Source organism: Kurthia senegalensis, from assembly GCF_000285595.1.
Classification (GTDB): Bacteria; Bacillota; Bacilli; order Bacillales_A; family Planococcaceae; genus Kurthia; species Kurthia senegalensis.
The window spans coordinates 282,355-340,025 of sequence record NZ_HE611065.1; the positions used below are offsets into that span (position 1 = coordinate 282,355).

The following is a 57,671-nucleotide window of genomic DNA, read 5'->3' on the forward strand; positions in this document are numbered from 1 at the left end:
AATTTAGAAACTAACGTAAAACTGCACCATTTTCTTGTAATGCAGCAACGACTTGACCATGTACAGCCGTTACGTCTTCATCTGTTAACGTACGTTCTGGATCGAAGTAAGTTAGACTGAATGCAATTGATTTTTTGCCTTCTTCCATATGCTCACCTTCATAAACGTCGAATACACGCACGTCTTTTAGTAATTTACCACCAGCTGCTGTAATTACTTCTTCTAATGAAGAGGCTGTTGTTAAACGATCGACAACGAGTGCAATATCACGAGAAATTGATGGGAAACGTGGTACCGCTACGTATTGAAGTGATTCTACTTCAGCAGCAAATACTTGCGCTAAGTTAATTTCGGCAACAAATGTATCTTTTAAGCCTAAATCTTTTTGTTCTTGAGGATGTAATTGACCGACAAAGCCAATACGTTCACCGTCTAAAAGAATATCAGCCGTACGACCTGGATGTAAACCGTCTACTTTACCAGCTACGTATGAAATACGTTCTGAAATGCTTAATGTATTGAATAATGATTCAACAATACCTTTTAGTACGTAGAAATCGACTGTTTTATGCTCGCCTTGCCAAGCATTGTCAATCCATTTACCTGTCATAGCAAGTGCTACGTGCTCTTCTTCAAGTGGTAATCCTTCTTCTGTTTGACCTAAGAAGACAGAACCGATTTCGTATAACGTCGCAGCATCTGCTTGACGAGATACGTTATAAACGACAGATTCAATTAAATGTGGAAGTAAAGACTGACGTAATGTACTATGTTCTTCACTCATTGGCATTAATAAACGAGTTGTTGGCGCTGTTTTCAATGCGTATTTTTGTGCCAATTCATCTGAAGTTAATGAATATGTCAATGCTTGATATAAACCAGCATCTTGTAATTGACGACGAATCGTACGACGAATTTGTTGATTGCGTGTTAAACGACCTGGCGTAACGGGACCAACAGGGAATGTTTTTGGAATTTCATCATAGCCGTATAAACGAGCAATTTCTTCTACGATATCTTCTTCAATTTTAATGTCTTGACGGCGAGTAGGTGCATCAATAATTAAAAGACCATTCGCTGGTTCTACATCAAAGCGTAAACGTTGAAGAATTGTTACCATTTCATTTAATGAAATTTTCATACCTAAGCGATTGTTGATGAAATCAGGAGAAACGACAACGCGTGCTGGTTCTTTATCTAATTCATCCACTGTCACGATTCCTTCTAATACGTCTCCACCAGCAAGTTCTGCCATTAATTGTGCAGCACGTTCAGCTGCTGGCATCACGCGGTTTGGATCGATTCCTTTTTCGTAACGAGCAGACGCTTCACTACGTAAACCAAGATCTTTTGACGTATAACGTACAGATAATCCATCGAAGTAAGCTGATTCAATGACAACTGTTGTTGTTTCAGCTGTTACTTCTGAATCATAGCCACCCATAACACCAGCTACTGCTACTGGGTCTTTACCGTTTGTAATAACTAAGTTAGATGCTTTTAACGTACGTTCTTTTTCGTCTAATGTCGTAATCTTCTCGCCTTCTTTAGCAAGACGAACGACAATTTCACCTGTTGCTAATTTATCGTAGTCAAAAGCATGAAGTGGTTGTCCGTATTCAAGAAGAATGTAGTTCGTAATATCGACTACGTTGTTTAATGGACGGATTCCAGACATCATTAAGCGTTGTTGTAACCAAAGTGGTGATTCAGCAATCTTCACATTTTTTACGACTTTCGCTGTGTACATTGGATTAACATCCGTTGCTTCAACCGCTACTTTAATGAAATCTGACGCTTTTTCATTTGTTGTAGGATGTGCTGTTTCTGGAAGTTTAATATCGCGTTCTAAAATAGCTGCTACTTCATACGCAACACCTAGCATTGAAAGTGCATCTGCACGGTTTGGTGTAAGACCTAGTTCTAGTACTACATCATCTAAACCTAACACTTCAATTGCATCTGAACCGACAGGAACATCATCTGAAACGACATAAATACCGTCTGCATATGCTTTTGGTACTACTTTACTGTCTACGCCAAGTTCTTGTAATGAACAAATCATGCCCATTGAAACTGTGCCACGAAGTTTCCCTTTTTTAATTTTTTTGCCGCCAACATAACCGTTCGGACGAACAGCTACGATTTTTTGACCAACTTCAACATTCGGTGCACCACAAACAATTTGTGATAGTTCTTCTTCACCGAAGTCTACTTGGCAAATATTTAAGTGGTCTGAATCAGGATGCGGTACCGCTTCTTTAATTTGACCCACTTGTAATTTTTTTAAACCTTTTGATAAGTGATTAACCGCTTCTACTTCAATCCCAGAGCGTGTAATTTTTTCTGCTAATTCTTCTGGTTCTAAACCATCGATATCAACGTATTGAGATAACCATTTTAATGATACTAACATTTTTTCGTCCTCCTCTTAATCTTCTGCGCGGTGGAATTGTTCTAAGAAACGCACGTCATTTGTATAGAAGTGACGAATATCATCCACACCGTATTTCAACATTGCGATACGTTCTGGTCCCATACCGAAAGCAAAACCTGTTACTTTTTTAGAATCGTATCCAGCCATTTCAAGTACGTTCGGGTGAACCATACCTGCGCCTAAAATTTCGATCCAACCTGTTCCTTTACATACGTTACAGCCTTCGCCGCCACATTTGAAACAAGAAATATCCATTTCTACAGATGGTTCTGTGAATGGGAAGTAGCTTGGACGTAAACGAATTTCACGTTCGTCACCGAACATTTTTTTCGCAAAAATGTCTAATGTTCCTTTTAAGTCACTCATTGCGATGTCTTCGCCTACAACTAAACCTTCGATTTGGTTGAATTGGTGTGAGTGTGTTGCATCATCATTATCACGACGGAATACTTTACCTGGGCAAATAATTTTAATTGGTTTACCTTCCGCTTTTTCCATTGTACGTGCTTGTACAGGAGATGTATGTGTACGCATTAAAATTTCTTCTGAAATATAAAATGTATCTTGCATATCACGTGCTGGGTGACCTTTTGGTAAGTTAAGTGCCTCAAAGTTGTAATAATCTTTTTCTACTTCTGGACCTTCCACAACTTCGTACCCCATACCGATGAATAAGTCTTCGATTTCTTCAATAATACGTGTTAGTGGGTGATGATTCCCTACTTTCACCGTACGACCTGGTAATGTTACATCGATTGTTTCAGAAGCTAATTGTGCATCTAATGCAGCTGCTTCTAATTGTTCTTTACGTGCATCTAGTACTTGTTGTACTTGTGCACGTGTTTCATTGACTAACGCACCCATTTTTGGACGTTCTTCTTGAGGAAGTTTCCCCATTCCTTTTAATAAATCCGTAATCGGACCTTTTTTACCTAAATATGCAACACGGACATCATTTAATTGTTTTAACGTTTCCGATGCAGCAATTTTTTCTAATACTTCTGCTTTTAATTGCGCTAATTGTTCTTGCATTGTTGTTCCTCCTTCCAACTATTGACCATGAATTACATGGATTTTCAGACGAGCATCATTGAAAAAATGCATTGTCTTCTTATTTAAATGCTTTTTATGGTATGTAGCGATCTTTTATTATAAAAATAAAAAAACTCCGCCCCAAAAAGGGACGAAGTTTGAATTCGCGGTACCACCCTAGTTATTGCTTTCGCAATCACTTAGAAATAAATAACGGTCTATTACCCGGCATTACTTTTCTGTAATGCAGCTCGCGAGGTGAACTTCATCATGTCGTTACGTTGGAGGCTCTCAGTCTACGGCTTCCATTCCCTTTGACGCACGTTTCACAACTACTCTTCTCGGTCTTTGCTTTTTCGTTTATATGCCTTTATCATACGCTATTTTATAAAATGTTTCAACCGCTCAAACGGCTGTTCTTTTAAACGAATGAGTACATTAAAACGCCTGCTGCGACCGCAACATTTAAAGATTCTGCTTGCCCTTTAATCGGAATTAATAAATTCACATCTGTTTGTGCTAACACTTCTTTTGATAAGCCGCTTCCTTCATTCCCCATAACGAGCGCACATTTATTTGCTTTTTCTACTTCTGAATAGATGATTGAATCTTCTAATGCTGTACCGTATACCGTTACACCAAGATCTTTTAATTCATCAATCATATCAAGTAAGTCGCCACGTAATACTGGAATGTGGAAAATAGAGCCTTGTGTTGCACGTACTGTTTTAGGATTGTATGGGTCTGCTGAACCTTTTCCTAATACGACAGCATCAAAGCCCGCTGCGTCTGCTGTACGAATCATTGTTCCTACATTACCTGGATCTTGTACAGCATCGATTAATAACAATTTCGTCCAAGAAGCTTTTGCTGATTCATCTGCTTCTTTTTGTTTACATTGCGCAAAAATCCCTTGCGTATGTTCTGTTTCAGCTAATTCTTTTGCAATCGGTTCAGACACTTCAATTAAGAAAATATCATCTAAGTTCCAAGAGGCTGGAATTTCTGTGCCTTCTGAAATAATAAGATGTTGAACTTCCGTATGTTTCAATGCTTCCTCTACTAAGTGATAGCCTTCTACTAAGAATTCACCTGATTTGTCACGTTCTTTACGTGTTGTCGCAAGTTTTTTCCAATATTTTACGAGTGCATTTTGATTTGATTCAATATATTTCATTTCGTTACCGCCTTTAATAGAATACTCCTTGTAGTATACACGAAAAAAAGACCGAATCATACATCGGTCCCTTTAACATGCTCATAAAAATATACTTCCATTCGTACGCTTACACGCTTTACTTAAAATCGTCTAAAATATATTTTTCAATCGCTTTTGCAACGCCATCTTCATCATTCGTCGCTGTCATATGCGTCGCTAATTGTTTCACTTCGTCATTCGCATTTCCCATCGCTACGGCGACTCCGCAATGTTTAAACATTTCAACATCATTGTAGCTATCTCCGAAACACATAATTTCTTCCATCGAAACGTCTAAGTTAGCCGCTAACTTTTTTAAGCCCTCCGCTTTTGTCGTTCCTGCCACCATCACTTCCAAGTTTAGCTCTGCTGAACTCGTAATTGATAACCCTTTAATCGTGCCAAGTTGCTTTCGAACAGCAGTCAATGTTTCTTTATTATGAAACCATGCACCAATTTTCATCGGTGCGATTTCGATTGGTTTTTCAAAATCACTCGGTTTGAAATCGCCTTCGATACTATTTCCCCAAATGTGGTGAACGTCATGTTCGTTCAACACGTTCATAATTTCATTTGCTTTTTCGATTGTCAAAGCATTACGCATGAATAACGTTTGATTATTTAACCAAATTTCGGCACCGTTATTACAAATAAACGGTTCATTTAGCTCGAGCTGTTCTTTCACTCGATGTAAAAAATAACGACTTCTTCCCGTCGTAATGACCGCATGTATCCCTTCATTTACCGCTCGGTGAATGACATCTCTCGTATATGCAGAAACATTTCCTTCTGAAGAAACGAGCGTACCATCCACATCAATCGCAAGCATTCGTATTGTCATTGCGAAACCTCCTACTCTTGTATCTCAAATACAATTTTACCAAATTGCTGATTTTTTTCGAGTAATTGCAATGCTTCTTCCGCTTCATCTAATTGGAACGTCCGATCGATAACGGGATAAATTTCATGTTGTTGCATAAATTGAAGCATTTCTCGGAACTCTTCGCGATTCCCTAAAGTCGTTCCTAGCATGCTTTGTTGGGCGTAAAAGAACGTACGTAAATCGATTTCGACAAAGTCTTCTGTCGTTGCACCGAACACGACAATGGTGCCACCTTTTTTCAAAACAGCGAGCGAACGATTAAATGTTGCACGCCCGACGCTTTCAATAACGACGTCTATTTTCTCGTCTTTCAATACTTCGCTCCAGTCTTCTTCATTTGCAACAGCACGGTCCGCACCAATTGCGAGAGAAGCTTGTCGCTTCGCTGCCGAACGAGAAGAGACGATGACACGTGCACCTTTTTTCTTCGCAAATTGAATCATAAACGTTGCAACACCACTACCCGCACCTGGAATAAAAACTGTTTGACCAGCTTGGATATTCCCTTTTGTTATGAGTGCGCGATACCCTGTTAATGGAGCTATACCGAGCGTCGCCGCCTCTACAAAGTTTAAATAAGAAGGTTTCTTCTCCACTTGCTCTGCTGAAATGGCTAAGTATTCTGCAAATGTCCCATCATCCGGTAAGCTTAAAATTTCAAAATCGTCTGGTGGAACATCACTTTGTTCATACCAACGAAGCGACGGATTAATAATTACTTCATCTCCAACTGCGACGTGTGTAACGCCTTCCCCAACTGCCTCAATGATTCCAGATGCATCACTTCCTAAAATAAGTGGTTCTGCTTTTTCATCTAATCGATTCGGTGTATATAAGTCTCTACGATTTAATCCTGCTGCTTTTATATGAAGTAATACGTCGCCAGCTTTCACGCTCGGTTTAGGACGCTCTCCGATTTTTATTTGTTTCGTTTGTACGTAAACTGCTTTCATACTACACACGACCTCTTTTCTTAATATTCTCACAATTAAAGTGTAACAAAAAAAGAGCATTGTCCATAGCTTCTCGCCTTCACAATGCTCTTCTTTTTTAATTATTTTTCTGCTTTGTATGCTTTTTTTACTTTAGCACTCGGATTTTTACCTTTTTGGCTTCTTGTAACGTATACATTGCCGCCTTTTTTACTTAAATCTCTCGTTTTAATCGATACGCTCGATTTTTTAGCTACGCCTTTACCGATCAAATTCCCTAAGTAATCGTAAACACGTACCGTATCTCCTTTTTTAATGCCTTTTACGACTGTTACATCATTTTTAGACCCTTTTTTATTCGTTACTTGAATATTTTTTGCCGCTACTCTTGCTGCAATGGCTTCTGCTTTGTATGCGAACGTTTGAGCTTTTGACTCAACTTCTGCTTTCGCTTGTGCCGTCACTTTCACTTTCCCAGCTTTTTTACCGAGTTGTGACACGCTGAACGTAACCGCCGTTGACGTCGCTACTTTTTTAGAAAGAACAGTTGAACCTTTATATAGGCGTACCGTATCTCCTTTTTTCACGCCCGTTACTTTCACAGAATCCTTCGCTCTAACATTGTTTTTCACTGTCGTTTTTAACGTACGAACGGTTTTAGGTGCAGCTGTTGAAACGAAAGATGCCGCATCAAATTTTAAAACCATATCATATGAATGATCATAATTAATTTCTGGTACGACAATATGGTACGTCACATTAAGCCCTTTTTCGATAATGTCTGTCCCTGTGAATGTGATCGTCGCTTTATCACCATTTTGCACCATTTCTACTCGTTTACCTGCTCCATCATAAACGTCTTTATACGCCGATGCACTTAGTAACGTAATAACGACCGTTTCAACCGTTCCTTTTTTCGTATAAATGGCTGTTGGACTCATATTATTTTGTGTATTAGAAGAAATTACTCCATTATAGTACGGTGCAACTTGTACTTGATACGTACCATCTTGAATTGTCGCCGCTTTTGCGACTTGTACATCATTTAACATACTCACAGGTGCAATCGCTGAGAAAGCAAGCCCTGTTGCTAATGTAAGTCCTAAAATTTTCTTCATATGAATCGGCTCCTTTTCGTTGTTTAATGTTTATTTTTCTTTTGAAAATTTAACTGTTGTTTTAGCACTAACATGTTTGCCAGCTTGTACACGCGCAATTTTCACATAACCTGCTTTTTTACCTAGTTGTGAAATTTTAATTGTCGTCGTTTTGCCTGTCGCTGTTACTTTTTTAATTTGCTTACCTTTTGCATTGTATACGTAAATCACTTCGCCTTTAACTGTGTTTTTCACCGTAATGACATCTGATTTAATTTTATTGTTTTTCACTGTTACAGATGAAGATTTAATCATTGCTGAGACAGCTTCTTTTTTGAATGTTGCTGCTTTTTTAGCTGATTCTTTCTGTTCTACTACTTGAGCAGTTACCGTTACTTTACCAGCTGCTTTGCCAAGATTTACTTTTTTGAACGTTACGGCTGTTGACGTTGCTGTCGCTTTCGTCATCACTTTGCCTTTTGCATTGTATAGACGAACTGTATCGCCTTTTTTAACGCCTGTTACTTTTACTGTATCCGCTGCACCTTTTGCATTCGTTGTCGTCACTTTTAACGTACGTTTCGTTTGAATTTGTTTTACGCCTGCATCAATGACTGCTTGTTGTAAAGCAATGTTCGTATAACCTTCAAGTGCTTCTACTTCAGCTGTTGTGAAACCTACTGCTGTTGCTGCTGTGATTGCTGCTTGAGCTGCTGTCACTTGTTGTTTAGCTTTTGCTAATTGTGCTTTCGTATTAATTGAATTAGCTTTTGTAAATGTGAAACCTGCTAATGCTTTGGATACAGCCTTTACTACGTTTTGTTTGTATGCTGTAATTGCTGCCATTTGTGCATCGTAATTTGTATAATCAATATCCGCTACTGCTACATCGTCTACTTTATAAGATTTTGCACTCGTCACATAACCAGCTTCTTTAACTGCTGCTGCGTACGTTTTCGCGTCTGTAATTTTATCAGCTGTTGTATATGATAAGTTCGCTACAGCTTTCACGATGACTGCTTTTACTTCTTCCATCGATGGTGTTAAATCCATTGTATACGCATAGCTTGCTGAATAAGATCCAGCTGCATAACTATGTGTGAAATGAATGGCAGATTGAATATCTTCTACAAAGAATTCAACATATTTATTTCCTACTTGATCTTGTTTTACTTCTACTTCATCCTCATTCACTTTAAATAAATTCGTAATATTTGAAACGTTTAATACGACTTGATAACCTTTTTCAGTTAATTTATAACTTACATTTGTGAATTGTGTATCATAACCACTCGTTGGTAAGTTTGCAAATGTAATCATTGGTTTCACGGGTGTATAACCCGGTGTGAAATCTAATTCCATTTCATGTTTTCCGTTATAACCACCTACTGTGTAACCTAGTAATAATTTTGCATTTTGATTTAACGAATGATTCAGTGTAAATTGAACAACTTGGCGATCTGTAGAAGATGCTTCTTCTGCTAACACTTTCGCTTGGACACCGTCTACTTCAAACGTTGTAAGTAATTTAGCAATTTCCATTTTCACGACGAATTTGCCTTCTACAACATTAATTGATGCTACTTTTAAAGCATCTTCTTGTCCGAAATACGAATCAAATTTAGTCGTTACTGCATCTTTGTATAATAAATCGAAATTAACTTTTTCAGAAGTTACTTGATTTTCTGTTGCCGTAACACCTACTTCTTCTGCGTGAACCATTGTTGGTGCTACCGCTGAAAGTGATAATGCTAATGCTAAAGGTGCTGCTAATAATTTTTTGTACATGTTTAAATCTCCTTTGGTATGTAAGTTACTAACAGTTTAGCAAGTCTTTTTTCACTTCGTAAATACCTAATTGAAAATAATTATCATTTTCAATTAAAAATAGAAAAATAAGCATTTGAAAGCTTATTTTTCTATTTTTTCGGAGTTTTATAAGCTGTTTTCTTCCAATATTCAGTAAGCACCGAACTTTTTTTTAGTCAATACTTTTACAAACAAAAAACCATCCTTTTTCAAGGATGGTTTTGCGATTATTTGCCGAAATTTTGAAAGAATAACACAAAAAACACGATACAGACGATAGCAAAGACACTCATCATTACTTTACGACGTGTATCTAACTTCATGAACTGTAAAGTAGTCATTAAAACTGCAATGAAAGATGAGCGCCCATTATGAATGGCTTGCTTAGCATCTTGGTCATCTGCTGCTGTCCATTTCCACGTATCATGCGTCAATTTCATAAATGCAAGTGCTACTAATAAATAAATAAAACCTAACACGAATATTCCTCCGTTCTTTCTTTCATTGTAGAGAAAAACGGTTATTTTCAACGCTTAGTATGTGTAGCCTCTGTTGGATCATTCTACTTAAACGCATAAAAAAATGGACCAACTTGTCCTCTGCCAAGTTGGTCCGGTATAATAGCGGCTGAGTTTTCTTCCCCCTCTGTGGTGTACGACTCAGTGAACGTCCCTATTACGCGTTGTTCATGCTTGCTCTCTGGCAAAACTTAATGAATTTCACTACGTTCAAATCGTGTTAATCTGCTAAAAGTGATACGAGTACAGCTTTTTGAGCATGCATACGATTTTCAGCTTGATGGAAAATAAATGAATGTTCTGGATCATCAATTACAGCAGCCGTTACTTCTTCTTCACGATGCGCTGGTAAACAGTGTAAGAACATGTAGTCTGCTTTTGCATGTGCAACGAGTGCTTCATTGATTTGATAGCCTTCAAAATCTTTCAAACGTTTTGTGGCTTCTTCTTCTTGTCCCATCGATGTCCAAACGTCTGAATAAATAACGTCTGCATCTTTTACTGCTTCGATTGGGTCTTCTGTCACCGTTACTGTACAACCATTTTTCGCAGCAATCGCTTGTACTTTTGAGATGACCGCTTCATCTGGTTTATAGCCTTTCGGTGCAGCGATGACTGAATCCATTCCTACGTGTGCACATGCTGCAACGAGTGAATGTGCCACATTGTTCCCATCACCGATATACGCGACTTTTAATCCATTAAATGAACCTTTTACTTCTGCAATTGTTTCAAGATCTGCTAACGCTTGGCACGGATGTGAAACGTCTGTTAATCCATTGATGACTGGAACTTTTGAATACTGTGCTAGTTCTTCTACCATCGTATGTTCGTTCGCACGAATCATAATCCCATCGACATAGCCTGATAATACAAGTGCTGTATCGTGAACCGTTTCGCCACGTCCAATTTGTAAGTCGCGAGCATTCATGTACATGCCTTTACCACCTAATTGGTGCATACCGACTTCAAAAGAAACACGTGTACGAGTTGAGTTCTTTTCGAAAATCATCGCTAACGTTTTACCTTCTAACAATTTTGGTGAACCCGTTTCTTTCGTTACAATTTTCATTTTAATTGCTAGATCAACGAGTTGTTGAATTTCTTCACTCGTATAATCGACTAATGATAATAAGTGCTTTCCTTTTAATGAATGAACAGGTTGTAATTCGATCTCTTCTAGTAATTTCATATGCCATCGCTCCTCAACGTTTAACTTTATATATTCATCATACATCTGTATATTTATAAAGTCAAATGTATTTTTATGTTTTTATGAAATTATCTGAATTTACATAGGTTTTTATTTAGAAACGCTTTATATAAAGGAATTTTGATTATTTTTATTTCAAAAAATTATCATTCCCTATATATCATCCAATAGAATATACACTTTATTGGATTTTATGCATTCAAAATGTGTAAAGAACAAAAAAGGTATCGTGAAATTTCTTCACAATACCTTTACATACAATCTATTACTTAATCAAACTTAATATGTTGAACCGTTTCCGCATCTAATTTTTTAATCACTTCTACGACTAGTTTCACCGTATTTTCAAAGTCATCACGGTGTAAAATACCTGCGTGTGAATGAATATAACGTGTGGCAATTCCGATTGAAATAGATGGTACACCGTTCATCGTTAAATGGATAGAACCTGCGTCTGTTCCACCACCCGGAATCGCTTCATACTGATACGGAATAGCGTTTTCTTCTGCTGTTTGCACGACTAAATCGCGCATTCCTTTATGACCGACCATCGAGCCATCATAAACGATGATTTGTGGCCCTTTTCCGATTTCACTCGCTGCTTCTTGTTTCGAAATTCCAGGTGTATCCCCTGCAATACCGACGTCTACCGCGAAGCCGATATCAGGATTAATTTTATGTGCTGCTGTTTTAGCACCACGTAACCCAACTTCTTCTTGAACGACACCACAACTATACACGGTATTCGGATGCTCTGTATTTTTTAATTGTTTTAATACTTCAATCGCAATCGCACAACCAATACGGTTATCCCAAGCTTTCGCAAGTAAATGTTTTTCATTTTTCATCACTGTAAATTCAAAATATGGTGCGACCATATCGCCTGGGCGTATGCCCCACTCTGCCACTTCTTCTTTAGACGTTGCACCGATGTCAATAAACATATCTTTAATTTCATACGTTTTTTCACGTTGTGCTTTCGATAAAATATGAGGTGGTTTCGAACCGATTACGCCGACAATTGTTTCTCCTTTAGATGTAACGATTTGAACGCGTTGTGCGAGCATCACTTGACCCCACCAGCCGCCAACTGTTTGGAATTTCACAAATCCTTTATCTGTGATTTGTGTTACCATGAAACCAACTTCATCTAAATGACCTGCAATCATAATTTTAGGACCATTTGCATCCCCTACTTTTTTTGCAATGACTGCACCTAGATTATCTTGTTGTATTTCATCCGCATAAGGTGTCATATGTTCGATCATTACGTCACGTGATTCTTTTTCGTTCCCCGCGATTGCACGCGCATCTGTTAATTGTTTTAACATCATCAATGTTTCATCTAATTGTTGTGTCATTTCCGTACCCTCCATCATGTTTTACTTTTCCTTTTTATTATACTACGAAAACCGAAATTTACATGAGATGACGTCATAAAAATAAGAATATTTGCATTATTTTTTAAATGACTGCGTCAAATAAAAAAGGGATATCAAATTCGACATCCCCTTTGTTTATTAAAATTTACCGCTTGAACCGAAGCCAGCTTCACTACGATCTGAATTCAAATTGACAGCTGCTTCTTCCATACGAATTTGCAAAACCGGCGCAATGACCATTTGTGCCATTTTCATTCCTTTTTCTACGATGAAATTTTCTTTCCCGTGATTAATTAAAATCACTTTCACTTCACCACGATAGCCTGCATCAATCGTACCTGGTGAATTTAAAACAGTAATGCTATGTTTCAATGCTAAACCGCTTCTTGGGCGTACTTGAGCTTCTGTCCATTCAGGTAATTCCATACGAATACCTGTCGCAACTCCTCTTGATTCTCCAGAAGGAATAACAACTTCTTCACTCGCAAAAAGATCGAATCCTGCGTCACTCGCATGTGCTTTAAACGGTAAAATCGCATCTTCTTGAATTTTTTCAACTTTAAATACTTGCACGTACCTCACTCCTATTCTTATTCATCGTACCGAATAATATGTAAAAGAAAAAGGCTTGTATTCAAAAAATAGTAAGATACGTATGTACGACTATAAATTCCCATGCTAGCTATTTCTCTACTCATAATAAGCTGCTTTTTCAGCCGTTACATAATTCCCATCATCTAACATAAATTTCGTCGTTCCGTCATTGGAAAAAATAATTTTCACAGCTGGAATCGTCATATTTTCTTGTAATACGTATTGGCCCGTCTCATCATTAAATTGTTCTTGATCATAAACGACTAAGCTTTTCATTGAAATAATTTGCGTCGGTAAAGACGTATAATAATCGTCAATATTTGCGGATAATTTCAATACCATTTTTTTATTCGCTGAAATATATTTACCATCTGCTAACTTAAGACGTGGTATCCCATTTGCCGCATATTCGACTTTAGAAACACGTTCGACAATATGAGGTAACTTCACCGAACTACGTGTCGTATCGGTAAAATTAGGCGAACGATAACTGTCCGCTTCTTTTTTCAAAACGATGTGCTTTACTTGATCTGTGGGCATATAATAATCTTTCGCGATATTAGCGCTATACACTTTTTGTACGATTGATTTTTTTGCGGTTACATATTTTCCATTCGTCAATCGCAAAATGGGTGTACCACCTGGTGTATAAGCTACTGATTTCACTTGATACATCGTATTTTTCTTCATCGCTTTACTACGTGTTTTCATCGTAAAAGAAGGCGTATTGTATTGATACGTATTCGTTTTTAATACAATCGCTTTTACTTGGTCTTTTTCTAAATAGTAGTCATTTATACGAATCGAATTATTCACTTTCAGTACGTATTTTTTATTTGCTGTAACGTACTTTCCATTCGTTAATAAAAGGCGTGGTACTTTATTATTGACGATTTTACGAACGGTCACAATTGTCCCTTTTTTCAACGTACCACTTGCACCTGTTAATGAAGACTTTTTGTACATCTTCATGTTTACTTTCGTTACAACACGCTTTGGATTCGTCGTATAATACACTGATTTATTTACTTTGACTTTATTCGCTGTTTTAATCGTTTTCACTTTATGATTCGTAAAGTGATCTAGTTTCACACCAGGAGCGAGACGATTTAAATCGACATCCCCATTAATCCCCGGTACTCTCCCTTTACTCGTATATTGCCATAAATGGTATTTATGCGTCGGTTTTTTAGAGCTATAGCGTGGAATCCATACAAAATCAAAATCGCTCATTTTTAAGTTTAATTTCGTATATAAATGATTGGCTACGTAAAGACCGATTTTTTTGTCCGTATGTTTTTCGAGTTCGTCTACGTATGCTTCAATAACTTTACGCATCGAGTACGGTTTTTTATTCGTAAATTCTTCCACGTCTAACACGTAAAATTTCGTACTTTTAGAAGCTCTTTTATAAAAAGCGCGTGCTTCTTTTCTTGCATTTGCAGGGGTACTCGCTTGTACGTATGAATATACGCCAAATGGTACTTTATATTTAATTGCACTTTTTTCATAGCTTTTATGCATATAATCTTCTGTGCTCGTGCCGTATTGTGTACGAATAACGACTAGATCTAACGCTTTTGAAGCTTTTTTCCAATTGATTTTCCCTTGCCATTTGGAAATGTCCGCAATTTTAGAAGACGTCGCCATCGTTTGTGCCCGAATTACTTCACCGTCTGTACTATATTCCCAAGGCACTGTACTTTCTGGTTTTGCCGTGTTTACATATCGATCGTCATTCGCATTTGTCATTGCTAGTGCCGGACTAACGTTTAGAAACATTACCGCCGCAACAATTAAGCAAAAGACAAAATACTTCACTTTACCCATTTTTTATTCCTCTTCTCTATGAAAATCGCTCTAGATTTCAGTTGTTTAATACTACTAGACTATCATCTATTTCTTCGTTCGTCGCCGAAAAAATGATTACAATTTTATTACAAAAGATTTTTACTATTTTTATGTGTTTTTATTAAAAAACAGAAAAATTATTTACTAAAAATATTTTATTTTTATCATTTTATCCCTACGTAATAAAATGATTCGTTTCTTTTTATCTATGTTCGCATAAAAAAACACTTTCAAAGCGTACTACTACGCTTTGAAAGTGTTGCTCTTTATACAAAGACTAGATTGCCATAGCTGGGCCGAAAAATTCGAAGTGAATACGATCTCTTGAAACACCTAGATTTGTTAATTGTTTAATCATTGATTCCATGAATGCGACTGGACCACAAACGTACACTTCGCCTGATAAATCTACTTGTTTTTCTAAAAATGCTTGGTCGATGTGCCCTGTTGATGCCGTCGTAACCGGTACGTACGTTGCATTTTTGCTAGGGAATGCGATGCCTAATAATTCACGTTCAAATGGGTGCAATGGAATATGTGATGCACTATGAATGAATTTTACTTTTGCTTCATTTTCTTTTGCTGCTGTTTGGAACATCGGTACTAATGGGGTTGCGCCAACACCTGCCGCTAAAAATGTAACCGGTGTACCACTTGCCGTATTGTAAACGAAGTCACCTGCTGGTACAGATACCATTAGTTCATCTTCAACATTTAAGTTTGCATGTAAGTAGTTTGATACGATACCTGCTGGTTTACAATCTTTTTCAGCTTTCACTGTAATACGATACGCTTCTCCATTATACGCTTGAGATAATGAGTATTGGCGATTATGCGTATAAGGATGTCCTGGAATGTTTACTTGAACTGAAATGTATTGACCTGGTAAATAACTTGGTACTGTGGAACCATCAGCTGGTACTAAATAAAATGATGTCATCATATCATTTTCTACGACTTTTTTCGTTACTTTAAATGGTTTAAAGCCACGGTAGCCGCCTTCTTTACTTTCAGCTTCTTTGTATAACACTTCTTCAGTTTGGATGAATGCATCTGCAATGACGCCGTATGCTTCTCCCCATGCACTTAAAATTTCTTCTGTCGCTGCATCCCCTAATACTTCTTTAATTGCAGCTAATAAAAATTGACCAACGATTGGATAATGCTCAGGTAAAATACCTAAAGAACGGTGTTTTTGACCAATTTGATGTACGACTGGTAAAATAGCTTCTAAATTTTCAATGTGTACCGCAGCAGCATATACTGTGTTAGCCAAAGCTGTTTGTTGACGACCTTTTTCTTGGTTCGTATGATTAAAAATATTTAATAATTCAGGATGAGCTGCAAATAAGTTTTTATAAAAAGTTTTGGTAATAGTTACACCGTGTACTTCTAATACAGGAGCAGTAGATTTAATAACGTTCATTGTTTCTTGTGATAACATGTTGAACACGTCCTCTCTTCTTTTAACACCTTAAATATACGCCCGTCATTCCTTTAAAGCAATATATAAAATACATCTTTAACAGAAAAGACACATTTTAAATACATCTTTTAAAACAAGACACTTTTTCATTGCTCTGTTATACTAAAAAGGAATAGGTGGTGAATCAGGTGAGACTCACATTGTATACCGATTATTCATTGCGTGTTCTTTTATTTTTAGGTGCAAAGAAACCTGAGGAGCTATCGACGATTAAAGAAATTTCCGATGCTTACGGGATTTCTAAAAATCACTTAATGAAAGTAACACATGAGCTTGGAAAAATGGGTTATATTGAAACGATCCGTGGTCGTGGAGGCGGTATTCGCCTAGCAATGCAACCTGAAGATATTATAATCGGTCAAGTCGTACGGCAAACAGAGGAAGACTTTTACTTAGTTGATTGCTTCAACCCTGAATCAGTTGGCTGTGTCATTTCCCCTGTATGTAGTTTAAAAGGAGCGTTAAATAAAGCGCTTCATGCATATATTTCAATTTTAGATGAATACGCATTGAGTGATTTCCTTCATTCTAAGGACGAAATTGCCGCTTTGTTATTTAATCAGCCATAATTATAAGAAAGACAATCTCTTAGTGTGAACTAAACATAAAGGGATTGTCTTTTTTAGCTCTTCGTTTTTTGTGCAATCACTTGAGTGAGGTCTGTGGAAAGCTAGTATTGTTTGAATATCTGAATAACTATTATAAAACGAAAAAAGACCCAATCCTAAGATTGAGTCTTTGAAGAAGCATCGGTGCTTCTAATTATTTTGCTAATGCAGCTTTTGCAGCGTCAGCTAATTGTGTGAATGCAGCGAAATCTGAAACTGCTAATTCAGCTAACATTTTACGGTTAACATCGATGTTAGCAAGTTTTAAACCGTGCATTAAACGGCTGTAAGATAAACCGTTCATGCGTGCAGCAGCATTGATACGAGTGATCCATAATTTACGGAAGTTACGTTTCTTTTGACGACGGTCACGGTATGCATATTGACCTGACTTCATTACTGCTTGGTTAGCTACTTTGTATAATGTATGTTTAGAACCAAAGTAACCTTTAGCTAATTTTAATACTCTTTTGCGACGAGCGCGTGTTACTGTACCGCCTTTTACGCGTGGCATACTAATTACCTCCTGCTATCCATCTTTATGTAGATGAATAATCTGTATTTTTTTATGTTTTTTGTAACGATCTAATAATTATTTATAAGCTAATAAAGATTTGATGCGTTTGTAGTCGCCTGCTGATACGATACCAGCTTTACGTAGGTGACGTTTTTGTTTTGTAGATTTGTTTGCGAATAAGTGACTGCCGTAAGCACGGTCAAATTTTAATTTACCGCTACCTGTTTTTTTGAAACGTTTAGCAGCGCCACGGTGAGTTTTCATTTTTGGCATTTCGAATTCCTCCTAAGCTTGTTCAACTAAAAGTTATTTTTTTCGTTCTTAGGTTGTAACACTAAGAACATGCTGCGACCTTCCATTTTCGCACGTTGTTCAACGGTTGCTACTTCTTTACAGTCTTCAGCGAAACGGTCTAAAACACGTTGACCAATTTCTTTGTGCGTAATTGCACGACCTTTAAAGCGAATAGACGCTTTAACTTTGTCTCCTTTTTCAAGGAATTTAATCCCGTTACGTAATTTCGTTTGGTAATCATGTTCGTCAATTGTTGGGCTTAAGCGCACTTCTTTCAGAACGATTACTTTTTGGTTTTTACGTACTTCGCGATCTTTCTTTTGTTGTTCGAATTTAAACTTACCATGGTCCATAATTCTAGCAACAGGTGGCTTAGCTTGTGGAGCCACAAGGACTAGGTCCAAGTTTGCACGTTCTGCAATCTTCAAAGCGTCGATACGTGATTTAACTCCAAGCTGTTCACCGTTTTGGTCAATAAGACGAAGTTCACGAGCTCGAATACCTTCGTTTACATACATGTCTTTGCTAATGATAATCCACCTCCAAGTAGTGTCGCGAATACAGTTGTTTGGGCTCGATTGCCCGAAAAATCGGTCGGTATTCCGATGTCCACAAAAAAAGGCGGACATAGTCGAAATGTCCGCCCGCAATATATATGTTCATGCGAAATGCATGTGCGATTTGTTTTCATAACCCGACCATACTCTTTTAAAAGATTAAAAGAGATGATACTAGGTGAGAAGCGGGCAGCCTCTTCTTCAACCTCAAACTATTGTATTCTTTAACCTCTAATATCCTATCATGTATACAAATCATTGTCAACTGCATTTCTTAATAAATCGTTAATCTTTTTCCAATCAATAAATGATTCGTATCGCTTAAATTGTTTCGCTGTGCAATTTTTTGCTCAGGCACACCATATTTAAGCGCAATGTATGAAAGCGTTTCACCAGTTTGTACGCGGTGATACGTTGCTTGTTTTGTCGCTACGTGACCATTTGCTACATTTGATATTTTTTTAACGATTGGCTGACGATCATAACGTGTTAAATTGTATTGTTGAATAATCGTATTTAATTTTTTATTGTAATTAGCATCTGTTGCGTATACGCCTTGTAACGCTTTCGTTGCCTGTTGATAACTTGTCGTGTTCGATACCCACGCCCCACTAAAATGACGTTGTTGCATAATCATCGAATAATCAACCATCGATGCCCAATAAGATGGATACACTCGAAAATGATCGGTAATCGTAATGAGCTTCTCCCCTTTTTGTTCTTGTGTTTTCAACGCAATGCTATTGCCTCCATACGTCCCTTTCACACCGAACAAATTATTCGCACTTTGAGTTAAACCACTCGTACCGTAGCGACTTTCTAAAGCCATTTGAGCAATCATAACGGATGGATATAAGTTCATTTGATTCGCAAGTGTTTGGGCAGATGTCGCGTATGTACGGATAAATTCGGACTGATTATCTGCCTTTGCTGTTGGATGGAACCCGACTAATGCGGCACAAAAAATAGCGGCTCCTATAAAAAAACGTTTACGATTCGGACTCTTCATCTAATTCCTTCTTTCTTTCTAAATTGGGTCGTACTTTTTATATGTACCTCTTTTTTGTTATTTTTATGCTTTTTATTTATAAAAAACATATTTTTGTATTATTTGTTACATTTTAGTCCAAATCGCTCGTTTTTAGATGCTAAGACAAAACCCTAGTTAACAAGAAAAGACATGTATGTTTAAAATAAAATCGTGCATGTCTTTTTTGTATGCTTGGCAACCATTGTTCTCCATTTTGATTGACACTTTTCGCAGGTACAGCTTCATCGAATTTTTTTGCGAAAGAGAAAGAGCGAAAAAATGGAAATTTAGCTCGCGCTTCTCCTGCGGAAATCACAACATTCACTTCAAACAACGCTCATATACTTCTATCAAAAATTCCTTATAGAAAAAAGAAAAATCCCTAATTTGTGCATAAAAATAAAGAAGGGGATGTCAAATTTGACATCCCCTTCTCTATTAAAAACTGGTTACTTATATCCCAGCCTCTTATTTCAAAAATATTTCTATCTTATTTAGTCGCTTCTGCTACTAATTTTTCTAAGAATGTATCGAAATCAATTGTTTCAGAATCTTTAGAGCCGTATTTACGTACGTTTACACTATTTGATTCCATTTCTTTATCACCTAACACTAACATGTAAGGGATTTTTTTCATTTGTGCTTCACGGATTTTGTATCCTAATTTTTCTTCACGGTAATCCATTTCAACACGAATGCCTGCTGCTTGTAGTTTTTCTTCAATTTGTTTTGCATAATCGAAGTGAACTTCGTTTGATACAGGAATCACTTGTACTTGAACAGGAGCTAACCAAGTTGGGTATGCACCTTTGTATTCTTCTGTTAAGAAGGCTACGAAACGTTCCATTGTTGAAACGACACCACGGTGGATGACGACTGGACGATGTAATTCACCATCTTTACCTACATAACCTAAATCGAAACGTTGTGGTAATAAGAAGTCAAGTTGAACTGTTGAAAGTGTTTCTTGTTTACCGATTGCTGTTTTTACTTGAACGTCTAGTTTAGGACCGTAGAATGCCGCTTCACCGTCTGCTTCATAGTAATCTAAGCCAAGATCATCCATTGCTTCTTTTAGCATGCTTTGTGCTTTTTCCCACATATCGTCATCGTCAAAATATTTTTCAGTATCTTGAGGGTCACGGTAAGATAGACGGAATTCGTAATCATTTAAGTCGAAATCTTTGTAAACAGCTAAAATTAATTCAACTACTTTTTTGAATTCTTCTTTAATTTGATCAGGACGTACGAAAAGGTGAGCATCGTTTAAAGTCATTCCTCGTACACGTTGAAGACCAGATACAGCACCTGACATTTCATAACGGTGCATCATACCAAGTTCTGCGATACGAAGTGGTAAGTCACGGTAAGAACGCATTGCTGATTTGTATACCATCATGTGGTGAGGACAGTTCATTGGACGTAAAACAAGTGTTTCGTTATCCATTTCCATCGGTGGGAACATATCTTCTTGATAATGGTCCCAGTGACCAGAAGTTACGTATAAATCTTTTGAACCCATGATTGGTGTGTAAACATGTTTGTACCCAAGTGATAATTCTTTGTCTACGATATAACGTTCAATCGTACGGCGAATTGTCGCACCGTTTGGTAACCAAAGTGGTAACCCTTGACCGACCAATTTGCTCGTAGTGAAGATTTCTAATTCTTTCCCTAGTTTACGGTGGTCACGCTCTTTTGCTTCTTCAAGCATTTGTAAGTGTGCTTTTAATTCTTTCTTATCGAAGAAAGCTGTACCGTATACACGTTGTAACATTTTATTATCAGAATTCCCGCGCCAGTATGCACCTGCAACTGATAATAATTTGAATTCTTTAATTTTACCTGTTGATGGTACGTGAATACCACGGCAAAGATCGAAAAATTCGCCTTGTTCGTAAATTGAAACTTGTTCATCTTCTGGAATTGCTTCTAAAAGTTCTAATTTATATTCATCGTCAATTTCTTTGAATTTCGCTTGTGCTTCTTCACGAGACACATCATGACGAACGATTTCTAAATTTTCTGCTACGATGCGTTTCATTTCTTTTTCGATTGCAGGGAAATCTTCCGTTGTAATCGGTGTATCTGAATCTACATCATAATAGAAACCATTTTCAATTGTTGGTCCGATGCCTAGTTTAATTCCAGGGTAAATGCGTTTTAACGCTTGTGCTAAAAGATGCGCAGTTGAGTGACGCATAACGTCTAATGACTCTGCATCTTGTTGCGTTAAAATAGCAATTGTTCCATCTTCGTTTAAAGGTGTTTTCGTATCAACTAATTCTCCGTTGAATTTCCCTACTAACGCTTTTTTACGAAGTCCTGGGCTAATTGCTGCCGCTACTGCATCTGTTGTGATTCCAGCTTCAAATTCTTTTACAGAACCGTCTGGGAAAGTTAAGTTAATCATTTCTGCCATGTTGTTTTCTCTCCTTTTTTGTTTATCGAAAGCTATGGGCCACGTTGGAGATTTTTTCATAAAAAAACCCCGTCCGCAAAGGGACGAAGTTGTATATTCGTGGTTCCACCCTTCTTCCTTCCATGTACAGACTACGGGCGTAGTAAGACAAAGACGAAGCTTTCGATCGGCTAACGGGCCGTTACCGTCGACAATTACTATGATTTCACTGCCGCTGCTCCAAGGTGGTAAATCATCTGCCGTACTAAGAAGCTCGCACCTTTACTTCTCTCTCTGAAAGTCGTACAAATCATTGTTGTCCTTTTCGTTGCATTTACTTATTTTATGAAACAAATTATATAACGAAAATCCTAGATTTTCAAGTATCTACGACTAATCTTCTTGGAAATCTCTAAAATTTGTTCCCGTCATATCAATCGGTATCGTCAACGTTCGAATACGTTGCATAATACGCTCTGATTTAATAATATCGAGTTCGCGATCATCTTTCGTTTTAGAAAAATGATGTGCTAATTCTTTATAATTCATATTTGATGAAATAAACGTCGGTAACCCTTCTGCCATACGGTAGTGAAAAATCGTACCGAGTATTTCATCACGCGTCCAAATCGTTAACGTCTCAGCACCTAAATCATCGAGCATTAAAACAGGTGCTCTTTTAACGAAGTCTAGTTTTTCTTCTAACGTTTGATCCCCGATTGCACTTTTCAATTCACGTAAAAATTCGGGTACGTAAACGAGAATAGAGCGCACTTCCATCTTCGCTAGTTCATTTGCGATTGCTGCAAGTAAAAATGTTTTTCCTACACCAAAACTACCATGTAAGTAAAAACCTTTCGTCGGTAAATCCGTCGGGTTTTGACGCACTTGCTCAATGAAGTTCGTTGCCTGTACCATGATTTCCATGCGTTCTCGATTGTTCGTTTTCAATGTGCTCATATCTGCTTTCAATACATCTTTCGGAATAAACATACTCGCAATCATAGAGGCTGTTTTACGACGTGCTTCCTCTACACGTTTCGTCTCACATGGCACGTATTGAATATCGATATTATCTCGCTCTACGATGAGTTGTGGTACGAGACCGTGAATTGGATTTTTACACGTTGCAACCGATTCACATTTACTACAATCATGTTGTTGTGTCGTATATTCAAACAATTTCCCGATGCCTCTGTCGACCATAGATTGCGTCACTTTTTCATCTTTAATAAATTGTTGGATTTCTGTATCAGACAAAACGGTTTGTTGCAACGCATTCAGACGTTGCTCGAATCCCGCGTCTTTTTTTATTTGATTTTTTATTGGTTCCACGACATTCACCTACCCCTTTTTATACCCTAAACGTGCTAATAATTTTTGACGTTCTTCTTCTAAAGAAGGGTCAGCTTCTTTTTCTTCCGTCTCTTGATGTTGTTTGTGAACCCCTTCTTTATACCACGAAGGCAATTTTGATTCATCAACTTGCGGTTTATTGTAAGCTGTTTTAGAATATTTTTTTCCTTTAGATTGTTGATAATTCATACTGAATTGAAGCGCAGTTTTTGCATCTTCAACCATTTCTTTACGCCAACTTCCAGCGATTGCTTCTAAAAACCCTTTATTTAACGAGCCTGTAAAATGAGCATAATGTGCCAAAGCATTCATTAATTCATTCGTATATTCGTAATGTTGCTGGAATTCTTCTACAACACGTACAACAGAAGTAAACGGTTCTTTCCCATCATTTAATATTTGTAAAAATTCGAGCGGTTCGGTTTGTTGCATTAGTTCGACTACAAGCGTTTGTAATTGTGGTTCTGTATAGGCGGGATCTTTTAAATGATCAAGTAAATAAAACGTACCAGCCGCTGCTTTGAGTAGTTTGAACTGTTCATGCATCTCTTCTGTCGCCACAATTTTTTTGCTTTGTGGTTGCGTGCTTCGATGTTCAAACTCTTTCGCAAGTTCCATCGCCGCTTCGGCTGTTTTTACACCGGTATTACGCCAATGACTCGCAATCGACTCTACATACTTTCGATTTAATTTCCCTTCATTTCGTAAATAAACGTAATGAAGTAATACGTTAACGACTGGTGCAGACATCCCGTAATGCAGAACGAGATCTTCCGCAAGTTCTAAATCTTTCGGAAACGGCACATTGCCATCTGCAACACTCGTTAATACGTCAATCGGTGATGATTCATTAAACCACGTAATCAATTCGTCTCGCTTCGTCATTTGTTTTTCCGTTGAAGGTCGTTCTTTGTTCTTTTCTACCTTTACGAATTTCTCCAATGATGGCGGTTCTTTTGATGTGACCATTTTATAAAAATTAGAGGCTGATTTTTTAAGTTTCTTTTCAGAAACATGCATCGTTTCATCTAATGACATCATTAAAATTTGCTGCATATCTTTCGGTGATAATCGATATAAAAACGCAAGTTTCGCAACGAGTTGTTTCACTTCCGTCGTCAAAATAGACGTCGGAATCAATTGTTCGGACAGCCCTTTTCTTAATGCGTCAAAATCAAAGCCTTGTGCATCAAATGGAATGTCTTTCGGTTTTTCGACGGACAGTTTCATTTGCAAATCATTCGGTGGCATATGTTGTTGTACAGGTTGATACACGTCCATAAACGTACGTGAGACGTCAGTATACCCTTCTGTTGTCGACCCTTTCACCATGAAACGTTGGCGCAAGGCACGATACGCATGCTCCCCAATTTTGCTATACAAAAACATCGATAAAATCGGGTCATCAAAAAATAATTTTGCCTCAAGTGGCGGTAACACATCATATATAAAATAACGCATAGCGTCTTCTTCTCTACGCCAGCTTCGTAACAATCCAATCGCTTCAAGTGCAATACGAGATTCAAAAATTTTAGCAATCGGCATATCAAGTGCATTCATCAAATGATAGTGCGATAAATTTGCTGCTTCCATATCTTCCCCTTCAGCCCATAACATAAAATAAAGACTCACAGCATCTGGTCCAATTAGTGGTTGATATAAAAGTGTAATCATTTTGCGTTCATAACTTGATAGTGGAAAGGGAATACGAATTGACAGTCGGTCAACCGGTTGCAACTCTCTATATAAATTTACCAACGTAATCCAACCTCCTTCACTTGCACTTACTCTTGATCCGAATCTTTCAATTGTGTTCGTTTTTGATTTTCTAACAACTCATGCATTTCTTCTAAAAATACATTAATATCTTTGAACTGACGATAAACAGACGCAAATCGAACGTATGAAACTTCATCGATTTCTGCAAGACGTTCCATAACCATCTCACCTACATCTTCAGAACGTACTTCTCCGTTGCCCTGTCTACGCAATTCTTTCTCAATATTAAATACGAGTGTTTCTAGTTCTGAAAGTGGTACGGGACGTTTTTCGCAAGCACGAATTAATCCACGTAACACTTTTTCATGACTAAATTCTTCACGAGAACCGTCTTTCTTCACGACGACTAATGGCATTTCCTCCACTTTTTCAAATGTCGTAAAGCGATAATTGCATGATTCGCATTCGCGACGGCGACGAATCGCTTTATTATCGTCTACTGGACGGCTATCAATTACTTTCGTTCCATTATATTGACACGCTGGACATCTCATAATTTTCTACTCTCCTGCAACTTACTTTATAGTTAATACATTATATCAAAAAATGGACGGTAAAATCGAATCTACTCCGTTTTTCCTCTAGAAAATAGTCAAAAGCTTCAGAATACCTATTTCTACACAAACGAAAAGCACGGTAGAAGCTTCTACCGTGCTTTTTTCTAACACTTCTATGTGTCATTTGAAACAATTATGCGTTAACTGCTGTTAAATTAGCAATGACTTTTTTCGTTAAATCTACTACGCGAGAAGAATAACCCCATTCGTTATCGTACCACGCTAAAACTTTCACTTTTTTATCGCCCATTACCATCGTTGTTAATCCATCGATCGTCGCAGAAGCTGGGTTCGTATTGAAGTCACTTGAAACAAGTGGTTCCATTGTGAAATCTAAAATGCCTTTTAAGCTACCTTTTGAAGCTTCGATGAACGCTGCATTCACTTGTTCAGCCGTTACAGATTCATTTAAATCTACAACTAAGTCTACTAATGATACGTTTGGTGTTGGTACGCGAAGTGCCATACCGTGAAGTTTTCCTTTTAATTCTGGTAATACGAGTGTTAATGCTTTCGCAGCACCTGTTGAAGTTGGAATAATTGACTCTGCACATGAACGTGCACGACGTAAATCTTTGTGTGGATTATCAATATTTTTTTGATCATTCGTATAAGAATGCACCGTTGTCATTAAGCCATTGTCGATGCCAAATGTATCGTTTAACACTTTTGCAACTGGTGCTAAACAGTTTGTCGTACATGAAGCATTCGAAATAACGTCATGTTTTGATAAATCAAGTTGTTCATCGTTAACGCCCATGACGATCGTAATATCTTCATTTTTACCTGGTGCTGTTAAAATAACTTTTTTAGCACCCGCTTCTAAATGTTGCGCCGCTTTTGAACGTTCGTTAAATTTACCCGTTGCTTCAATGACGATATCAACATTTAAATCTTTCCAAGGAAGCGCGATTGGATTACGTTCCGCAACTAATTGTATGCGCTTACCATTTACGACTAAGAAATCTTCTCCTGTTTCTACAGTACCGTCAAAACGACCATGAGTTGTGTCGTATTTAATTAAGTGAGCTAAAGTTGTCGCAGGGTAGCTTGCATTAATAGCCACAATGTTCAAATCTTCTTGCATCGCCTTTCTAAAAACCATACGACCGATTCGGCCAAATCCATTAATCGCTATTGAAACTGTCATTATATAAATCCTCCTAAAAGTGAGTTGTTTTTAATCAATCATCTTATTTGCAATTAGTATAGCACATTTACTCAAAAGTAAAACCTTTTTTCCATCAAAATGAAAAAGATTTTATTTTCTGACTATTTTTATATAAAAAAACAAGAGCTTTTTATAGCTCTTGTTCTACGCCCCACTCTTTTAAAATATGGTGTAATTGTCTTTCAGTAGACGCTAAATCTGTATTGTTATAAATGACTGCATCTGCACCTTTTTCTTTTACCGAAATCGGCAATTGCGAACTAATTCTCGCTTTTGCCTCTTCAAAAGATAATTGATTTCGCTCCATTAATCGAGTGAGCTGATTTTCTTCTGTAACGGATACGACTAATATCCGATCAACGAAGTGTTGCAGCTGACTTTCAAACAACAAAGGAATGTCCATCACGACGTTTAAAGCCCCGTTACTAAGGTATTCATCGCGTTGTCTCAACATTTCTTTTCGAATAGCTGGATGAATAATATCATTCAATTGCTTTCTTTTTTCGGGTCATGAAAAATCAAATCCCCTACTTTTTTACGATCCATTTGACCGTCTGGTAAGATGATTTCTTCTCCGAATGCTTGCGCAATTTGTTGCAATGTTTCCGTTCCTGGCTCTACGACGATGCGTGCCACTTGATCGGCATCTACAATCGGTAATTGTAATTTTTCAAGCATTTTTGCTACGGTACTTTTCCCGCTTGCAATACTTCCTGTTAATCCAATAATCAAATTAAACTCCCCCTACTTTTGACAATTCGGACAGTAAAATGAATTTCTACCTGCGATAATTTCTTGTTCTGTATTAGTATGACACATTGGGCATTTTTTCATCCCATACATTTGTAAACGGGTTTGCATACTCCCTGCTTCCCCATTAATATTTCGATAATCGGAAATAGAAGAACCCCCAAATGCGATACTTTCTGTTAGTACTGCAACAATTTCTTCAAATAGTTGTATCAGTTGTTGCTTGCTTAATTGGGACACTTTTCGTCCAGGAGATATTTTTTGTTTGAACAACGCTTCGGTCGCATAAATATTCCCGCAACCACTCACAATATGTCCATCCATTATAACCGCTTTAATCGCCTTATTTTGATATTTTTTCAAAGCACATTTTTCTAAAAAATACGGCAAAGCTTCTTGTGCAAACGGCTCTGGTGCCATCAAAAGAAGTGGTGGGTATTCTGTTTGATTATTTAATAAGCGTAATTCGCCAAATCGACGAATGTCGGCATAAATTAGCCACTCATCTTCCCCTAATTGTAATTGCACGTGCATATGACGGTGGAATTTTGCTTCGGTAACATCATCCGGATGTTTCACATAAAACCAAGCACCTGACATTCCTAAATGATTGACGAGTAATTGCTTTTTATTATCTTTAATGACTGTAAAGAAAATATACTTCGCATGACGCTCGATTCGCTCAATCTTCATTCCCGTCACTTGTTCGATAAATGCATTTGTTTGTAACCCTTTAATAATGCATTCCTTGCCTGCTTCTTTTGATTGTTGAATCGTATTTGAAACGATTACGCGTTGGATTGTTTTACCTTCCACTTGAGGTTTTAACATTCGTACAACGCCTTCTACTTCTGGTAATTCTGGCATTCCGTCACTTCCTTATTTCGCTTCGTACCACGTATCACCTATTGCTGCATCCGCTTTTAAAGGTACGCTTAATTCAAGCGCACTCTCCATTACTTTCGGTACGAGTTGTTGCATTGTTGTCACTTCTTCCGGTGGCACTTCGAAGATCAGTTCATCGTGTACTTGTAATAACATTTTTGAACGTAAGCCTTGTTCTTTCAATGCACGATTCATTTGAATCATCGCTAGTTTAATAATATCCGCTGCCGATCCTTGAATCGGTGTATTCATCGCTGTTCTTTCTGCAAAACTACGCACGTTAAAATTACGGCTATTTAAATCTGGTAAATAGCGACGACGATTTAATAATGTCGTAACGTAGCCTGCTTTCTTCGCCTCTGCTACGATGTTTGTCATATAGTCTTTTACACCAGGAAAACTTTCAAAATAACGTTCAATAAAGTCCGCTGCCTCTTTACGTGTAATCCCTAAGTTTTGAGACAATCCATAATCACTAATACCGTAAACGATACCGAAGTTAACGGCTTTCGCTTGACGTCGCATGTTCGGCGTCACCGATTCTTTTTCTACACCAAAAACATCCATTGCTGTTTTCGTATGAATATCAAGATCGTGTCGGAACGCATCAATTAGATTTTTTTCATTTGCCATATGTGCTAACACGCGCAATTCAATTTGAGAGTAATCGGCAGAGAATAGTTTCCAACCTTTTTGACTCGGAATGAACGCTTGACGAATCTTTCTACCTTCTTCTAAACGCACAGGAATATTTTGTAAATTAGGATCTACTGAGCTTAAACGCCCTGTTGCCGTTAATGCTTGTTGATAGCGCGTATGAATTTTATGATTATCCGGATGAACAACTTTTAATAGACCGTCAATATACGTTGATTTTAACTTTCCTAACTGACGGAACGCTAAAATATAATCAATCACTTCATGTTCAGGTTGTAATTTTTCTAGCACGTCAGCAGCTGTCGAATACCCTGTCTTCGTCTTTTTAACGATCGGTAATTTTAGTTTTTCAAATAGCACGACACCTAACTGCTTCGGAGAATTAATATTAAATTCCGTTCCTGCTAATTGATAAATTTTTTGTTCAATCGCCTCTAATTTCGAAGTAAGTTCTGTTCCCATTTCAACGAGACGTTGTTCATTTACTGACACACCGGTGCTTTCCATTTCACATAAAATGAAAGCAAGTGGTAATTCAATATCTTTGTATAAATCAAATTGTTCTTTTTCTTTTAATGCAGCTTCTACTTGAGATGTCGTCTCAAAAATCGCGACAGCTTTTTGTGCGACGTATTGCGCAAGTTCTTCAATAGGTGGAATTTGGCGTTTTGCCCCTTTCCCGAAGACACGCTCTGCTACCACTAAACTCGTATAGCCATATTGTTTCACAACATCACTCGGATCATCTAAACTTTGTGCAGGTTCATCAATATATGCCGCAAGCATTAAATCTGACGTCACACCGTTAAGTGTTAGTCCATAGCGTTGTAAAGCAGCTTTTTGTGCTTTTACATCAAATACGTATTTTTCAATTTGCTCATCTTGTAAATACGTTTGAAGTGTTGTTGATTTCATCGCATCTTCCATTTTCATAAAATAATGTGTCTTATTGTCCGTCAAACTAATCCCCAATAAATCACAGTCATGATAATGTTCGTTATCTAATTCCGCATGTACTGCCATCGGTGTCGTTACTTCAGGAAATTCCGTTACAATTTGCACATCTAAAGCCACTTCTTGCTCTGCCTCCGCTACTTGTAGGTCACTTTTCTCAATCAATGACTTAAATGATAGTTCACGCCACAATGCAAACAATGCATCTGCTTCAGGTTCTGTCCATGCTAAATTTTCTATTTTCACATCGATTGGCGCTTGGCGATTAATCGTTGCAAGTTCTTTACTCATCTTCGCCTGTTCTTCATTCGCACGCAGTTTTTCTTGTAGCTTGGCCCCCTTCACATCATCGACATGTTGGAAGACATTTTCGACTGATTCAAATTGTGTTAACAATTTAATAGCCGTCTTCTCTCCAACACCTGGTACACCTGGGATATTATCTGAAGAGTCGCCCATTAACCCTTTCATATCGATAATTTGTAATGGTGTTAATGAATACTTTTCAAAAACATGTTGCGGCGTATATTTTTCAATATCCGTCATACCTTTACGTGTAATATACACCGTCGTATTGTCTGAAGCTAGTTGCGTTAAATCTTTATCGCCTGATACGATAATCGTTTGTAGATTTTTGGCATCTGCTTCTTTACTAAGCGTTCCGATAATATCATCCGCTTCGTACATTTCTAGCTCGTAGCGTTGCATATTGTATGCATCTAACAGTTTACGTAAATACGGAAATTGTTCCGATAATTCAGGTGGTGTTTTTTGGCGTCCACCTTTATACTCGCTGTATGTGCTATGGCGGAACGTCGTTTTCCCTGCATCAAATGCCACTAAAATATGCGTCGGCTGTTCTTCTGCTAAGATTTTTTGTAGCATCGTCGTAAATCCGTACACTGCATTCGTGTGAATCCCTTGATCGTTCGTTAATAATGGCAAAGCAAAAAACGCTCGATATGCTAAGCTATTTCCGTCTAATAATAGTAATTTTTCTTTTGTCATCGATTCGCACCTCTTTCTTATATCTTTATTATTTTACCATGAAGGCATAAAAAAAGACCGCTAGAAACACAACTTCTAGCGGTTCAAACGTTTTTTACATTCGAAATAAGGATTTGAAATAGGGGTATACGAATACGATACCATGCTTCTTTAAAGCGCATATAAAGGAATTGTAAATGTATTGTTAAGCTTCTTTTTTAGGAAGTAAAACACGCATCGTCGTTCCGATGCCTACTTCACTTTCCACTTGAATTTTGCCGTGATGAATTTCGATTAAATGCTTCACGATTGCGAGTCCTAATCCAGTACCTCCTGAATTTCTACTACGCGCACGGTCTACACGGTAAAACCGTTCAAACACACGTGGAATTTCTTCTTTCGCAAGACCAATCCCTTCGTCTCGCACTTCAAGCACCCCGTACTTATCTGTTTCAGACAAAGCGAGCGTTACTGTCGTTCCTTCTGGCGAATAATTGATTGCATTAAACAATAAGTTCACAATGACTTGCATTAAACGATTGGCATCTCCTAATACGATCACTTCGGACGATGCTTCAATACGAAGTTGCATTTGTTTTTCTTCTAATTTTTGTGAAGACATTTCACGAGCTTGCGTCACTAAATCATTTAATTTCGTCGGTAATACGTCTAATTGGAACCCATGTTTTTCGAGTTTCGACAGTTCGAGTAATTCATTTACTAACATTTGAATACGATTGCTCTCTTTGTTCATAATTTCTAAAAACGTTAGAAGTGTATCTTCTTCTTTATAAGCACCATCTAATAACGTTTCAGAAAAACCTTTAATAGACGTAATCGGCGTTCTTAATTCATGTGATACGTTCGCTACAAAGTCTTTACGTACTTGCTCTAATTTTTTCAACTCCGTAATGTCATGCATAACGATTACGACACCTAACCAATGACCATGTTCGCCAATAACTGGCGCCCCGTACACTTCAACGTGATGAACTTGATGATCAAAAGATAATTGAATTTGCTTACGATACGATTCTTCTGTCATAAAAACATAATCAACAAATTCTTCAAGTTCATTAGGTAACCCTAAATCTCGAAATAATTGTGCTGAAACAGTCGCCGCATCTTTTTCAAATAAATCGAGAAACACTTTGTTAACGATAGAAATATCGCCTTCTCGCCCAATCATAATTAATGCGCTGCCCATATTTTCAATTAACGTTTTTAATCGTTCTTGTTCAATTTCACGCGTCACAATCATTTCTTGTAAATTACGCGCAAGCACATTTACTGAACTGCTTAAAGAAATCGTCGATACGTCATTCGATTCGAATGCCCTCGCTCTATAATTCCCTTTCGCTAATTCAAGCGCCGTATGCGTCACATGGTCTACAGAAGACGTCACATTATGTAAAATGCGATCTGTGACGAACAGTAAAATAAGCCAAGACGTAATAAAAATACCAATATAAACAACCCAAAAATAAAACGTCAGCTCTGACGACACGTCCATTTTTTCAATCAACTTCGTTAATTGCTCTTTTCCAGCGTCATTCAATTCATTTCCTTGAATCATCGCTTCTAGTTGTTGATTTATTTTCTTTTCAAATTGTGTCGTCGTATAAATAGGTAAAAGCTGCCCGACGACAAAAGCTAGACTCGCTAACACCGTCGCATATAAAATACCAAAAGTCGTCAATAAACGAATACGCATCGACTTCATTACACTTTTGGCTCCTCAAATTTATACCCTAAACCACGAATCGTTTTAATAAATTTCGGTTTACGACTATTCTCTTCTATTTGATCACGTAGATGACTAATATGAACGTCCACAATACGCGTATCTCCTGCAAAATCATAATGCCATACAGCACTTAAAAGTTGATCGCGTGTCAGTACACGATTTTTATTTTCTAATAAGTAGACGAGTAGTTCAAATTCTTTCGGTGTAAATTCGAGTACTTTATTTTCAAACATTGCTTCAAAACGATCTGGATAAACGACTAAATCACCAATATGATAAATTTTCTCTCCATCTTGGTCAGATGCTTTTTCTAACGTTTTCGCACGACGTAATACAGCTTTCACACGCGCAACGACTTCTCTTGGGCTAAAAGGCTTCGTCATATAATCATCTGCACCTAGTTCTAATCCGAGTACTTTATCAAATTCGTCGTCTTTTGCTGTTAGCATAATAATCGGAATATCGATTTTTTGAATACGTAGTTCTTTACAAACTTCCATACCATCTAATTTTGGCAACATCAAATCAAGCATAATTAAATTCGGCTTTTCAGTAATCGCTACGTCTAATCCTTCTTGCCCATCATATGCTTGCAACACTTCAAAACCAGCTTGTTTTAAATTGTATTGTAATAACGTTGAAATCGACACTTCATCTTCTATAACTAAAATTTTATTTGACATCTTTTTTCCCTCCATAAATGTTCATTTGAAACCCCCATCTCAAATTCACTCATTTAGGTGGTATAGCAATAACTGTTCCCGAAATAACGAGTTCATCTGTAGAAAGATTGCGCCCTTCTACATGAATCGTTACACCGTGAATCGATTCTCGTTTATCAATAACACGTAAAACGATATGTATCGTTTCATAATGATGAACGACAGAAGGAAATTGTAATGTCAATTCCCGAATATGAGAACCTGCACCAGGTAAATATTTCGAAACGGTTGATGTCACCATTCCAGAGAGCATAATTGTCGGTACGATTGGTCTTTCAAATTCTGTTTGTTTCGCGTAATCATGTTGAATAAATAATGGATTATTATCATTCGTTAACCCTAAATAAAGAAGCAATTGACGGTCTTCAATCTTTTCCGTTATTTGAATTGAATCCCCAACGTCTATTTCTTCAAAGGTTTTGCCTGTTCGACTGTTTTTTCCGACTTGCACAGGATCTCCTCCTTCATGCTACTTATGTTAATAGTAGCAATAATCGCTCGAAAAATCGAGAAACTTTCATGAAACAACGCAAGAAGTCGAATTTATCATTTCTAATTAAAAAACTGCCCTCACGTAAAAACGTAAAAGCAGTATAAAATAGCAATAAAAAAAGAGATGGAGCAATGCTCCATCTCTTTTATATTAGAAATTAAAGGTTTTTGATTAATTCGTCAGCGAACTCAGAACATTTAACTTCAGTAGCGCCATCCATTAGACGAGCAAAGTCGTAAGTTACAACTTTAGAAGCAATTGTTTTTTCAACTGATGCAGTGATTGCGTCAGCTGCTTCTTGCCAGCCTAAATGTTCAAGCATTAATACGCCTGAAAGTAATACTGATGATGGGTTTACTTTATCTTGACCAGCATATTTTGGAGCAGTACCGTGAGTAGCTTCAAAGATAGCGTGACCAGTTACATAGTTAATGTTAGCGCCTGGTGCGATACCAATACCACCAACTTGTGCAGCTAATGCATCAGAGATATAGTCACCGTTTAAGTTCATTGTAGCAACTACATCGAACTCTTTAGGACGAGTTAAGATTTGTTGTAAGAAGATATCAGCGATAGAATCTTTAACTAAGATTTTGCCTGCTTCAATTGCTTCAGCTTGTGCTTTATCAGCAGCTTCTTTACCTTCAGCTTCAACGATTGCATCGTATTGAGCCCAAGTGAATACTTTATCGCCGAATTCGTTAGCAGCTAAATCGTAACCCCATTGTTTGAATCCACCTTCAGTGAATTTCATGATGTTACCTTTGTGTACTAAAGTAACAGTTGGTTTGTTGTTATCGATTGCATAGTTGATAGCAGCGCGTACTAGACGTTCTGTACCTTCTTTAGAAACTGGTTTAATACCTAAACCTGAAGTTTCTGGGAAACGGATTTTGTTAACACCTAGTTCAGTTTGTAAGAAGTTTAATAATTTCTTTTGTTCGTCTGAACCGGCTTTGTATTCGATACCAGCGTAGATATCTTCAGTGTTTTCACGGAAGATAACCATGTCTACATCTTCAGGTTTTTTTAACTGGAGACGGTACGCCTTCGAAGTGACGTACAGGACGTAAACATACATAAAGATCAAGAGTTTGACGTAATGCTACGTTTAATGAACGGATACCGCCACCGATTGGAGTTGTAAGAGGACCTTTGATTGCGATAAGGTATTCATTGATTTTGTCTAAAGTTTCTTGTGGTAACCATTCGCCAGTTTGATCGAATGCTTTTTGACCAGCTAAAACTTCTAACCATTCAATTGATTTTTCACCATTGTAAGCTTTTTTAACAGCTGCGTCGATTACGCGTGAAGCTGCGTTCCAGATATCAGGACCGATACCGTCACCGATGATGAATGGGATTGTTGCATTATTTGGTACGTTTAACACACCATTGTTTTCCATAGTAATTTTTGCCATGTAAATTTGCGCCTCCTAATAATCATACTCATAGGCTTGATTCATATAGAACCAAGCCCAATGATACTAACATTATATCATACAGTTGCTGTTGAAGCATTTCGTATTTAAGCGGGAATTCGCTCAGTTATTAGCGTTCTTCAACTGCAACGTATTTTTGTAAACCAGCAGGTCCTACGTACTCAGCACGTGGACGGATTAAACGGTTGTTTGCATATTGTTCTAAAATGTGTGCAGACCAACCAGCAGTACGTGATACTGCGAATACTGGTGTGAATAAATCATGTTCGATTCCTAATGAATCGTAAACTGATGCTGAGAAGAAATCAACGTTAGCTGGTAAGTGTTTTTGTTCCCAAATCATATCATGAATTTTAACTGACATATCGTAAAGTTCTGGTTTACCAGTTAATTTAGTAAGTTTTTCAGACATTTTACGTAAGTGTGGGGCACGAGGGTCACCAGAACGGTATACGCGGTGGCCGAATCCCATGATTTTAACTTTGTTGTCTAATTTATTTTGAATGTAAGATTCAACGTTGTCTACTGAACCAATTTCAGATAACATTTTCATAACTTGTTCGTTTGCGCCACCGTGTAAAGGACCTTTTAATGCGCCGATTGCAGCAGTAATACCTGAGTAAATATCAGATAAAGTAGCTACACATACACGTGCAGTGAATGTAGATGCATTTAATTCGTGGTCAGCATGAAGAACTAAAGCTTTGTTGAAAGCTTCGATTTCGATTGCTTCTGGTTCAGTACCTTTTAGCATATATAAGAAGTTAGCTGCGTAGCTAAGTTCTTTTTTAGGTGCAATAGGTTCTTGACCATTACGTACACGAGCAAAAGTAGTAACAACTGTACCAATTTTAGCTTGTAGACGGATTGCTTTACGGTAGTTAGCTTTTTCTTCCATAACGTCTGCTTCGTCATCGAAAGTTCCTAACATTGAGATTGCTGTACGTAGAGCAGCCATTGGATGCACTTGATCAAGTGGCATTGATTTGAATAATTCAACGATTGCAGCTGGAATTTCCATGTTATCTGCTAATTGTTGTTTTAATTCTGCTAATTCTTGAGCATTTGGAAGACGAGTGTTCCAAAGTAAGAATACCACTTCTTCAAATGATGCGTTTTCTGCTAAATCGTCGATAGAGTAACCTACATAAGTTAATTTGTCATCGATAATTGAGCTTACTTTTGTTTCTGCTGCTACGATACCTTCTAAACCTTTTGTTGATGCCATAGTAATATCGCTCCTATTCATATCATAAGTATTTGTAATAAATTTCCCATTTTAGAGAAATTCATCACCCCAAAAAATTATATGATTCTATAAGTAAATCGCTTACATGAATTATTATAATCAATTTTGACGGCTTTGTGAATTAAAAGCATTCATTTAATAAGAACTACGTTTTTAATAGAAAATAAAAAACATTAAATACAAAATTTCCACAATTTCAACAAGACTTTTTATTTCATTTTTCATAATTATCTCATTTACTTACTTTTTTTGGATTTTATTTATCATTTCAGTTGAGAAGGTCAGACTTCTAATAAAAGAAATAATTTGCTAGTATGTTAAACTTTTCGCTCGATATAACTTATTAATTCTCTTACAACTAAACTATTTCGCATAAAAAGAAACCAAAAGCGAATTCCCAATCGAAATCGGAATTCGCTTTTTTTATATAATATTTCACTTCTTATAGAATGCTTGAATAACCGTAATAAATAACCCCGGATGTCGCATCCATTGAAATTTCTTGACCTTGTTCAATTAATTTCGTTGCATCTTTCACCCCAACAATTACCGGAATTCCTAAAGATAAACCGACAACTGCTGCATGAGATGTTAGACCGCCTTCTTCTGTAATAAGGCCTGCACATTTTTCGACTGCTGGCATCATGTCACGATCTGAGCCCACTGTTACAATAATACGACCTGTCGCATCTGTTGCTAATGCTTCTTCTGCATTTTTCACGACTAGCGCTTGACCGTTCGTAGCTGCTCGACCGATTCCTTGACCTTTCGTCAACATATCACCAATGACATGTACTTTCATTAAGTTTGTCGTACCCGCTTCCCCTACTGGTACGCCGGCTGTAATGACAACTAAATCACCGTACTTAACACAATTACTTTCCAATGCTTTTTGTACAGCAAGTTCTAGTACTTCATCTGTCGCTGTTACTTTCGGTGCCGTAATCGGATTCACACCCCAAACAAGTGTTAGTTGACGACTCGTAACTTCTGAAGAAGTAACAGCAACGACTGGTACTCCTGGGCGATATTTAGCAATCGCACGTGCCGTTGCACCACTTTCAGTAGGAGCTAAAATAGCTGAAACTTGTAAGTTTAATGATGTGTAAGCAACAGATTGTGCAATCGCTTCTGTCATCGTAACACCTTGTTGTTTACTACGTGCACGAACGATTTCTTTATGATTTAATGTGTCCTCAATACGAGAAGCAATTTTATGCATTGTTTGAACTGCTTCTACCGGATACAAGCCAGCAGCTGTTTCACCTGAAAGCATAATAGCATCCGTACCATCTAAAATAGCATTCGCTACATCACTTGCTTCTGCACGAGTTGGACGAGGATTGCGTTGCATAGAATCTAACATTTGAGTAGCTGTAATAACTGGTTTCCCCAATTTATTACATTTATGAATTAAATTTTTTTGTACGACTGGCACTTCTTCAGCTGGAATTTCAACACCTAAATCACCACGAGCGACCATTAATCCATCTGAAACTTGTAAAATTTCATTGATATTATCGACGCCCTCTTGGTTTTCGATTTTTGGAATGATGCGAATTTCTGCATGATGGTTTTCAAGTAGTTGACGAATTTCTAATACGTCTGACGCACGGCGCACGAATGAAGCCGCAATAAAATCGACCCCTTGTTCGATACCGAATTCAATATCAGAAGCATCTTTTTCTGTAATACCTGGAAGTTGTACAGATACACCAGGGACGTTTACACCTTTTTTATTTTTCAATGTACCCGCATTTTCTACAACCGTATGAATTAATCCTTTGTCTGTTTCTTTACCTGTAACGTGTAATTCAATCAAACCGTCATCTAATAAAATAACTGAACCTTCTTCAACGTCTTCAATTAATTTTTCATACGTAATTGAAAAGACTTCTGTCGTTCCAAGAACTTCCGTCATCGAAATATCGATTTTTTGACCTGTTACTAAATCAATCGCATCGTTTTCCATATTGTGCGTACGGATTTCAGGACCTTTCGTATCAAGCAAAATGCCGACGATTTTCCCTGTTTCTTTCGCTGCTTTACGAATCGCTTCGATACGAACAGCGTGTTCTTCATGAGAACCGTGTGAAAAGTTTAAACGAGCAACATTCATACCCGATTCAATTAATTTAACTAACGTTTCGTGGGATTCACTAGCTGGCCCAATCGTACATACAATTTTTGTTTTTCTCATTCGTTGCACACTCCCATATTAATTAGATAGATAATTCTTTTGATAACTTATACATCGCTTCGTCTAACACGTGGACGCTTTCAAACACTTCACTGAAGCTGTAATCGACAACTGATTTGTTTCGGATGCCAATAGCACGTCCACCAATATCTTGCATTAACAATTCTACCGCATGTGCGCCCATCATACTAGCTAAGACACGGTCTCGTACAGTTGGTGACCCACCTCTTTGCATATGTCCCAGTACGGATACATGCGTATCAATTCCTCGTTTACCTAACTCCACTTTTAATTCCGTACCAGACATTACACCTTCTGCTACAACGATAATACTATGTTTTTTACCACGTTCTTTGCCTCGTTGTAAACGGTAAACAATTTCATCTAAATTAAAAGTTTCCTCAGGAATAACAATCGTCTCTGCACCGCCAGCAAGGCCTGTCCAAAGTGCGATATCACCTGCATCTCGTCCCATTACTTCTATAATGAATGTGCGATCATGAGATGTCGCCGTATCACGAATTTTATCGATTGCTTCGATAACCGTATTTGATGCCGTATCAAACCCAATCGTATAATCTGTACCGCGAATATCATTATCGATCGTACCTGGGATTCCTACTGCAGGGAATCCCTTTTCAGTTAAAGCAAGTGCGCCTCGATAAGAACCATCACCACCAATGATAACAAGTCCTTCGATACCTTCTCGTTTCATTTGATCGATTGCTTTTTGTTGACCTGATTCTTCTTTAAACTCTAAACAGCGTGCTGAATGCAGCATCGTTCCCCCACGTTGAATAATGTCACCGACATCTCCTAGTTCAAGCGAACGAAACTTCCCTTCAATCAAACCTTGATATCCTTGATGAACACCTACAACTTCTAAATCATGATAAATCGCTTTACGTACAACAGCACGTACAGCAGCATTCATACCAGGGGCGTCGCCACCACTCGTTAAAACACCAATCTTTTTCATGCTTAAACCTCCTGTTCGCCAACTAAACAAAGATTGGCTGAACGGTAGTAAATCTTTACCATTCAGCCTAATGCTATGAGACGTTGAAAGCTTACAACGTTCTTATCAACTATTACATGCATCCGTTGAAAGAAGTCTAACATCTCTTTCTATTTTCTATCATAACGATTTTTTCTCGATTTGGAAACGATTATTGTGCGAAAACACCAATTTTACGATACTTTTCATACCGTTGCTCAATCAATTGTTCGACAGATAAATCGTTTAATTCAGCAAGAGATTGAACGAGTGTAGCTTTTAATCGTTTCGCTTGTTGCTCTGGGTCTTTTTGAGCCCCACCGAGCAACTCTTCAATAATAGAATCAATAATATTCATTTCTAATAAATCTGGAGCGGTAATACGCATCGCTTCCGCTGCTTGTTGTGCTTTCGTCGCATCTTTCCAAAGAATAGATGCCGCGCCTTCCGGTGAAATAACAGAGAAAGTAGAATTTGAAAGCATATGCAAATGATTCGCTACGCCAAGTGCTAATGCCCCACCACTACCGCCTTCGCCAATTACGACACTAATCACAGGTACTTTTAAGCCTGCCATCTCGACTAAATTACGTGCAATCGCTTCGCTTTGACCACGTTTTTCCGCTTCTCCACCTGGATAAGCACCTTTCGTATCGATAAAGCAAATAATTGGACGATTAAATTTTTCGGCTTGTTTCATTAGACGTAACGCTTTTCGATACCCTTCTGGATGAGGCATACCGAAATTACGTAACACATTCTCTTTCGTATCACGACCACGTTGATGACCAATGATTGTAACAGGTTGTCCTTCAAAAGAAGCAATACCTGAAACGATTGCGGCATCATCCCCAAAATGACGGTCGCCGTGTAACTCGATAAAATCATCAAATATATATGAAACGTAATCAAGCGTTGTTGGACGTTCTGCTAAACGGGCAATTTGTACGCGATCCCACGGTTTTAAGTTCGTATAGACGTCTACTTCTAATTGTGCGAGACGGCTTTCTAACGTACTAATTTCTTCTGTGAAATCTAAATTTTCCGTCGTCGTTAATTTTTTTAACTCTTCAATTTTCATACGAAGATCTACGAGTGGTTTTTCAAAAGGTAATCGTTTAGACATGTTGCACCCCTCCATCATGTAACTTCACAATTGTCGCTAATGTTTGGCGCATTTTCGTACGCTCCACAATTGCATCTAATTGACCGTGATCTAATAAAAATTCAGCGGTTTGAAAATCATCCGGTAATTTTTCCCGTACGGTTTGTTCGATCACTCGACGTCCCGCAAAGCCGATAAGTGCTTGTGGTTCAGCAATATTATAGTCGCCTACAGAAGCAAAACTTGCCGAAACACCGCCTGTCGTCGGATGTGTCATAACCGAAATAAACAATAACCCTTTCGAAGCATGTCGTTCTAAAGCTACACTCGTCTTCGCCATTTGCATAAGTGAAATAACGCCTTCTTGCATACGAGCGCCACCACTTGCTGTGAAAATAATAAATGGTACACGCAGTTCCGTTGCTTTTTCAATGGCACGTGTAATTTTTTCCCCAACGACTGAACCCATTGATCCCATACGGAAATGTGCATCCATAATCGCTACGACTACTTTTCGACCTTCTAATAAACCAGTACCTGTTAGTACCGCTTCTGTTAAATTCGTTTTCTTTTGGTCGGCTAATACTTTATCCGTATAACCGGGGAAGTTAAGAGGATTCAACGTTTGAATTGATTCATCCATCGCTTCAAATGACCCTTCATCTAACGTAATAGCCACGCGGTCATAAGCCGTCATTTTATGATGGAAATGACATTTCGGACAAACGCCTAATTCATTATTAAGTTCTGCTTTCAACATAACGTGTTGACATTTTTCACATTTCACCACATCTTGTTGATGACGTAAATCCTCGTGCTTCATAACAAAGTGTTTTTTCTTTTTATTTTTTTTATTAAAAATATCTCGAATACTCATTGTTTCATGGCTCCTTTAAAAGGTTTCCAACCACTGTTCATACGCTGCCAAAGCAGCAGTTGGATTTCCCATCCGTAAGTTGCTTAAAAATTTCTCTAACGATAGTTGCTCCGCATTGGAAGAACGACCTTCATACGGGCGATCCGCAAATTGATTTAAAAGCATCCAAATTTTTAATACGAGTCGATTGTTAGATGTCACGATTAATTCTCGTACCAAATCTTCTCGTTCAATACCTTCACCTGTTATTACTTTATGTAATAAACTTTCCCAAACCGGGAGCTTGCGTAACTGGTCCTCAACGGCAACAGCACAAATGGCATCCCGTTCAAATATTTGCTGTGTTTCAATAACGTGATCCAAATCCCCTTCAGCTGGCAATATAAATTTTGCAAGCATTTGTACGAGTTGATGGTTTCGATAATCCGATAAATACGTACCTCCACCATGCTTCGTTTGAATAAGCCCGAGTAACTCCATACTCCGTAATGCTTCTCGCACAGAAGAACGTCCTACTTCTAGTCGTTCCGCTAACATACGTTCTGAAGGTAATTTACCACCTGGTTTTATTCCCTCATCTTGTATGATTTGTTGCAAGTCATTCACAATTTCTATAAACACCTTTGATTTCGGTTGATTTGTTGACATAAACCTCTCTCCTTAGCAAAAAGCTAACAAAAGTGGTCTGACCACTTTTCATTAGCATACATAATTTCAAACGATTCGTAAAGTAAAAAAGATAAAAAAACTGTGTTTTACACACAGTTTTTTATGACTTACTATTAAATTCTGTTTCTATGATTTGTCGTAACTCCTTCACAATGACTTGTGGCTTACCGTTTCGTACTTCTATTTTTCCTTTAACGATTAAATTTTGATCTTCCTTTAACCAACTTATGACTTGGTTATACGTTCGAGGAAATAACGTTGCATCTACGTGACCATCTTCATCTTCTAGTTGTAAAAATGCCATTGGTTCCCCTTTCTTCGTCCTAATTTGCTTTTTAGAAAGAACATTCCCAACAATCTCCACGAATTCCCCTGCCCGACATTGTGGAATTCGACTAATCGGCAGTACGTGTAAATTGTGTTCCTTTTTCAAAGTTGCAATAGGATGTGGAGATAAATATAACCCGAGCACTTCTTTTTCTAAAGCTAATTTTTCACGTTCTGACATCGGTTCAGCTTTCGCATATTTCGGCGTCCCAAATAAAGCAAAATCATTTAAATCTCCCGCTCCTGAAACGAGATCATTTTGAAGAGACCCTTGTGTAAGTGCACCCTTTAAAGAAGCAAGTAATACACTTCGATCTTTCCCAAATTCATCAAATGCACCCGCTTTAATCAGCGGCTCAAAAGTAGATTCTTTTAATAAAGCAGAAGGGAAATACGTCATCATCGTATAGAGATTCGTCCATTTTCCTTCTCCGTTATTACGCATCCGTTTCAACTCTTCTAAAAATGGAGTCGGTACACCTTTAATCGCCCCAAGCGCAAATCGTACTTGCCCATTTTCAACGCGGAATCCTCGTCCACTTTTCGTAATAGATGGCGGTAAGATGTGTACGTTATTTCGTTTCATTTCTTGCATAATCGTACGCATTTTTTTACTATCTCCTAAAACAGAAGATAGCGTAGCTGCATAAAAATAAGGGGCAAAATTGGCTTTTAAATACGCGAGTTGATACGTGATTACACTGTACGCTGCCGAATGGGATTTGGGGAATCCATAATCGGCGAATCGTACGATCAAATCATAAATGTGATTCGCTGTTTGTTCATCATAGCCTTGCTTACGCGCTCCACCGACAAAATGTGTCCGTTCTTGATCTAATGTTTCTTTTTTCTTTTTACTAACCGCTCTTCGTAATAAATCCGCTTCCCCCATTGAGAAGCCGGCAAATTTAGCGGCGATTTGTAAAATTTGTTCTTGATATACGATAACGCCATACGTTTCCTCTAAAATATCACGTAATGCCTCATGTGGCATTTCGATAGGTTCTTGACCGTGTTTTCGTCTCGCATACACCGGAATAAATGCCATTGGGCCCGGACGATATAGTGCATTAATCGCAATCAAATCCGAAAAAACGGTCGGTGCAATTTCACGAAGTGCTTCTTGCATACCCGTTGATTCTAGTTGGAATACACCGAGCGTATCACCTCTTCTTAAAAGAGCAAACGTATTTTCATCATGAAACGGAATCTTTTCGAATTTAAGCATTTTCCCGAGGTCTGCATAAATCATATTACGGATCATTTCAAGTGTCGTTAAATTTCGAAGGCCTAAAAAATCCATTTTCAATAAACCCATTTGTTCAACTTCTTGCATCGGCCATTGCGTTAAATACATTCCGTCATGACCTTTTTCGATTGGAATCGTTTCAACGAGTGGCGTCGGTGATAAAACAACACCCGCAGCGTGCGTAGAAGCATTTCGAGACAAACCTTCTAGTTTTAAAGCAATTCGAATAATCTCATCATGTTTAGGATGCGCATGTTGCCAAGCTGCTAATCCATCAGGCAATTGCAATGCATCTCGTAACGTTACCCCTTGCTTCGACGGAATGAGTTTTGATACGTCTGAAAGCTGTTGCATCGTTAACCCGTATGTTCTGCCAACATCTCGCAACACAGCTTTCGCAGACAACGTTCCGAATGTAATAATTTGAGAAACGTAATGCGCACCGTATTTTTCTGCGACGTATTGAATCACTTCTTGTCGACGATGGTCTGCAAAGTCGACATCAATATCCGGTAATGTAACACGTTCTGGATTTAAGAACCGTTCGAATAATAACCCGTATTGTAGTGGATCGACTGTCGTAATACGCATAGCAAATGCAACGAGGGAACTCGCTGACGAGCCACGTCCCGGACCTGTTAAAATCCCTTGTTGTCGTGCGTATTCAATATAATCAGCGACAATTAAAAAATAATCGGAATAGCCCATTTGCTCGATAATTCCTAATTCCTTATCCAGCCTTTCTTTATAAGGGGGCGGTACATTTCCTGAAAATTGACGTTGCAAGAAAGCGGTCGTTTGTTGGCGCAGCATCTCCCCCGCTGTCATGCCGTCTTTCACAGGGAATTTTGGCATATGAAAATGAACAGGTGGCATATCGAACTGACAAGCCGTTAAAAAAGATGCCATCGTGTCGAGCCACTCTACTTGATCTTCATAAAAACGCTCAATTTCTTCTGTTGTATGCACGTATTGATGTTTCGTTTCCACCGACTGTTCTCGGTCAGATAACTTCTCACCCCGGTCGATGGCACGTGCTACTTCGTACGCTTGCCAATCTTCTTCTTCTAAAAAAGTGTACCGTTGCGTCATACCAATCGGAATTTGTAATGTTTCACACAATCGCACGACAGCTCGTTCATTCGCACAAGGCTGTCCTGCAGGCCTTTCAACCCCAACGATACAATCTTCTTCAAATAAGTCTCGTAGCACCCTTACATGTTCTTCTGAAAGGTCTTCCCAAGAAGTATGTGATAGTGGAATCAAAATCCGTAACCCTTCTCGGTATCCTTCTAGCCAGCGAAGTGGCAGAACGCCATCTTCTTTTAACGAACTTGCCGAAGAAACTTTCATAATATGTGAATAACCCGTTTCCGTTTTGCTATATAACACTACTTGCCGACGTACATCGCCCATTTGAATGTCTACAGTCAATCCGATTACAGGCTGTTTTCCAGCTTCTTTTAAACGATGCCAAAAAGGCAGCACGCCATACATTTTACTGTTGGTAATTGCTGCCACTTCGACATGTTGTTCGTTCATTTTTTGAATCAATTCATCGATACGAATTGTACTTTGTAACAAATCAGCGGCTGTGACGACTTGTGAATAAACAACTGACATCCGCATCAACCTCTTTTCTAGTTGTCTTTACATAATTTTTGAATCACTTGAATCAGTTCATCCGCTTCTTCCCATGAATAAACAGTAGCTCCTGCCGCAACAGGATGTCCACCGCCATTAAATTGCTTCGCAATCGTATTAATGATTGGTCCTTTTGAGCGTAGACGCACACGGATTTGATTTTCTTCTTCTACGAACATTGCCCAAGCAACAATTCCTTTGGCACTACCTAAAATCGGTACGAGATTATTCGTTTCTTCTACTGTGACACCGAATTGTTGGAGCGTTTCTTTCGTTAACTTAATTGAGGCCGCACCATTTTCGTCCATTTGGAAGTTTTGATAAATGTATCCTTGTAAGTGAAGAACATTTTGTGACACTTCATACATGCCGTTAAACAATGAAGGACGGTCAAAACCGTATTTAATTAATTCTGCAACTGTATTAAATGTTACTTCTGTCGTGCTCGGATATTGAAAGCGTCCTGTATCGCCGACGATTCCTGCGAATAAAAAGCGCGCAGACTGTTCATTCAATTGCCAATTAGCTGTTTTTGCTAATTCGAAAATCATTTCAGAACAAGAACTTGCACTCGTTTGTACCCAACGAAGGTCGCCATAAGGATCTTCATTCGGATGATGATCAATTTTAATAACGTAGGCACCGCGGTCATATCTTTGATCATCGATGCGATCGGTATTTGCTGTATCGGTTACGATTACGAGAGCCCCTTCGAATTGCGCATCTTCTATTTCGTCCGGCTTCCCTAAATAATCTAGTGGCGCGCTATGTTTTCCTGTCGTATAGACGACTTTATCCGGATAATTCGTACGTAAAAGTGTTGCAAGACCTAGCTGTGAACCATAAGCATCTTCATCTGGTCTAACGTGTCGGTGTACGATAATCGTATTATATTTTTCAATCGTATCGATAATTTGTCGTTTCATCTGGCAAGTCTCCCAACTAATCTTTTCTTTCTAGTGTAAAGCATATTGTGCCATTAAAAAAGTAGACAAAATCGAAATTCCGATTTTGTCTACTTTTTCGTTCGATTATCGTTCTAACAATTGGAACGTAATCATCGCTTTACAAACGAGTACATCTTCTGAAAATGCTTCAAAATCCATTTTCACAAACTTACGACTCAAGTTTAAAATACGTGGTACGACGCGAACACTTTTCTCCATTTGAACAGGTTTCATAAAGTAAACGGTCATATTTTCAACGACGCTTTCGCCGCGTTTTGTTTTTTCAATGCTTGTGCGCCCGCTTCAACTAATACCGTTGTAAACGCACCATTCGAAATCGCACCGAATTGATTGGTCATTTGAGGTGTGACTGTAAAATCAACGACCGTATCTGTATAATCATCCGACATTTTGATTTCATTTTTTACAAGATCATCGATTGTTTCACCGTGTTGAGGTTGACGCTGTGCCATTTGAATGGCTTTTAACACGTCTTGACGGCTAACAACACCTTGTAGTTCTCCGTGCTCGTCGGCAACTGGTAGAAGGTCAATTCCTTCCCAAATCATACGATGCCCTGCTGTTGCAACGCTCGTTTTCATCGTTACAGTAATCGGATTTCGTGTCATTAAACGATCAATTGACTCTTCTTCTTGTTTGCCAATCACATCTTTTGACGTCACAATTCCTACAATTTTTTGTTGTTTGTCTACTACTGGATATCCACCGTGCGTCGTTTGAGAATTTAACGAATTAAAATCAGCAACCGTCGCTGTGCTACGTAAATACGATGTATCTTGAATTGGCACGACAATGTCTTCAATTAATAAAATTTCTTTTTTAATTAATTGGTCATAAATCGCACGGTTAATCATCGTTGCGACCGTAAACGTATCGTAACTTGATGAAATAATCGGTAATTCTAGTTCATCCGCTAATGCTTTCGTTTCATCTGTTGCATCGAAACCCCCTGTAATTAATACAGCTGCACCTGCACGCAATGCCGCTTCATGTGTATCACTACGGTTTCCGACGATTAATAAACTACCCGCATCCGTATAGCGCATCATATCGTCCATCTTCATTGCACCGATTACAAATTTCGTTAACGTTTTGTATAAACCGCTCTTACCACCTAAAACTTGCCCGTCTACAATATTCACAATTTCTGCAAGCGTTAATCGCTCAATATTTTCTTTTTTCTTTTTCTCAATACGAATCGTACCTACTCGCTCAATCGTACTAACGAGGCGTCTATTTTCCGCTTCTTTGATGGCGCGATATGCTGTACCTTCACTAACGGACATATCTTTCGCAATTTGGCGAACCGAAATTTTATCACCTACAGGTAAAGATTCAATGTATTGAATAATTTTCTCATGTTTTGTAACCAAAAAAATCACCTAATTTCCAACGTCTTTCTTCTTAACTAAGTGTACCATAATTCTTTCTTACTTATATAATATAATTGTCAAAAAGAGCGTAATTAATTGAACGAGCTGTTATAGTCTTATGCTAAAGGGATTGAAAACACATGTTCTCCATCTCTAATAAATAGACGATTCCTTTCATAAATCATGATGGAAACTGCATTTTTCTACTCTATTTTTTAATGCTATGTCACTTCTTTTTGTAGATCCACACCTTAAAATACGCCTTTCACGTTATTCAAAACAATATTTTTTGGTACACTATGTTTGAGCATCTTAAAGCTACATAAAGGTTTTGACAACTAACGTCTTTTTTAGATATACCCATTTATGTGTGAGGTCAACTCAATATTTTATAATAGGAGGTTTTTTCATTGGCTACTAAAGTAGAAATGATTCAAACTTATTTACAACAACAAAACATTGACGCTGCATTTATTACAACACCAGACAACGTCTTTTACTTATCTGGTTTTGAAAGCGATCCACATGAACGTTTATTAGGTATCATGGTGTTTAAAAATACGACACCTTTAATGATCTGCCCTAAAATGGAAGTACCTGACGCAAAAGCTGCAGGTTGGAACTTCTCAATCGTTGGCCATGATGACCAAGAAGACGCGTGGGAAATTTTAAAAAAATGCTTCTTTAGAAAAAGGAGCCGTTCAAACTTTAGCAATCGAGAAAAAACACGTCACTGTCGACCGTCTAGAAAAAATCGAATCTTTATTCGAAGGCGTTAACATTACAGCACTTGATGATACAATCGCACAAATGCGTTTAGTAAAATCAGCTGACGAACTTCAAAAAATGCGTGAAGCTGCAAAACTTGCAGATTTCGCCATTCAAGTTGGTTGTGATGAATTAGCTGAAGGTAAAACAGAAATCGAAGTATTATCAGCAATTGAAGCTGCTGTACTGAAAAAAGGTTACTACATGTCATTTGACACGATGGTACTAACTGGTTTAAATGCCGCTTCTCCACACGGTACACCAGGTAATACGAAAATTCAAAAAGGTGATTTAGTATTATTTGACCTTGGTGTTATTTACGAAGGATACTGTTCAGACATTACACGTACAGTCGCATTTGGCAAACCACGTACGGAAGAACAAGTTAAAATTTACGAAACAGTACGCGCTTCTAATGAAGCAGCCATTCAAGCTGTTAAACCAGGCGTTCGCGCAATGGATTTAGATGCAACATCTCGTCAAGTAATCGTTGATGCAGGTTATGGTGAGTACTACACACACCGTATGGGTCACGGTTTAGGTATTAGCGTGCACGAAGAACCTTCTATGCACGGCTCTAACGAAACAAAAGTTGTAGAAGGCATGGTCTTCACAATCGAACCAGGTATTTACAAAGGCGATGCAGCCGGCGTACGTATCGAAGATGATGTTTACGTTACAGCTGATGGTGTAGAAGTATTAACTTCATTCCCTAAAGAACTTCAAATTATTGAACCTAAATAATTAAGAAACGTTTTCCATCTACTAACAAAAAAGAGGAAAGTATGCGATTTATTCTCGCTATACTTCCCTCTTTTTTTATTTTTATTTTAATGATTCAATACGACGTCCGCTGAAATGTAATCATAACCTAACGCTTCTGCGACCGCTTCAAATGTAACGTACCCATTCGCTGTATTAAGGCCTTTTTTCAATGCTTCATTTTGTTGCAACGCTTTTTCGTATCCTTTATTAGCGATTTGTACCGCATATGGAATCGTATTATCCGTCAATGCAATCGTTGCTGTACGTGGAACAGCTCCCGGCATATTTGCGACCGCATAATGGACAACGCCATGTTTCTCATAAGTCGGCGCATCATGAGTCGTTACACGATCCGTCGTCGCAAAAATCCCACCTTGGTCAATCGCAATGTCTACGATGACAGAACCTGGTGACATCGCTGCAACCATTTCTTCTGTAACGAGTGTTGGGGCTTTCGCTCCCGGAATAAGTACTGCACCAATAACAAGATCTGCTTCCGCTACCGATTTAGCAATATTAAATGGATTTGACGTTAACGTTTGAATACGATCCCCAAAAATAAGGTCTAGCTCTCTTAAACGAGATGGATTAATGTCTAAAATCGTCACTTTTGCACCCATACCGACCGCAATTTTTGCCGCGTTTTCGCCAGCTTGTCCACCACCAATGATCGTTACTTTCCCACGGTCAACGCCTGGAACACCACTTAATAAAATCCCTTTGCCACCGTTAATTTTTTCTAAATAACGTGCGCCAATTTGCGTCGCCATTCTTCCTGCTACTTCACTCATCGGTGTTAACAGTGGCAATGAACCATCTTTCTCTTGAACGGTTTCATAAGCAATTGCTGTCACTTTTGATTCGATTAATGCTTTCGTTAACTCCGGCTCTGGCGCCAAATGTAAATACGTAAATAACACTAGATTTTCTTTAAAGTAACCGTACTCTTCCGCAATCGGTTCTTTTACTTTTAATACGAGTTCCGCATCCCATGCTTCCTTCGGAGATTGAACAATCGTTGCGCCAGCTAATACAAACTCTTCATCTGTAAATCCTGAACCGATTCCAGCCGATGTTTCAATAAATACGTCATGTCCAAAGGAGTTTAAATGCACTACTCCTGCTGGGGTAATTGCTACACGATTTTCATTATTTTTTACTTCTTTTGGTACGCCGATTTTCATTTCCGTCAAACCTCCTACGCCTTAAAAAAGAAAGCGTTTGCATTTTTTTGTACATCCTCATTGTAACAAATAAAAAGGAAAATTAAATCCTTTTTAACCAATTATTTCAAAATAACTTCATTACACTTTTACGCTATTTTTTTCAACAATTCAAGCGATAATTCACTATTTCTACATAATTTGAAGTTCGTATTTGTTCACTGAACGCTCATTTATATGGAAATTTTTGTTATACCTTTCCAGCTTTCTGATATGGTATAATGTGGATATAACATATAGGGAGGGTTTTAGTTATGTCAACTTATAATAATATTGTCGTAGCAGTAGATGGTTCTGAAGAAGCGAAATTCGCATTTGAAAAAGCGGTGGAAGTGGCGAAACGTAATGAAGCAAAATTACATTTAGTCAACATTATCGATACGCGTTCATTCGCAGCAATCGAAGCATATGACCGTTCAATTCAAGAACGTGCAAAAGAATTTGCAGAAGAAAAATTAGCAGAATACAAAGCTGCTGCTGAAAAAGAAGGCGTTGTGGCAGAATCATTAATTGAGTACGGTTCTCCAAAAACAATGATTACGCGTGAAGTTTCTAAAAAGACTGAAGCAGACTTAATCGTTTGTGGTGCAACAGGTCTTAATGCAGTGGAACGTTTCTTAATTGGTTCAGTATCTGCCAACATCGTACGTTCTGCCAAATGTGACGTATTAGTTGTACGTACTCCTGGCGAACACGCTGAATAATAACTAAAAATTTAAGCTACTGCACCGAGTGGATTCGGTGCATATAAAAAAAGGACTGCTTAGGCAGTCCTTTTTTTGCGTCGTCCTTATTTACCTTCTTCTTTTTTCCACTTACGAACACGTGCAAAAAAATTGTTCAAGTGCGTCTGGATTTGATAACGTCGGCACTTTCGCAAGTAATACGTCTTTTACAGGTTTAACATTTTCACCTTTTTTCTGTAAGACGAAAATACTTTTTGATAGTTGTTGTTTTTTAAATAAGTTGCTCGGTAATTGAATGACTGCTTGAATCCACGTATTTGCTTTTACATAAGCGAATAGATGACGTGCTTGTTCTGATTCAAAAATATTGCTCGGCACTAAGAAGAAACCGTAGCCACCTTCGCGTAATTGATTCATCGCTTTTTCAATGAACAGGTGATGCGCATACGTCATTCCTTCTTCAGCATGAATTTCATAATGTTTATTCGCATACTCTTCATCTGGATAATATCCAACTGGCACGTCACAAACAACGGCATCTACCGGATCAATTAATAAAGGCATTAATGCATTTTGATGATAAAGCGCCACAGGTTGTTGTTGCAAATCTGCTGAAACGGCAGCGATTTGAATTAATAAATCGTCCATTTCAACACCCGCACCGGTTATTTTATCGCCAATTAAATTCATTACGGTTAATAGTAAGTTCCCTGTTCCGATTGCTGGATCTAACATCGTAATCGTTTTATTTTCAGCCAATGTATCTTCAAAAAATTGATCAACCAAATACCCAACAATTAATCCTAAAGAATCTGGTGTCATTTGATGATTAACTTGCGCGCTTTCACGCATTCCTTTTAAAAGGGCTAATTGAATTCCTTTACGAATGTCATTGCGGTCCCATTCACCTTCTGGAATTTTCTCTCCACTAATCCAATTGTTTAACGCTTCTAAAACGCCATCTAAATACGTCACATTTTCTGATTCCACAAAACGTCCCGCTTCACCATCGATAAATGTAAATAATTGTTCTATTTTTTCCATTTGAACTATTTTCTCCTTTGAACGTGAAAAAGATGTCCCCACCAATTTGAAGAGGACATCTCTTTCTATACTAAGTACTCTATTAAAGTGCTTTTAAAGCTTCTAATGCTTTTTCGTAATCTGGGTGGTTTGTACCTTCTGATACGTATTCAACATATGTTACTTCGCCTGCTTCGTTTACAACGAAGATTGAGCGAGCCAATAAGCGATGTTCTTGCATAAGAACGCCGTATGCTTCACCGAAAGATGCTGCATAGTGATCTGATAACGTTTCTACGTTTTCAACACCTGCGTTACCGCACCAACGTTTTTGTGCGAATGGTAAATCCATAGAAATAGTTAATACTTTATAACCTTCACCAAGTTCGCTAGCAGCTTCATTGAAACGACGTGTTTGTGCATCACAAACACCCGTATCTAATGAAGGAACAACGCTAATTAATAGCTTTTGACCTTTAAAGTCTGCTAATGTTTTTTCAGAACGAGCATTATCAAGCACTTTAAAATCTGGTGCTTGGTCTCCTACTGATAATTCTTTCCCTACTAAAGTGACAGGTTGATTTCCGAATGTTACTTGTACCATATTCACAACGCCTCCTAAATATTCTATCCCAATTTTACTAAACTTCACCTTGTTGTTGCAACTGTTTCACTTCTTGTTGCCACGTGTTTTGGTGAATTTCTGTCGTTTCGTAGCTATTTTCATAAACTACGCGTGTATCTGCCAACAAATCGTGAATCGCTTGATGCTTCGGTGTAAATGCTACAACAAAATATAACAGTTTAATTGTCACAGAAATGTAGCGACCGATCCATTCGCGAATAAGCACAGTCGTCCACGTTAAATGCTCTTGCTTATCTGAAACGACACGTAGACCAAAAATCATTTTGCCGAGTGTTTGCCCCAGCCACTTCGTCATCAAAACGAAATAGGCATAAAATAACAAGCTCCCCGCTAATGCCTTCAAGCTGAAAATCCAAAACATCGGGTGGTCTACTCCGATAAGACGGAATACACTTCCAACGATGAGTAATTTACATACAGCCCAAATTAATAAAACGTCAACACTATAAGCAAAAAAGCGAATCCAAAAGCCGGCATTCTTTCTCGTAAATGTTTTTTCAATTGGTTGCTCAATTGGTTGCTCAATTGGTTGCTCAATTGGTTGCTCAATCACTATGAACGCCCCCTACTCTTCCCCGTATAAGTACATCATACGAGGTGCGCTATTATAGTTTTTCAAAATAGTTGAAATGACGTGTGCATCTGCTGAACCAGATGTTAAGAATGAACTTGCTTTCGCTGTAAATAAAGAAGCCCAGCTATCAGAGCCGTCGTATTCAAACACTTCTGCATCTTTTAGTTGATAGTCTTTTTTCAGCGCAGCAATTGTGTCACTTTCATACCCCAATTCATCAACTAAACCATTTTTCTTCGCTTGTGATCCACTGTAAATACGACCATCTGCTAATTTTTTCACGTCTGCTTTTGATAAGTCACGACCATCTACAATGACGTTAACGAAACGCGCATACGATTCGTCTACCATCGTTTGTAAAATTTCACGGTCGCCATCAGTCGCCTCACGCGTACCACTCATAATATCTTTATACGGTCCGGTTTTAATCGTTTCAAATTCAATGCCATATTTTTTAGCTAATTTACTATAATTCACACCTTGCATAATGACACCGATTGACCCTGTAATCGTTTCTTCATCTGCAAAAATCTTATCTGCAGGTGCTGAAATATAATAACCACCAGAAGCAGCCATCGATCCCATTGATACGTAAATAGGTATGCTTCGTTTTTGTTGAATTTCTTTTATTTTCTCATAAATTTGTTTCGATTCTACAACGCCACCACCTGGTGAATTGACGTTTAATACGACACCTTTACGCTTTTATCTTTTCTACAGCATCTAGTTGCTTCATAAATGCTTGATGGTTGTACGTTTCTGAAGAAATAAAGAACCTTCCCCTGTATCTTGAATTGTCCCATCTACTGTTAGAAGTGCAATTCGTTTTGAAGATGACCCGGATTGTTTAACTGTTTCGGTCAAATAATCTTCTTCTGGGTCATCAAACATCGACGTTACTTGCTCTGATACATTTTTCGATAGTAGTAACGACAATGCGCTAAACCCAATCGAAACGAAAAATAAAAATGCGGCGATTGCTACAGCAATCCATCTTTTCGTATTCATTAAAAAACCCCTTCCAACTTATTTAGTTATGATGATGTTTCCTTACATCTAAAATCGTTGTCACTGAAAATATAATAATCGCAATCCAAATGAGACCGAATGATAAAAATTCAATTTTACCGAACGATTCATGGAAGACGAAAACACCGAGTAAAAGTGCAATTGTCGGCGATACGTATTGAATAAAGCCTACTAAATAAAGCGGAATGTTTTGTGCGCCAATCGCAAATAAAATAAGTGGAATCGACGTAACCGCTCCTGCACCAATTAATAACATGGTCGTTTTCAAGTCTACCATACCAAATGCCATTTTTCCTTCAACAGCTAAATAGATGTAATAAATAAGTGCAATCGGTAAAACGAATGCCGTTTCAATAACTAACCCTCGTGTCGCATCTAAATGGATGCTTTTTTTCAGTAAGCCATAAATACCGAATGAGAACGCCAATCCTAGCGCAATCCATGGAACCGTTCCATAATTCACAATCATCATCGCAACGCCTAAAATCGCGATGCCTACTGCGACAATTTGTGCTTTCGATAATCGTTCTTTTAAGAAAATAATGCCGAGTAAAATAGAAATAATCGGATTTAAATAATATCCTAAGCTCGTTTCAATAATGTGATGATGGTTCACAGCCCAAATGTATAAATACCAATTCAATGTAACTAAATAGGCAGCTACCGTAAGCTTCCAAAAATCGCTCTTTCGTTGCCAGAGCGCTTTGACATCTTTTAATAATTCGTTTCCTTTACGAATTACAACGACAAATAATAACGTTAATAGAAAGCTCCAAATAACGCGACTCGCTAAAATTTCTTGGCTATCAACAGCGGCTAACCCTTGCCAATAAAGTGGGAATAATCCCCACATGCAATAAGCTCCGAGTGCTGCGATGACGCCCTTTTGTTGATTTTGCATCGTACATCTCCTTCAAACATCGAATAGTTCATTATATAAAGATAATTTATGAATTGTAAATACGTCATTCGACGTAACAAAAAAAGAGCCGAGAAAAATCTCAGCTCTTCTTCACTATTTCATATATTCCGCTTCTCTTAATTCGATGCGACGAATTTTACCAGATATTGTTTTCGGTAAGTCTTCTACAAACTCAATCGCACGCGGATATTTGTACGGTGCTGTATTATTTTTAACGAAATTTTGAAGTTCTTTTATAAAAGTTGGATCTTCTACACGTGTTCGGTCTTTTAACACGATAAATGCTTTAACGATCGTTCCACGTAATTCATGTGGACTTGCAACGACAGCACATTCTTCTACTGCCGGATGCTTCACAAGGGCATCTTCCACTTCGAACGGTCCGATCGTATAGCCTGAGCTAATAATAATATCGTCACGACGACCTTCAAACCAGAAATACCCATCCTCATCACGTCTAGCACGGTCTCCAGTAATATAATACTCACCAATAAATTGTTGCGCTGTTCTTTCAGGATCTTCGAAGTATTCTTTAAACAAAGCAGGTGTTGAACGATGCACAGCAATATTACCAACAACGCCATCCGCACACACATTACCTTCTTCATCTACGATTTCTACGCGGTTTCCTGGCGTCGGTTTCCCCATTGAGCCTGGACGAGATTCCATCCCTAATAACGTACCGACAAGTAATGTATTTTCCGTTTGTCCGTAACCGTCTCTCACGAGTAAATCAAATGCGCGCTTAAACGTATTCACGACTTCAATATTTAATGGTTCTCCGGCAGACACAGCACTGCGTAAGTTGCTTAAATCATACGTTTCTAATTGCTCCGTTTTTGACATAATACGGTATTCTGTCGGCGTACAGCAAAGCGCTTCCACTTTGTAATCTTGTAGAAGTTGTAAATATTTTTTCGGTTCAAAATGGCCGTTATACACGAAGCCGATTGCTCCTGTACCGAGAATAGATAAGAATGGACTCCAAATCCATTTTTGCCAACCAGGACTTGCCGTAGCCCAAACGAGTTTTCCTTCTTCTGCACCTAGCCAATTTTTTGATGCGGTACGTAAATGTGCATACGCCCATGAATGCGTATGCACAGCTGCTTTAGGATTTCCCGTCGTTCCACTCGTATAAGATAAAAATGCCATATCGTTCGCTTTCGTTTGAACGACATCAAATTCATCTGAAAAACCGTCCGTTAACGTAGAAATATTAAGCCAACCGTCTGCGTCTCCGATTGCTAATTTTTGCACGGTATGTCCGTGCGCTGCTTTTTCAAATTCGTCTACGAGTGGTGCATAGGCGACAACTGCTTTTGCATGACTATGTACAATTCGGTAATCAATATCTTTTGCACGTAGCATTTCCGAACTTGGAATGACCGTAATCCCTGCTTGAATAGCACCTAAATAAATCGTATACGCTTGAATTAAGCGCGGTACCATTACGAGAATAATATCCCCTTGTTTAAGTCCTAATGATTGTAGAGCATGTGATACTTTATTTGAACGCTTCACAAGTTCATCGTAACCAATCGTTTGTTTCGTTCCTTGTTCATCTTCATAAATAAGTGCTGTACGATTCGTTTGATCCGCAAAACGTCTAATTTCCGTCGCTAAGTTGTAAATTGGTGGTGCGATCAATTGTTTTTGATCCATTTGAATTCCTCCTCAATTGAACATCCATTTTTATATAGCTAAATATTAACACTAATTATTATTACTTGGTACTAACAATTGTCATGTTTTTTATTTTTTAACGAAAATCTTCAAAAAACGACAAAAAACCTCTGTTTACTCACAATTTATGAGCAAACAGAGGTTTCATGAATTGTTATAATAAGTCTTCGAAGTCGTTTACCACTTCTACTTGAGGGAAGTTATGCACTTCACGATTACGAACAGCACGTTCAATCATTTCGTCGAAATCTGTAAAGCTTTCATAATACTCGATCTTATCTGTACGTGGTTTTGTTTTTGGATTTGCTGGTGTAAATACCGTACAGCAATCTTCAAACGGTACGATTGACGT

At 38.0% G+C, this 57,671-nt stretch carries 44 protein-coding genes, 5 pseudogenes and 2 other annotated features (1 of these 51 running past the window's edge); of the genes and pseudogenes, 3 read left to right on the forward strand and 46 right to left on the reverse strand.

Annotation, left to right across the window (positions count from 1 at the left end; all coding sequences use genetic code 11):
- Positions 1 to 10 precede the first annotated feature (10 nt).
- The 13 genes from pheT to hmpA form a co-directional block, all read right to left on the reverse strand.
- Positions 11 to 2,416, reverse strand: a complete 2,406-nt coding sequence (gene pheT / locus KSHG_RS06760) for a phenylalanine--tRNA ligase subunit beta (RefSeq protein WP_010303698.1) — start codon at positions 2,414 to 2,416, stop codon at positions 11 to 13.
- Positions 2,417 to 2,431: 15 nt separating this feature from the next.
- Complete coding sequence (gene pheS, locus KSHG_RS06765; protein WP_010303700.1) at positions 2,432 to 3,469, reverse strand: phenylalanine--tRNA ligase subunit alpha; 1,038 nt, start codon at positions 3,467 to 3,469, stop codon at positions 2,432 to 2,434.
- 144 nt (positions 3,470 to 3,613) lie between these two features.
- Positions 3,614 to 3,827 (reverse strand) — a binding site (T-box leader).
- A 63-nt stretch (positions 3,828 to 3,890) separates the two neighbouring features.
- Positions 3,891 to 4,646, reverse strand: coding sequence for a TrmH family RNA methyltransferase (locus KSHG_RS06770; protein WP_026022528.1), 756 nt, complete (start codon positions 4,644 to 4,646; stop codon positions 3,891 to 3,893).
- A 118-nt stretch (positions 4,647 to 4,764) separates the two neighbouring features.
- A complete protein-coding gene (locus KSHG_RS06775; protein WP_010303704.1) occupies positions 4,765 to 5,508 on the reverse strand; it encodes an HAD family hydrolase in 744 nt (247 codons plus the stop codon).
- An 11-nt stretch (positions 5,509 to 5,519) separates the two neighbouring features.
- Positions 5,520 to 6,503, reverse strand: coding sequence for a zinc-binding dehydrogenase (locus tag KSHG_RS06780; protein ID WP_010303706.1), 984 nt, complete (start codon positions 6,501 to 6,503; stop codon positions 5,520 to 5,522).
- A 101-nt stretch (positions 6,504 to 6,604) separates the two neighbouring features.
- Positions 6,605 to 7,600, reverse strand: a complete 996-nt coding sequence (locus tag KSHG_RS06785) for an NEAT domain-containing protein (RefSeq protein ID WP_010303708.1) — start codon at positions 7,598 to 7,600, stop codon at positions 6,605 to 6,607.
- Positions 7,601 to 7,630: 30 nt separating this feature from the next.
- Positions 7,631 to 9,367 (reverse strand): hypothetical protein, encoded by a 1,737-nt coding sequence (locus KSHG_RS16305; RefSeq protein ID WP_010303710.1) that lies wholly within the window; start codon positions 9,365 to 9,367, stop codon positions 7,631 to 7,633.
- 248 nt (positions 9,368 to 9,615) lie between these two features.
- Positions 9,616 to 9,867, reverse strand: coding sequence for a hypothetical protein (locus tag KSHG_RS06795; protein WP_010303711.1), 252 nt, complete (start codon positions 9,865 to 9,867; stop codon positions 9,616 to 9,618).
- Positions 9,868 to 10,126: 259 nt separating this feature from the next.
- Positions 10,127 to 11,098 (reverse strand): ornithine carbamoyltransferase, encoded by a 972-nt coding sequence (gene argF / locus KSHG_RS06800; RefSeq protein ID WP_010303713.1) that lies wholly within the window; start codon positions 11,096 to 11,098, stop codon positions 10,127 to 10,129.
- 290 nt (positions 11,099 to 11,388) lie between these two features.
- Positions 11,389 to 12,480 (reverse strand): M42 family metallopeptidase, encoded by a 1,092-nt coding sequence (locus KSHG_RS06805; RefSeq protein WP_010303715.1) that lies wholly within the window; start codon positions 12,478 to 12,480, stop codon positions 11,389 to 11,391.
- A 159-nt stretch (positions 12,481 to 12,639) separates the two neighbouring features.
- Positions 12,640 to 13,074 carry a dUTP diphosphatase gene (gene dut / locus KSHG_RS06810; RefSeq protein WP_010303716.1) on the reverse strand — a complete coding sequence of 145 codons (435 nt, stop codon included), beginning with the start codon at positions 13,072 to 13,074 and terminating at the stop codon, positions 12,640 to 12,642.
- A gap of 117 nt (positions 13,075 to 13,191) precedes the next feature.
- The gene (locus KSHG_RS06815; RefSeq protein ID WP_010303718.1) at positions 13,192 to 14,925 is read right to left on the reverse strand and encodes a DUF5776 domain-containing protein; all 1,734 of its coding nucleotides are present in this window, start codon (positions 14,923 to 14,925) and stop codon (positions 13,192 to 13,194) included.
- A 298-nt stretch (positions 14,926 to 15,223) separates the two neighbouring features.
- Positions 15,224 to 16,390: an NO-inducible flavohemoprotein gene (gene hmpA, locus KSHG_RS06820; RefSeq protein WP_010303720.1), complete on the reverse strand. Its 1,167-nt coding sequence runs from the start codon at positions 16,388 to 16,390 to the stop codon at positions 15,224 to 15,226.
- Positions 16,391 to 16,560: 170 nt separating this feature from the next.
- Between hmpA and KSHG_RS06825 the strand changes: the two genes are divergently transcribed.
- Entirely contained in the window at positions 16,561 to 17,001 is a 441-nt protein-coding gene (locus tag KSHG_RS06825; RefSeq protein WP_026022529.1) for an RrF2 family transcriptional regulator, read from the forward strand.
- A gap of 193 nt (positions 17,002 to 17,194) precedes the next feature.
- Here the strand turns inward: KSHG_RS06825 and rplT are convergent, their stop codons facing one another.
- The 25 genes and pseudogenes from rplT to KSHG_RS16320 all read right to left on the reverse strand — a co-directional run bounded on the left by rplT (position 17,195) and on the right by KSHG_RS16320 (position 47,997).
- Positions 17,195 to 17,554: a 50S ribosomal protein L20 gene (gene rplT, locus KSHG_RS06830; RefSeq protein WP_010303723.1), complete on the reverse strand. Its 360-nt coding sequence runs from the start codon at positions 17,552 to 17,554 to the stop codon at positions 17,195 to 17,197.
- Between the two features lie 78 nt (positions 17,555 to 17,632).
- On the reverse strand, positions 17,633 to 17,830 hold the full coding sequence (gene rpmI, locus KSHG_RS06835; RefSeq protein WP_010288254.1) for a 50S ribosomal protein L35: 198 nt from the start codon (positions 17,828 to 17,830) through the stop codon (positions 17,633 to 17,635).
- A gap of 26 nt (positions 17,831 to 17,856) precedes the next feature.
- A complete protein-coding gene (infC, locus tag KSHG_RS06840) occupies positions 17,857 to 18,381 on the reverse strand; it encodes a translation initiation factor IF-3 (protein WP_222705384.1) in 525 nt (174 codons plus the stop codon).
- A 301-nt stretch (positions 18,382 to 18,682) separates the two neighbouring features.
- Entirely contained in the window at positions 18,683 to 19,417 is a 735-nt protein-coding gene (locus KSHG_RS06845; protein WP_010303725.1) for a glucosaminidase domain-containing protein, read from the reverse strand.
- A gap of 511 nt (positions 19,418 to 19,928) precedes the next feature.
- Positions 19,929 to 21,860, reverse strand: a complete 1,932-nt coding sequence (gene thrS / locus KSHG_RS06855; RefSeq protein ID WP_010303727.1) for a threonine--tRNA ligase — start codon at positions 21,858 to 21,860, stop codon at positions 19,929 to 19,931.
- 76 nt (positions 21,861 to 21,936) lie between these two features.
- Positions 21,937 to 22,177 (reverse strand) — a binding site (T-box leader).
- A gap of 55 nt (positions 22,178 to 22,232) precedes the next feature.
- Positions 22,233 to 23,174 carry a primosomal protein DnaI gene (gene dnaI, locus KSHG_RS06860; RefSeq protein WP_026022530.1) on the reverse strand — a complete coding sequence of 314 codons (942 nt, stop codon included), beginning with the start codon at positions 23,172 to 23,174 and terminating at the stop codon, positions 22,233 to 22,235.
- Positions 23,175 to 23,183: 9 nt separating this feature from the next.
- The gene (locus KSHG_RS06865) at positions 23,184 to 24,953 is read right to left on the reverse strand and encodes a replication initiation and membrane attachment family protein (protein WP_010303729.1); all 1,770 of its coding nucleotides are present in this window, start codon (positions 24,951 to 24,953) and stop codon (positions 23,184 to 23,186) included.
- Positions 24,954 to 24,979: 26 nt separating this feature from the next.
- Positions 24,980 to 25,468, reverse strand: a complete 489-nt coding sequence (gene nrdR, locus KSHG_RS06870) for a transcriptional regulator NrdR (RefSeq protein WP_010303730.1) — start codon at positions 25,466 to 25,468, stop codon at positions 24,980 to 24,982.
- A gap of 196 nt (positions 25,469 to 25,664) precedes the next feature.
- Complete coding sequence (locus KSHG_RS06875) at positions 25,665 to 26,681, reverse strand: glyceraldehyde-3-phosphate dehydrogenase (RefSeq protein WP_010303731.1); 1,017 nt, start codon at positions 26,679 to 26,681, stop codon at positions 25,665 to 25,667.
- 151 nt (positions 26,682 to 26,832) lie between these two features.
- Positions 26,833 to 27,434, reverse strand: a pseudogene (gene coaE / locus KSHG_RS16310) (dephospho-CoA kinase).
- A gap of 12 nt (positions 27,435 to 27,446) precedes the next feature.
- On the reverse strand, positions 27,447 to 28,319 hold the full coding sequence (mutM, locus tag KSHG_RS06885; RefSeq protein WP_010303734.1) for a bifunctional DNA-formamidopyrimidine glycosylase/DNA-(apurinic or apyrimidinic site) lyase: 873 nt from the start codon (positions 28,317 to 28,319) through the stop codon (positions 27,447 to 27,449).
- 12 nt (positions 28,320 to 28,331) lie between these two features.
- Positions 28,332 to 30,956 (reverse strand): DNA polymerase I, encoded by a 2,625-nt coding sequence (gene polA, locus KSHG_RS06890; RefSeq protein ID WP_010303735.1) that lies wholly within the window; start codon positions 30,954 to 30,956, stop codon positions 28,332 to 28,334.
- 184 nt (positions 30,957 to 31,140) lie between these two features.
- Positions 31,141 to 32,658 (reverse strand): two-component system histidine kinase PnpS, encoded by a 1,518-nt coding sequence (gene pnpS / locus KSHG_RS06895; RefSeq protein ID WP_010303736.1) that lies wholly within the window; start codon positions 32,656 to 32,658, stop codon positions 31,141 to 31,143.
- The gene (locus KSHG_RS06900; protein ID WP_010303738.1) at positions 32,658 to 33,365 is read right to left on the reverse strand and encodes a response regulator transcription factor; all 708 of its coding nucleotides are present in this window, start codon (positions 33,363 to 33,365) and stop codon (positions 32,658 to 32,660) included. Before KSHG_RS06900 ends, pnpS begins: the two co-directional genes overlap by 1 nt.
- Before the next feature lie 49 nt (positions 33,366 to 33,414).
- Positions 33,415 to 33,855, reverse strand: coding sequence for a MaoC family dehydratase (locus tag KSHG_RS06905; protein ID WP_010303740.1), 441 nt, complete (start codon positions 33,853 to 33,855; stop codon positions 33,415 to 33,417).
- Between the two features lie 199 nt (positions 33,856 to 34,054).
- A pseudogene (gene icd / locus KSHG_RS16315) lies at positions 34,055 to 35,318 on the reverse strand (NADP-dependent isocitrate dehydrogenase).
- A gap of 130 nt (positions 35,319 to 35,448) precedes the next feature.
- Positions 35,449 to 36,567 carry a citrate synthase gene (citZ, locus tag KSHG_RS06915; RefSeq protein WP_010303745.1) on the reverse strand — a complete coding sequence of 373 codons (1,119 nt, stop codon included), beginning with the start codon at positions 36,565 to 36,567 and terminating at the stop codon, positions 35,449 to 35,451.
- A 463-nt stretch (positions 36,568 to 37,030) separates the two neighbouring features.
- A complete protein-coding gene (pyk, locus tag KSHG_RS06920) occupies positions 37,031 to 38,788 on the reverse strand; it encodes a pyruvate kinase (RefSeq protein WP_010303747.1) in 1,758 nt (585 codons plus the stop codon).
- A 22-nt stretch (positions 38,789 to 38,810) separates the two neighbouring features.
- Positions 38,811 to 39,767: a 6-phosphofructokinase gene (gene pfkA, locus KSHG_RS06925; protein WP_010303748.1), complete on the reverse strand. Its 957-nt coding sequence runs from the start codon at positions 39,765 to 39,767 to the stop codon at positions 38,811 to 38,813.
- Positions 39,768 to 39,957: 190 nt separating this feature from the next.
- Positions 39,958 to 40,911 (reverse strand): acetyl-CoA carboxylase carboxyl transferase subunit alpha, encoded by a 954-nt coding sequence (gene accA, locus KSHG_RS06930; RefSeq protein WP_010303750.1) that lies wholly within the window; start codon positions 40,909 to 40,911, stop codon positions 39,958 to 39,960.
- Positions 40,904 to 41,767: an acetyl-CoA carboxylase, carboxyltransferase subunit beta gene (accD, locus tag KSHG_RS06935; protein WP_010303752.1), complete on the reverse strand. Its 864-nt coding sequence runs from the start codon at positions 41,765 to 41,767 to the stop codon at positions 40,904 to 40,906. Before accD ends, accA begins: the two co-directional genes overlap by 8 nt.
- A gap of 15 nt (positions 41,768 to 41,782) precedes the next feature.
- Positions 41,783 to 42,415: a FadR/GntR family transcriptional regulator gene (locus KSHG_RS06940; protein ID WP_010303753.1), complete on the reverse strand. Its 633-nt coding sequence runs from the start codon at positions 42,413 to 42,415 to the stop codon at positions 41,783 to 41,785.
- Between the two features lie 121 nt (positions 42,416 to 42,536).
- Entirely contained in the window at positions 42,537 to 45,635 is a 3,099-nt protein-coding gene (dnaE, locus tag KSHG_RS06945) for a DNA polymerase III subunit alpha (RefSeq protein ID WP_010303755.1), read from the reverse strand.
- A gap of 17 nt (positions 45,636 to 45,652) precedes the next feature.
- Positions 45,653 to 46,582 carry a DHH family phosphoesterase gene (locus tag KSHG_RS06950; protein WP_010303757.1) on the reverse strand — a complete coding sequence of 310 codons (930 nt, stop codon included), beginning with the start codon at positions 46,580 to 46,582 and terminating at the stop codon, positions 45,653 to 45,655.
- Positions 46,583 to 46,687: 105 nt separating this feature from the next.
- Positions 46,688 to 47,997, reverse strand: a pseudogene (locus tag KSHG_RS16320) (DRTGG domain-containing protein).
- 428 nt (positions 47,998 to 48,425) lie between these two features.
- On the opposite strand from KSHG_RS16320, the pseudogene KSHG_RS16325 reads away from it, so the two are divergent.
- Positions 48,426 to 49,509: pseudogene (locus tag KSHG_RS16325) on the forward strand (M24 family metallopeptidase).
- Between the two features lie 86 nt (positions 49,510 to 49,595).
- Here the strand turns inward: KSHG_RS16325 and ald are convergent.
- On the reverse strand, positions 49,596 to 50,714 hold the full coding sequence (gene ald, locus KSHG_RS06965) for an alanine dehydrogenase (protein ID WP_010303764.1): 1,119 nt from the start codon (positions 50,712 to 50,714) through the stop codon (positions 49,596 to 49,598).
- A gap of 293 nt (positions 50,715 to 51,007) precedes the next feature.
- Between ald and KSHG_RS06970 the strand changes: the two genes are divergently transcribed.
- The gene (locus KSHG_RS06970) at positions 51,008 to 51,457 is read left to right on the forward strand and encodes a universal stress protein (RefSeq protein ID WP_010303766.1); all 450 of its coding nucleotides are present in this window, start codon (positions 51,008 to 51,010) and stop codon (positions 51,455 to 51,457) included.
- Between the two features lie 111 nt (positions 51,458 to 51,568).
- Here the strand turns inward: KSHG_RS06970 and KSHG_RS16330 are convergent, their stop codons facing one another.
- The 7 genes and pseudogenes from KSHG_RS16330 to thiI form a co-directional block, all read right to left on the reverse strand.
- Positions 51,569 to 52,483 carry a class I SAM-dependent methyltransferase gene (locus KSHG_RS16330; RefSeq protein WP_010303767.1) on the reverse strand — a complete coding sequence of 305 codons (915 nt, stop codon included), beginning with the start codon at positions 52,481 to 52,483 and terminating at the stop codon, positions 51,569 to 51,571.
- Positions 52,484 to 52,565: 82 nt separating this feature from the next.
- A complete protein-coding gene (gene tpx, locus KSHG_RS06980) occupies positions 52,566 to 53,066 on the reverse strand; it encodes a thiol peroxidase (protein ID WP_010303770.1) in 501 nt (166 codons plus the stop codon).
- 37 nt (positions 53,067 to 53,103) lie between these two features.
- The gene (locus KSHG_RS06985; protein WP_010303772.1) at positions 53,104 to 53,661 is read right to left on the reverse strand and encodes an RDD family protein; all 558 of its coding nucleotides are present in this window, start codon (positions 53,659 to 53,661) and stop codon (positions 53,104 to 53,106) included.
- Positions 53,662 to 53,673: 12 nt separating this feature from the next.
- Positions 53,674 to 54,690: pseudogene (sppA, locus tag KSHG_RS16335) on the reverse strand (signal peptide peptidase SppA).
- A gap of 22 nt (positions 54,691 to 54,712) precedes the next feature.
- A complete protein-coding gene (rarD, locus tag KSHG_RS06995; protein WP_010303779.1) occupies positions 54,713 to 55,612 on the reverse strand; it encodes an EamA family transporter RarD in 900 nt (299 codons plus the stop codon).
- A gap of 114 nt (positions 55,613 to 55,726) precedes the next feature.
- The gene (gene mbcS / locus KSHG_RS07000) at positions 55,727 to 57,298 is read right to left on the reverse strand and encodes an acyl-CoA synthetase MbcS (protein ID WP_010303781.1); all 1,572 of its coding nucleotides are present in this window, start codon (positions 57,296 to 57,298) and stop codon (positions 55,727 to 55,729) included.
- Between the two features lie 175 nt (positions 57,299 to 57,473).
- A protein-coding gene (thiI, locus tag KSHG_RS07005; RefSeq protein WP_010303783.1) for a tRNA uracil 4-sulfurtransferase ThiI crosses the window boundary here: on the reverse strand, positions 57,474 to 57,671 show its final stretch. Its footprint extends 1,008 nt past the window's final position; 198 of the gene's 1,206 nt are visible here — the last part of the coding sequence; the start codon falls outside the window, past its right edge; the stop codon is at positions 57,474 to 57,476.

What these genes read in the sequence shown, in the direction of transcription:
- thrS (WP_010303727.1), bottom strand. Translation starts at nt 21,860, where the DNA reads ATGGCAGAAATGATTAACTTAACTTTCCCAGACGGTTCTGTAAAAGAA.
- polA (WP_010303735.1), bottom strand. Translation starts at nt 30,956, where the DNA reads ATGACAAAAGAAAAATTACTATTATTAGACGGAAATAGCTTAGCATAT.
- dnaE (WP_010303755.1), bottom strand. Translation starts at nt 45,635, where the DNA reads ATGTCAGTTGTTTATTCACAAGTCGTCACAGCCGCTGATTTGTTACAA.
- KSHG_RS16305 (WP_010303710.1), bottom strand. Translation starts at nt 9,367, where the DNA reads ATGTACAAAAAATTATTAGCAGCACCTTTAGCATTAGCATTATCACTT.
- mutM (WP_010303734.1), bottom strand. Translation starts at nt 28,319, where the DNA reads ATGCCAGAATTACCAGAAGTAGAAGGCGTTGTACGAATGTTAAAACCT.
- pheT (WP_010303698.1), bottom strand. Translation starts at nt 2,416, where the DNA reads ATGTTAGTATCATTAAAATGGTTATCTCAATACGTTGATATCGATGGT.
- argF (WP_010303713.1), bottom strand. Translation starts at nt 11,098, where the DNA reads ATGAAATTACTAGAAGAGATCGAATTACAACCTGTTCATTCATTAAAA.
- KSHG_RS06950 (WP_010303757.1), bottom strand. Translation starts at nt 46,582, where the DNA reads ATGAAACGACAAATTATCGATACGATTGAAAAATATAATACGATTATC.
- mbcS (WP_010303781.1), bottom strand. Translation starts at nt 57,298, where the DNA reads ATGGATCAAAAACAATTGATCGCACCACCAATTTACAACTTAGCGACG.
- KSHG_RS06815 (WP_010303718.1), bottom strand. Translation starts at nt 14,925, where the DNA reads ATGGGTAAAGTGAAGTATTTTGTCTTTTGCTTAATTGTTGCGGCGGTA.
- ald (WP_010303764.1), bottom strand. Translation starts at nt 50,714, where the DNA reads ATGAAAATCGGCGTACCAAAAGAAGTAAAAAATAATGAAAATCGTGTA.
- pfkA (WP_010303748.1), bottom strand. Translation starts at nt 39,767, where the DNA reads ATGAAAAAGATTGGTGTTTTAACGAGTGGTGGCGACGCCCCTGGTATG.
- KSHG_RS06785 (WP_010303708.1), bottom strand. Translation starts at nt 7,600, where the DNA reads ATGAAGAAAATTTTAGGACTTACATTAGCAACAGGGCTTGCTTTCTCA.
- KSHG_RS06875 (WP_010303731.1), bottom strand. Translation starts at nt 26,681, where the DNA reads ATGACAGTTTCAATAGCGATTAATGGATTTGGCCGAATCGGTCGTATG.
- rplT (WP_010303723.1), bottom strand. Translation starts at nt 17,554, where the DNA reads ATGCCACGCGTAAAAGGCGGTACAGTAACACGCGCTCGTCGCAAAAGA.
- accA (WP_010303750.1), bottom strand. Translation starts at nt 40,911, where the DNA reads ATGTCTAAACGATTACCTTTTGAAAAACCACTCGTAGATCTTCGTATG.
- pnpS (WP_010303736.1), bottom strand. Translation starts at nt 32,658, where the DNA reads ATGAAGTCGATGCGTATTCGTTTATTGACGACTTTTGGTATTTTATAT.
- citZ (WP_010303745.1), bottom strand. Translation starts at nt 36,567, where the DNA reads ATGGCATCAACAAAAGGTTTAGAAGGTATCGTAGCAGCAGAAACAAAA.
- accD (WP_010303752.1), bottom strand. Translation starts at nt 41,767, where the DNA reads ATGAGTATTCGAGATATTTTTAATAAAAAAAATAAAAAGAAAAAACAC.
- KSHG_RS06780 (WP_010303706.1), bottom strand. Translation starts at nt 6,503, where the DNA reads ATGAAAGCAGTTTACGTACAAACGAAACAAATAAAAATCGGAGAGCGT.
- KSHG_RS06770 (WP_026022528.1), bottom strand. Translation starts at nt 4,646, where the DNA reads ATGAAATATATTGAATCAAATCAAAATGCACTCGTAAAATATTGGAAA.
- KSHG_RS06775 (WP_010303704.1), bottom strand. Translation starts at nt 5,508, where the DNA reads ATGACAATACGAATGCTTGCGATTGATGTGGATGGTACGCTCGTTTCT.
- KSHG_RS16330 (WP_010303767.1), bottom strand. Translation starts at nt 52,483, where the DNA reads ATGGAAAAAATAGAACAATTATTTACATTTATCGATGGTGAAGCGGGA.
- KSHG_RS06970 (WP_010303766.1), top strand. Translation starts at nt 51,008, where the DNA reads ATGTCAACTTATAATAATATTGTCGTAGCAGTAGATGGTTCTGAAGAA.
- pyk (WP_010303747.1), bottom strand. Translation starts at nt 38,788, where the DNA reads ATGAGAAAAACAAAAATTGTATGTACGATTGGGCCAGCTAGTGAATCC.
- pheS (WP_010303700.1), bottom strand. Translation starts at nt 3,469, where the DNA reads ATGCAAGAACAATTAGCGCAATTAAAAGCAGAAGTATTAGAAAAAATT.
- nrdR (WP_010303730.1), bottom strand. Translation starts at nt 25,468, where the DNA reads ATGAGATGTCCAGCGTGTCAATATAATGGAACGAAAGTAATTGATAGC.
- KSHG_RS06805 (WP_010303715.1), bottom strand. Translation starts at nt 12,480, where the DNA reads ATGACACAACAATTAGATGAAACATTGATGATGTTAAAACAATTAACA.
- KSHG_RS06845 (WP_010303725.1), bottom strand. Translation starts at nt 19,417, where the DNA reads ATGAAGAGTCCGAATCGTAAACGTTTTTTTATAGGAGCCGCTATTTTT.
- rpmI (WP_010288254.1), bottom strand. Translation starts at nt 17,830, where the DNA reads ATGCCAAAAATGAAAACTCACCGTGGCGCTGCTAAACGTTTCAAAAAA.
- KSHG_RS06900 (WP_010303738.1), bottom strand. Translation starts at nt 33,365, where the DNA reads ATGTCAAATAAAATTTTAGTTATAGAAGATGAAGTGTCGATTTCAACG.
- KSHG_RS06940 (WP_010303753.1), bottom strand. Translation starts at nt 42,415, where the DNA reads ATGTCAACAAATCAACCGAAATCAAAGGTGTTTATAGAAATTGTGAAT.
- rarD (WP_010303779.1), bottom strand. Translation starts at nt 55,612, where the DNA reads ATGCAAAATCAACAAAAGGGCGTCATCGCAGCACTCGGAGCTTATTGC.
- tpx (WP_010303770.1), bottom strand. Translation starts at nt 53,066, where the DNA reads ATGGTACAAGTAACATTCGGAAATCAACCTGTCACTTTAGTAGGGAAA.
- hmpA (WP_010303720.1), bottom strand. Translation starts at nt 16,390, where the DNA reads ATGTTATCACAAGAAACAATGAACGTTATTAAATCTACTGCTCCTGTA.